The sequence below is a fragment of the Fictibacillus halophilus genome (assembly GCF_042680145.1).
Taxonomy (GTDB): domain Bacteria; phylum Bacillota; class Bacilli; order Bacillales; family Fictibacillaceae; genus Fictibacillus; species Fictibacillus halophilus_A.
On sequence record NZ_JBHTNQ010000002.1, the window covers coordinates 1 to 55,920 of the forward strand.

Here is a 55,920-nt window from a genome sequence, read left to right on the forward strand (position 1 = left end):
CTCAGGTCGGCTACGCATCGTCGCCTTGGTGAGCCGTTACCTCACCAACTAGCTAATGCGCCGCGGGCTCATCTGTAAGTGTCAGCCGAAACCGACTTTCAAAAAAGAAACATGCGTTTCTTCTTATTATCCGGTATTAGCCCCGGTTTCCCGGAGTTATCCCCGTCTTACAGGCAGATTACCCACGTGTTACTCACCCGTCCGCCGCTAAATCAGAGGAGCAAGCTCCTCTTCATTCGCTCGACTTGCATGTATTAGGCACGCCGCCAGCGTTCATCCTGAGCCAGGATCAAACTCTCCATAAAAGNTATAAGATACCACCGTTTAACAGCTGATGTCAACCGCTTTTTTTAGTGAATCTTAATTTGTTTGTAACGCCGCTGTAAAAGCGACAAGAAATAATATACCACCATGTATATGTAATGGTCAACAGTTTTTCAGAAAAAAATTAATTTCTTTGTTTTGCTCTTAAATACCTTCTGCAATCGGCTGGTTTTGCAAACCGGCAGAATAAACGATAAATGATTTGATACCTTTCTTCAAGGACTGATTTTACGATCCCATCAATTTTTTGATCTTCTAGATCATACATCAGTTCTTCCATTTCTTTTTTGAGTACATATTCGAATTCATTAATTTCCTGATGATTCAACAGCATTCCTATCAAAACAAAACACCCCGCTTAGCATTTTCTTTTATCATTATTGCCACGAAAAAGCTCTGTTATTATTTTTTGGTTTTTCTTAAATATCCGTCATATCTTGTCCAGAGAGTCATAAATATTCTGTAAGGAAGTATGGACAAGGGGGTAAAGTGTAAATGAAATTTTTCTTTGTCATAAACGGTAGGAAAGTAAAACAATACATGGTTGTTGTGTTTGCAGCATTTTTTGCTGCCTCCCTCGCTTTCGTGGGACAGCAGCAGCTATCCGTCTTCTCTTCAAAAGACGGTCCTCGGGCTATATACAAAGGGGAAGATCAGGGTAATAAAGTTTCCTTGACCTTTGACATCAGCTGGGGAGACAAACGGGTTACACCGATCCTGGATATTTTAAAAGAAAAAGGTGTAAAGAATTGTACCTTCTTCTTATCAGCTGCATGGGCTGAAAGACATCCTGATATTGTTGAACGAATCGTGAAAGATGGTCATGAGGTTGCGAGTCTCGGTTATCAATATAAAAGCTATACCGAGTGGGAAGATAAACAGATCAAGAGGGATATTCTTTTAGCTCAAGAAAAAATCAAAAAGGTTTCAGGCAAAATGACTTCTCTTCTTCGTCCGCCGAATGGGAATTTCGATGAGCGTGTTCTTAATATTTCTGAAGACTTGAATCATACCGTTGTTCATTGGAGCATTGATACGAAGGACTGGAAAAACCCAGGTGTAGACAAGATTGTTACTTCAGCAACTGACGGCACGAAAGCAGGAGATATCATTCTGCTTCATGCATCTGATTCAGTTAAGCAAACACATAAAGCACTTCCGCAAATTATTGATAAATTAAAAGGCGACGGTTTTAAACTGGTAAGCGTCAGTGAGATGATTGCCAATACAGAAGCAAGCAGCAAAGAAGTTAACTGATAAAAAGCAAAAAGCCCGTGCATTTAAGATGCAATGGGCTTTTTTTGATTGTTCTTCTGCAGCAATCTGTGCAGCATTAAAATTTGATACGTATTACATAGCATTAACGGAACGAAACCCATCCAAAGGGATAGAGAATTGTTTTCTTTAAGCACCGGCACCCATTCCAGAATGGTTACAACCGTAATAAAGAAAAGCGTCGGGATAAATGCTACGTTTGATGTTTGTTTAACTTTTAAATATGCAATGATCAAACCATATCCTAAAATCGCCAGTGGAATAACGATATAGTTCACAATACTCTCGCCTTCTTTATGGAAGGAAGCATATCTTAAATAAAATAAATCGAACAGTACTACAGCGATAAGAACAAGCTGTACACCATTCCATAGGCGGTGACTCTTAAAGATACCTAAGCCAAAACGGTGAACAGTCAAATAAGCAAAGAAGCCCATCTGGCTAAAAACACTGAAAAGGGCTCCAAAGCCGATCAGTCCAAAAATGTATAATAACAGCTCCAACATGGTGCTGTTCTCAGGAAATTTCAATATGAGTCCTACCGTGATGGCACTCACAATTCCGATTAAAAGTGTGGTTATGAATAAAAAGAGCCAACTTTTGATTTTCACGCTTGTTTTCCCCCTCTAACTTGCTCCGTTACGATTGTACCAATGTCCTTTTTAAATTGCCAGTTTTCCTTTAAATAACCAGTATAAATAAGTCTTAAAAATCAATCCTAATGATATATAGCCCACTTGAAAGGAGGAGGAAACCAGTTGAAAAAAATATACATTTTCCTCTTTTGTATCATTCTGGCCTCTCTTACGGGCTGTGCTCAAAATGAAGCCCAGGGAAGTTCCCAGATGGATTATGAAACGACAAAGAAGATGTTTGTCGACTTATTAAAAACAGATGAAGGAAAAAAAGCAATAAAAGAAGTATTATCCGATAAAGAAATTCAGCAGGAAATCCTGATTGATCAAGAAGTCGTAAAACAGACGATTGAACAGCAGCTTCTTTCTGAAAAAGGACAGAAGTTCTGGCAGACACTTTTTAAAGACCCTAAGTTCTCTGTAGCTTTTGCAAAAAGTATGCGAAAAGAACACGAAAAGCTGATGAAGGATCTTATAAAAGATCCGCAGTATCAGGCAGAAGTAATGAAAATCATGCAAAATCCGCAAATGGCACAAAAGCTTCTAGGGCTTGTAGATACTCAGCCTGTACGAAAAGAAATGAAAAAAGTAATGCTTGAAACATTTGAAAGTCCTATCGTTCAAGCTCAGATTCAAGAAATGCTGAAAAAAGTGGCACATGATGAAATCGATCAGTCCATTTCGAAAAAGGAAAAAGAAGCATCTGGCGGCGGTCAGCAAGAGCAGGAACAATCGAACGCACAATAAAGGGGCTGTCCCAAAAGTAAGGTAAACTTACTTTTGGCAGCCCCGAATTTTTTATTTTGTTTTTTCAATTATGGTCTTAGCCATATTGATATAATGCTCACCGATTGGATGAGTCTGCTCATACACACTTGGAGCAAAATCATCTTCTTTAATTTCAGGCTGTCCTAATGGAATCTGCCCAAGCAAAGGAACGTTTAATTCTTCGGCTAATCGCTTTCCTCCATCTTTGCCGAAAACATACTCTTTTTCGCCAGTGGACTCGCTTTGGAAATAAGCCATGTTTTCTACAATCCCAATAACTTCATGGTTTGTCTTAATCGCCATCGTTCCAGCTCTTGCTGCAACAAACGCTGCAGTCGCATGAGGCGTTGTTACGATTACTTCTTTACATTTTGGAAGCATCTTATGAACGTCTAATGCAACATCCCCTGTTCCAGGAGGAAGGTCGAGAAGAACATAATCGAGGTCTCCCCATTCTACTTCGCTAAAGAAATTCATCAGCATTTTACCAAGCATCGGTCCGCGCCAAATAACAGGTGCGTTGTCTTCTACAAAGAATGCCATGGAAATGACTTTTACTCCAAAGCGCTCAACAGGAAAAATACGATCGCCTTTTACTTTAGGACGCTCAGTGATTCCCATCATATCCGGAACACTGAATCCATAAATGTCTGCGTCGATCAATCCGACTTTTTTTCCTAATCTCGCAAGTGCTACTGCTAAGTTGACGGAAACCGTTGACTTACCTACTCCGCCTTTACCGCTTGCGATCGCAATAAACTCAGTCTTGCTGTTTTCGGACAGAAGTGTTGGAGCACCGGTCTGCTGCTGCGGCTGGCTATCTGTCTGAACATCATCTCTTTTTTCAAAGCGCAAACCGACTGACTCGACGCCAGCGTTCTTAAGAACTTGTACGATCTGCTGCTGCAGCTGCATTTGTTCTGGTGTTCCTGTATGCGCAAGACCGATCTTTAAACCAACATAGCCTTCTTTTATTTTAAGCTCACGAATACTTCCGGAGTCCACCATGCTTTTATGTAAATAAGGGTCTTGAATAGAACTTAACAGCTCGATTACTTTTTCTTCTGTAAGCACATAGACACATCCTTTACCTCTAAAATTCCTTTTCAGTATATCACAACCTTACAGGACTAGCATGAAAGCGGTTTTCTTTACTCTCTTTTACTGTTTTTTTTAGGTTGTTTTAAAAATACTCCTCGTTGACAAGTTGATTAGAGCGGAAGGTGTGAGACTCCTGCGGGAGCAGCGTGCCAGGTGAGACCCCGCAGGCGCCTTACGCCGAGGAGGCTCACCGCACGCCCCGCGGAAAAGTGAGCACCTGGACCGGAAATCAACCACTTCTCATAGCAACAAATTTTTACAAAAAAAGCTTTAGAAAAAGAAAAAACTCCTTAGTCATAAGGAGTTTTAGGAGGAGTTTCATTTGTATAGTACCTGAGCATACCTTGATAAATAGAAGCAGCCACTTTTTGCTGGTACGATTTCGTCTTTAGCAATTCGCGTTCTGTCGGATTAGATAAGAAACCAACTTCAACTAATGCGCCTGGAACTTCAGCTGACCGGAGCAGGTAAAGCCCCTCAATTGATTTAGCGAACCGGTTCGTATTTTCAAGATTCCGCTTTATCTCATCTTGAATAAATAGCGATACCGCTTCACCCTCTTCTCTTCCAGGATGGTAAAACACTTGAGCGCCTCTCCATCTGGAGGAAGGCAAAGAATTTAAATGAATACTGATAAATAAGTCCGCATGATTTTCGTTAATGATTCTTTTACGTTCTTTTAAATCTTCCCATTTTCGATGCCTGAGCTTTCTTGTTCCTTTTTCAGCCAAGTCTTTGTCTGTCTCACGGGTCATGATAACAAGCGCTCCCGCTTCTTGCAAATAATCTCGCAGCATAACTGAGATGTTTAAGGCGATTTCTTTTTCCAGCACTTCACCATCACCAACAGCACCGCCATCTGCACCGCCATGGCCGGGATCGATAACGATAATTTTCCCGGATAGCGGCAAGTTCCATGCACGCCACGAATCATTATCTAAAATACGATAGGTGAAAATAAAGATAAGGACTGCGCACCCTAATGCAAATGCGGCTCCCTTCACCCACTTCTTCATGTTTTGTCCCCCTATACAAGCCTATATCACTATGTATATGGGACAAGAAAGAATTTATAACTTATTGAAGCTTATTGCAGTTTCATCCTGTAGCGTTTTTCACCGTTTCTGTAACCTTCCATCCACCAAATATGGATAAAGGCTTCACAGCAGAGGTGCAGTGATTCCATCATCATCTCTGTACCCCAGCACCAGAACTGCCAATATTCAAAAAGTCCGTCTGCGATCGCTTTTTGTTTTTCATATGAACGATCTTTAATTTTTTCCAGTGTTTCACCGTGGTATGCGAAACGGCTGTAACCTGCGCCTAGCAGATATGCGTCAATAGCCAAATCAATGCATGCGTCCTCAATATCATTTTGATAAAGAAGCGAGTATTGGAAAAACGGCTGGAACAACCGCTGAAATTCCTTTTTTATATTAGCAAGCGATAAATCGCGAAGAACTTTCCGCTCGAAATTTTCTTTTTTATAGCGCTGTTTTTCTCTGAAGTTGTTTAAAACGATAGCCATTCTTTCTCCCCTTCCTGCGTTTTTACTTTACGCATTGTTTTTCCTTACCTTTATTTTTCTCAAAGGAAGGATTATCGACACTGCATAAAAGATGGTAAGGGAAAAGCTGGCATTGCGTTAAGAAGAATATCTGGTGGACAAGAAGATCCTTTCTTAATGAATCCAAAAGTTTTAGCCTTGAATCCAGAAGTTCAGCTCTTGAATCCACGAGTTTTTGCACCCAATCCACAAAAAATGATGATTTATCCACGAGTTTACAATCCTCGACAAATGTACACCGCATAAAGCCTAATAAAACAAAAAACCCCGCTCTCCAAAGAGAACAGGGTTTTGATAAACGTATAAAGATTAACGTTTTGAGAACTGAGGTGCACGACGAGCGCCTTTAAGTCCGTACTTCTTACGCTCTTTCATACGAGCGTCACGAGTAAGGAATCCAGCTGCTTTAAGAGATCCGCGGTACTCAGGATCTGCTTCTAGAAGCGCACGAGAGATACCGTGACGGATAGCTCCTGCTTGTCCAGTGTATCCACCGCCATGAACAGTTACTAATACGTCATACTTATCAGTTGTTTCAGTTGTGTTAAGTGGTTGCTTAACGATAAGCTTTAATGTTTCTAATCCGAAAAATTCGTCAATGTCACGTCCGTTGATAACGATACGGCCTTCACCAGGAACTAATCGTACACGCGCTACGGAGTGCTTACGACGTCCAGTGCCATAATATTGTACTTGTGCCACGTAAATACCCTCCTTTTTATCCGCGTAACTCGTAGTTTTCAGGTTTTTGTGCTTGATTATTGTGCTCAGCTCCAGCATATACGTGAAGCTTTTTGAACATTTGGCGACCAAGGCTGTTCTTTGGAAGCATACCTTTGATTGCTAGCTCAAGCATTTGGACCGGACGAGTTGTACGCATTTCTAATGCAGTTCTCGTACGAAGTCCACCTGGGTGACCCGTGTGGCGGTAATAAATTTTGTCTGTTAATTTCTTACCTGTTAATTCGATCTTTTCCGCGTTGATGATGATCACGTGATCACCAGTGTCAACGTGTGGTGTATAAATAGGCTTATGCTTACCGCGAAGGATAGAAGCAACTTCACTGGATAGACGTCCAAGAGTCTTGCCTTCAGCGTCGATCACAAACCATTTACGTTCTACTTCAGAAGCTTTCGCCATGAAAGTCGTACGCATGTGTTTTCCCTCCTGTATCTTCAATCAAATTCAATTATATTCAATGTGAACATTTCCCAAAATATCTCCGGGGCATGTGGACGATATCTTTAGAAATACCAAATAATATCTTATAATATATAAACAACGATGTCAAGCGTATCCTAAATATTATTCATGATTCTCTTCGTAATTTACCCGGTGTAAATAAAGTCCATGAGAAGGTGCTGTTTTTCCAGCCAATGCACGATCTTGTCCTGCAATGATTGCCATAATCTCATCAGACTTTCTTTTGCCTTGTCCAACCTCTAAAAGTGTTCCAGTAATAATCCTCACCATGTTATACAAAAAGCCGCTGCCTTTGATTTTAAAAGTCAGGGTCTCACCTTCTTCAATCAATTCCAATGCAAAGATCGTTCTTACCTTATCCGCTACTTCTGAACGTGCAGATGAAAAAGAAGTAAAATCATGAGTGCCTAAAAAATAGCTGCACGCTTTTTGGATATCTCTAATGTTCAATGGGTACGGATAATGAAACATATGGTTCCTTCTAAAAACATCAGGCTGTTTACTTAAGAGCAGTTTGTAATGATACTCTTTGCTTTGTGCCGAAAACCGGGAATGAAACGCTTCACTTACTTCCACTACATCTTTTATAAAAATGTCATTAGGCAGCATCGCGTTTAAAGCTTTACCCCAGGCATCACTTGGTATATTCATTTCTGTATCAAAATGAAACACTTGGCCGACCGCATGCACACCGGCATCAGTGCGGCCAGAGGCTGAAATCTGTACAGCCTCTCCTTTATGCATCTTTTGAAGAACAGACTGAATCGTGCCTTGAACCGTTCTTCCGCTAGGCTGTATTTGGTATCCGGCAAAATCTGTTCCGTCATAAGCTACGGTTACTTTCATACGAGCCATTGTTCTTTCTCCTTTTAACTGCGTAATAGAGCTAGGGATAATGTGAGCAAGATCAGCAGAACTAAAGCCAATGTATCCCGTTTATGCCACTCCAGCGCTCTTAATCTTGTTCTGCCTTCACCGCCGCGGTAGCCTCTTGCTTCCATAGCAAGCGCAAGCTCTTCTGCACGTTTAAACGAAGATACAAACAAAGGAACAAGAAGCGGAACAAAGGCTTTTGCCCGTTCTTTAATCGGACCGCTTGTGAAGTCTGCGCCTCGTGCCATCTGTGCTTTCATGATCTTCTCTGTCTCTTGTAAAAGTGTCGGTATAAAACGCAGTGATATCGACATCATCAAAGCAAACTCATGGACAGGCAGCTTCCATTTTTTCAACGGACCAAGCAGATGTTCAAGTCCGTCTGTAATATCAATCGGTGTTGTAGTCAGGGTAAGCAAGGAGGTCATTAACACAAGCAATAAAAGTCTCATCGCGATAAAAATACCTTGGATCACTCCGCCTTCATATATTTCAAACCAGCCCGCTTTATAAAGCACGTCTCCTTCTTTTGTTAAAAAGATGTGCAGGAGCATCGTAAATACAACGAGAATAAGGATGGGCTTTAGTCCTTTATATAAAAAACGCAGCGGAACTTTGGAAGCTGAGATGGTGATAGCCGTAAAAGCAATCAGCAGCCCGTATGTGATCCAGTTGTTAGCTAGAAAGACAATGAACAAATAAAAGAATGCAGCGATCAGCTTTGAGCGTGAATCCATCCTGTGGAGAGGAGACAATGCCGGGTAATACTGACCGATAATTACGTTTTGCAGCATGCTAGCTCCCCCTCTTCTTGAGAGCTTGTCCAAGACTTTTAGCCAGTTCTTCTATCGTAAAATCCGACAGTGACAGATTCTGTCCTGACTTCTCGTTCCATTTCAAAAGAAATTGAACCGTTTCAGGTACATCCAATCCTGCCTCTTGAAGTGCTTTTCTCTCATTAAAAATTTCGCTTGGCTTCCCGTGCAGATAAAGTTCACCCTTATGCATCACAGCAATCTCATCCGCATATTTGGAAGCATCCTCCATGCTGTGAGTTACAAGCACAGTTGTTAACTTGTTTTTTTGATGAAGATCGTAAAATAGATCCATGATTTCTACACGGCCCGATGGATCCAGTCCTGCAGTCGGTTCATCAAGAATAAGGACTTCTGGATTCATAGCAAGCACACCGGCGATTGCTACTCTTCTCATCTGACCGCCGCTTAGGTCGAACGGAGATTTACTTAAAACCGTTTGCGGCAGTCCTACCATTTCGATCACTCTTGATGCTGTATTTTTCGCTTCTTCCTCCGGCATCCCAAAGTTGCGGGGACCAAACATGATGTCCTTTTCAACTGTTTCTTCAAACAGCTGATGTTCCGGATATTGAAATACGATTCCTGCCTTTTTGCGAAGCGGCTTTAAATCTTGCTTTTTTCCTCCAGCCTCTAAAAGGATGTCACCCATTTTTATAGAACCAGTCGAAGGTTTCAACAGGCCATTCAAATGCTGAATAAGTGTCGATTTTCCAGACCCCGTATGTCCGATGAGAGCGAAGAACGTTTCATCAGAGATGTCTAGATTCACATCATGAAGAGCCCTTCTTTCAAATGGTGTTCCTTGCATATAACGATGTTCGAGTTGCTTTATGCTAATTTCCATAATGCATTCACCAGCTCTTCCTGCGTTAAATAGCCTCTATCAAGCTCGACTCCCTGCCGGCGAAGAGCTTCGCTTAATTTTAGTGAAAACGGTAAATCCAGACCAGCAGATTTCAGTAATTCACGCTGCTGAAAGATAGAATCAGGTTTCCCTTCTGCTGCTTTTTCCCCCATTTTCATGACGACGACTCTGTCTGCACTTAGCGCTTCCTCTAAATCATGAGTGATTGAAATAACAGTTATGCCTTCATTTTGATTGAGTTCACGAACTGTTTCCATCACTTCAATCCTGCCGATTGGATCGAGCATTGAAGTGGCTTCATCTAATACAATGACAGAAGGCTTTTGTGCTAGAATACCCGCAATCGCTACTCTCTGTTTTTGACCGCCAGATAATTGATGCGGTTCTTGATTTAAGAAAGCTTCCATGCCGACCCGCTGAACACTTTCATTGATCCGCTTAATCATCTCTTCACGGGGTACACCGAAGTTTTCAAGGCCAAATGCAATATCGTCTTGAACACTCGTCCCGACAAATTGATTATCAGGATTCTGAAAAACCATTCCTACCTGCCTCCGAATTTCCCATATATCATCCTGGCGTGCTGTTACGTACTTAGATACATTTACAGTACCCTCATTTGGCAGCAGCAGTCCATTCAGCAACTTGGCTAAAGTAGACTTGCCAGAGCCGTTATGGCCGACAATGGACAGCCATTCGCCTTTATATACGTCTAAGCTGACATTCTTTAATGTAGCTGTCTCTTCTCCCGGATAAAAAAAGGTCACATCTTTAACCGAAATGATGTTTTCCATGTGACATCCTCCTCTTAGCTGCTGCTATTCTAAGCTGCTCTCTGCTCTAGTTTTTTAATAAGCTCTTCTATTTAGTGCTAATGCAAAGGCTAGAGTGTCCCAGAATTCCTTTACATTCAACAATGGGTTTAAAAAGACTTTTAAAAAAGATTGCTTTTTTGTTTTGTTTTTTTGCTTCCCTGACTAGTTGATTGGAGCGCAAGGTGCGAGACTCCAGCGGGACGAGTGGGACAGGTGAGACTCCTAAAGGCGCAAAGCGTCAGGAGGCTCACCGCACGCCCCGCGGAAAGCGAGCACCTGGAGCGCAAATCAACTCTTACTCATCACATCTATGAATCAGCCTTTAAAACAAATAAAAAAGGGCAAGATTGTCATCGAAGACTTGATCCCGCCCTTTAAGTAACGTTTATTATACTAATTCAATGATAACCATTGGTGCACCATCACCACGGCGAGGGCCGATTTTTGCGATGCGAGTGTAACCACCGTTACGCTCAGCATAGCGAGGTGCAAGATCACTGAAAAGTTTTTGAAGAGATCTTTGGCCAGACTCACTGTCTGCTACTTCGTTACGAAGGAACGATGCAGCTTGACGGCGAGCATGAAGGTCTCCACGCTTACCAAGCGTAATCATTTTTTCAGCAAATTTACGAACTTCTTTTGCACGTGCTTCTGTAGTTTCAATACGCTCGTTGATGATTAAATCAGTAGCTAAATCACGAAGCATTGCTTTACGAACCGCAGATACACGACCTAACTTTTGGTATCCCATGCTTGTATTCCCTCCTCTGCGCGTTTCTCTCTCGTCTTGAAAAAGCGCGTATTACGAATTAATCGTCAGCGCGTAATGAAAGACCTAGCTCATCAAGTTTCTCTTGAACTTCCTCAAGAGACTTCTTGCCAAGGTTGCGTACTTTCATCATGTCTTCTTCAGACTTATTCGCAAGTTCTTGTACTGTATTAATGCCAGCACGCTTTAGGCAGTTGTAAGAACGAACAGAAAGATCAAGTTCTTCAATAGTCATTTCAAGAACTTTTTCCTTTTGGTCTTCTTCTTTTTCTACCATAATCTCAGCGTTCTGAGCCTGATCTGTTAAGCCAACAAAAATGTTTAAATGTTCGCTAATGATCTTCGCACCAAGAGAAACTGCTTCCTCTGGACGAATGCTCCCATCTGTCCATACATCAAGCGTTAGCTTATCATAGTTTGTTACTTGTCCTACACGAGTGTTTTCCACTTGATAATTCACACGAGAAACTGGTGTGTAAATTGAATCAACAGGAATAACACCGATCGGCAGATCTTCGCGTTTATTGCCTTCTGCCTGTACATAACCACGACCACGTCTTGCGTGAAGCTTCATTTGGAAATGAGCTCCCTTTGCAAGTGTTGCGATATGAAGATCCGGATTAAGGATTTCTACATCGCTGTCATGAGTAATGTCACCAGCTGTTACGACGCCTTCACCTTGGATGTCGATTTCAAGTGTCTTTTCTTCATCAGAGTAAATCTTCATTGCAAGCTTCTTTAAGTTCAAGATGATTGTAGTAACATCTTCAACCACACCTTCAACTGTTGAGAACTCATGCAATACGCCATTAATCTGAATAGATGTAACTGCTGCACCAGGTAGTGAGGACAACAAGATACGACGCAAGGAGTTGCCTAGTGTAGTCCCGTATCCACGTTCAAGTGGTTCAACAACAAACTTTCCGTATGTGGCATCGTCGCTGATTTCAACCGTCTCAATTCTTGGCTTTTCGATTTCGATCATTCAACTGAACCCTCCTTCAAACGTCGAATCTCGGCTGGATTGTTCCAGCCGAAATTCCCCATAGGCATTCCGACTTATCTTTTGCCAAAACTTTTACTATAACCATTATAGACAAGTTAAGGAATTATATACCGTGTATATTGTTACACACGACGGCGTTTTGGCGGACGGCAACCGTTGTGAGGTACAGGAGTAACATCACGAATAGCTGTTACTTCTAAGCCTACCGCTTGAAGGGCACGGATTGCTGCTTCACGTCCAGCTCCAGGTCCTTTAACGGATACTTCCAACGTCTTCATACCATGTTCCATTGCAGTTTTACCAGCTGTTTCAGCTGCCATTTGTGCTGCGAACGGAGTAGACTTACGAGAACCTTTAAATCCTAGGTGACCAGCAGTCGCCCAAGAGATTGCGTTCCCGTGCGTGTCAGTAATCGTAATGATCGTGTTGTTGAATGTAGAACGGATATGTGCTACGCCGACTTCAACATTCTTTTTGACACGACGCTTACGTGTATTAGTCTTACGTGCTTTTGCCATTTAGAGTTTACCTCCTTTACTTACTTTTTCTTATTCGCTACAGTACGACGAGGTCCTTTACGAGTACGGGAGTTGTTCTTCGTGTTTTGACCACGTACTGGTAATCCACGACGATGACGAACACCACGATATGCTCCGATCTCGATTAGACGCTTGATGTTTAATGAAACTTCACGGCGAAGGTCACCCTCCACTTTGTGTCCATCGATGACTTCGCGGATTTTATTTAATTCATCTTCAGTAAGATCACGAACTCGTGTATCTTCAGAAACGCCAGCTTGAGCAAGAATTTGCTGTGCTTTTGTTTTACCGATACCGAAGATGTATGTTAATGAGATTACTACTCGCTTATCACGAGGAATATCTACACCTGCAACACGTGCCATAATTTTTGCACCTCCTGTATATTAACCTTGTTTTTGTTTATGTTTCGGATTTTCACAGATCACCATTACAGTGCCTCTGCGGCGAATCACTTTACACTTTTCACATATTGGCTTGACTGATGGTCTTACCTTCATTTTTTATAACCTCCTTATGTCACGGAGTACATTGATTATTTAAAACGATACGTTATACGACCACGTGATAAGTCATACGGAGACAATTCTACGGTTACTTTATCTCCTGGAAGAATTCGAATGTAGTGCATGCGAATTTTTCCAGAAACGTGCGCTAGAACTTTGTGTCCGTTTTCTAGTTCAACACGAAACATGGCGTTCGGTAAAGGTTCAATAACTGTACCTTCTACCTCGATAACATCATCTTTAGCCATCGACTTGATCTCCCTTCTTCAGAGCAATGACTTTCTCGTCGGAAAACTTCGCTACTGCATAACGCAATTTGCCATTGGTTACACGACCTGTTTCAAGAATGCTTTTAACAACTTCCGGAGAAATAAAATCCAGCAGCTCTAAATGGTTCAGGTTTTTTCGTTTGGCGCGATCGAACTTTCGCTTGTCGCCATCGGCTACGAGAACAAAACGTCCATCGAGAATGCCGACTATAACACCCAACCGATCTGCGTCTCTTCCTTTTAGTATCCGAACCAGCTGTCCTAAATTCGGTACCGAATCAGATTCGCTTACCATCTCATCACCTTCACCTAGATCTTTGTTAAGATTTCAAAGCCTTCCTCCGTAATGACAACTGTGTGTTCAAAGTGAGCACACCATTTGCCATCCGTTGTGACAACCGTCCAGTTATCGGATAATGTTCGAACATAGCGAGTTCCCGCATTAATCATCGGTTCAATTGCTAGAACCATGCCCTTTTTCAGTACCGGCCCTTTACCAGGCGGTCCGTAATGAGGAATTTGCGGGTCCTCATGCAAGTCCTGGCCTATCCCGTGTCCGACATATTCGCGGACAACAGAAAAACCTTCTTCCTCAGCATACTTTTGTATCTCATGAGAAATATCAGTTAACCGGGCACCGGCTTTTGCTTTTTCAAGTCCTCTATATAAAGACTCTTCGGTTACATCCAGTAGTTTTTGAGCTTCCTCAGAAATCTCTCCAACTCCATACGTCCAAGCGGAATCACCATGATATCCGTTGTACTTCGCCCCAATATCTATAGAGATAATGTCGCCATGGTTCAGTACGCGTTTACCTGGAATCCCATGTACAAGTTCTTCATTAACAGAAGCACAGATGCTTCCGCTAAAACCATTATAGTTTTTAAATGAAGGAATTGCACCTTGGCTGCGGATAAACTTATCAGCAATTTTGTCCAGTTCCTTAGTAGTTATGCCAGGCTTAATGTGTTTTTTTAACTCTTGATGAGTTAAGGCAACGATGCGACCTGCCTCCCGCATGATTTCAATCTCTCGCGGTGTTTTGCAGATAATCATTTCGCCAATCCCCCAATAAGTTGGTCAATGTCTTGAAAGACTTTGTCGATATCCTGATCACCATTAATGTTTTTCAGGTAACCTTTATCACCATAAAAATCAAGCAGTGGTTTAGCCTGCTTCATGTTTACATCTAAACGGTTTCGAACGGTCTCTTCATTATCATCTTGACGTTGGATAAGCGTACCGCCGTCTTTATCACATACTCCTTCAACCTTTGGCGGGTTGAATATTACATGATACGTGCTTCCGCATGTTTGGCAAATCCGACGACCCGTTAATCGCTGCATAAGCTTATCCGAATCAACTGAAATGTTTAGAACATAATCAATCTTACGGGAAAGCTCTTGTGTGATCTCTTCCAGGGCTTCCGCTTGGGCAACTGTCCGAGGGAATCCATCTAGTAAAAATCCTTTTTCGCAGTCCTTTTTAGAAAGTCGGTCTCGTACGATGCCGATTGTAACTTCGTCAGGAACGAGGTTACCCGCATCCATGTACGATTTTGCCTCAAGTCCAAGAGGAGTCTCCTCTTTAATTGCTGCTCGGAACATATCTCCAGTAGAGATATGTGGAATTCCGTACTTCTCAACAATTCTTTCTGCTTGAGTACCCTTACCTGCTCCGGGTAATCCCATTAAGACTAGATACATCTAATCCCTCCATAAATCACAATCGTCTTTTTTAAACAGAGCATGCCGGGAAGAATAATCTTCCCACGCCCTTATTTAATGAAGCCTTTGTAGTGCCGCTTGATCAGCTGGCTCTCAATTTGCTTCATGGTGTCTAGTGCCACACCTACAACAATCAGCAAGCTTGTTCCACCAATTTGAATGGCTGGCGGAAGGTTCAAACCTGGAATTGCTGTAAAGACAACTGGCAGGACTGCAATTGCAGCCAGGAATAGAGATCCAACAAACGTTAATCGATACAGAATTCTTGTTATATAAGTTTGAGTGTTAGCCCCTGGACGAATGCCAGGAATGTATCCACCCTGCTTTTTTAAGTTTTCCGCCATTTGCTCCGGATTTACCTGGATGAACGTATAGAAATACGAGAATCCGATAATTAGGAGCGCATATATAATCATTCCGACTGGCTTCGTGTAGTCAAACGTGTTGATAATCCAAGCCGTAACATCATTCTGTCCGAAGAAGCCTGCAACAGTTCTTGGTGTGATAATCAAGGAAATCGCAAAGATAACCGGGATAACACCTGCTGCGTTAACTTTTATCGGAAGATGAGTAGACTGGCCGCCAACAGGCTTTGTTCCAACGACCCGTTTTGCATACTGAATCGGGATTTTCCGAACACCTTGTTGAATAAAGATAACACCCATAATGATGAGTACAACTGCAATCGCCAGCAGTACAACCGTAACAATGTTCATGAACATCTGGTCGTTGCCGCCTTCGAATTGAGTTGTGAAAAGCTGGTTAACTGCTGTAGGAATAGCTGCGGCAATCCCCGCAAAAATTAGAACTGAAATTCCGTTTCCAATCCCCTTAAGGGTAATCTGCTCACCTAACCACATTAAGAATGCAGTACCTGCAGTTAAAACTAACGCGATAAATAGATACGTAGTCATGCTAGGGTTTTGAATAAGTCCTGGAAAAAGATTGTTAAAACCGATAGACATACCGATTGCCTGGATAAATCCAAGCACGATCGTTCCATAACGTGTAAACTGAGCTAATTTCTTTCGCCCAACTTCACCTTGCTTACTCCATTCCGTAAATTTCGGCACAACGTCCATCTGCAAAAGCTGCACGATGATCGATGCTGTAATATACGGCATGATACCCATAGCGAAAATGGAGAAGTTTTGTAACGCTCCACCGCCAAACGTATTTAAAAAACCAAAAATGTTAGCACTGTCGCCTGAACTGAATTTCAGTACATCGCGATTCACACCAGGAACTGGAATGAATGTTCCAAGACGGAACACCACCAGCATCGCAAGTGTAAACAATATTTTGTTTCTCAGATCACCCACACGCATAATGTTGGAGATTGTCTGGAACATTAGATCACCTCAGTAGTTCCGCCCGCTGCTTCAATTGCTTCTTTAGCAGAAACAGAGAATTTGTGCGCCTTAACTGTAAGCTTAACTTCCAACTTGCCATTACCTAATACTTTAATACCGTTTTTAAGATTGCTTACTACTCCTGTTTCAAGAAGAAGTTCAGGAGTTACCTCTGTGCCCTCTTCAAAACGTACAAGCTTCTCAAGATTTACAACTGCATACTCTTTACGAGTAGGGTTTGTGAATCCGCGCTTCGGTAAACGACGTGCCAGTGGATTTTGTCCACCCTCGAATCCTGGTCTTACTCCACCGCCTGAACGTGAGTTTTGACCTTTATGTCCTCGACCACTTGTTTTACCATTTCCTGATCCGATACCGCGACCAACACGGTTGCGAACTTTACGGGATCCTTCTGATGGCTTCAACTCATGAAGTTTCATCTGAGCACCTCCTCATGATTTATTTATCTTATTAAGCTTCTAATTCTTTCACTGTTAAAAGGTGAGATACCTTGTTAACCATACCGCGGATAGCCGCGTTATCTTCGTGCACAACTGTCTGGTGCATTTTGCGCAAACCTAGTGTCTTAACAACAACACGCTGGTTTTCCGGACGGCCGATAACACTGCGAGTGAGGGTGATTTCTAATTTCTTAGCCATCTAAAATTCCCTCCTTAACCTAAAAGCTCTTGTACTGATTTGCCACGAAGTTTCGCAACGTCTTCAGCACGCTTTAAATTTTTCAATCCTTCGATTGTTGCACGAACCATGTTGATTGGGTTGTTAGATCCAAGTGACTTAGAAAGGATGTCACCTACACCAGCAAGCTCCAATACCGCACGTACAGGTCCACCAGCAATTACCCCAGTACCTTCAGATGCAGGCTTTAAGAATACGTTACCTGCTCCAAAACGTCCAACTACTTGGTGAGGAATTGTTGTTTTTACAATCGGTACAGTTACTAAGTTTTTCTTAGCATCTTCAATCGCCTTACGGATCGCTTCTGGTACCTCTTGGGCTTTACCAGTACCGAATCCAACGTGACCATTTTTGTCACCTACGACAACCACTGCAGCAAAGCGGAAACGACGTCCACCTTTTACTACCTTAGCTACACGGTTAACCGTAACGACGCGTTCTTCAAGTTCAAGTTTGTTAGGGTCGATACGCATCAGGTTCCCTCCTTCGATTAAAATTCTAACCCAGCTTCACGAGCTGCGTCTGCTAATGCTTTAATACGTCCGTGATATAAATATCCGCCACGGTCAAATACAACCGATTTGATTCCTTTTTCGACTGCGCGCTTTGCGATTTCTTCACCAATCGCTTTAGCAGCATCTACGTTTCCACCGTTTTCTACACTTACACCTTTATCAAGGGAAGATGCAGATACAATTGTTACACCTGCTTGATCATCGATCAATTGAGCATAGATGTGCTTTGTAGAACGGAATACGTTCAAACGAGGACGTTGTGCTGTTCCGCTTACAACGCGGCGAACACGAGCATGTCTTTTCTTACGAGCGACATTCTTATCTGCTTTCGTGATCATCCTTTGCACTCCTTTCCGCTACCTAACGGCTTTATTTACCTGTTTTACCTTCTTTACGGCGTACGAATTCACCTTCGTAACGAATACCCTTACCTTTGTAAGGCTCAGGTGAACGAACTGAACGGATGTTTGCAGCAACTTCACCAACACGTTGCTTGTCAATACCCTTAACGATTACCTTTGTGTTTGAAGGTACTTCGATGTCGATTCCTTGTTCAGGTACGATTTCAACTGGGTGAGAGTAACCAACGTTAAGTACAAGCTTGTTACCAGCTTTGGAAGCACGATATCCAACCCCGATAATTTCAAGAGCTCTTTCATAGCCGTTTGTTACACCGATTACCATGTTGTTCAATACGCTGCGAGTAGTACCATGCAATGCACGGTGCTCTTTGTGGTCGCTCGGGCGTTCCACTGTAATTAAGTTATCTTGTTGATTAATTTTAATGTCAGCATTAAATTTGCGAGAAAGTTCACCTTTAGGGCCTTTTACAGATACAGTGTTGTCAGATGCAACAGTGATCGTAACGCCGCCTGGAACTTCTATCGGTTTGTTACCTACGCGAGACATGATGACACCTCCATTCGCTTTTTATTACCAAACGTACGCTAGTACTTCGCCGCCCATTTGTGATTGGCGAGCTTCTTTATCAGTCATAATGCCTTTTGAAGTAGATACGATCGCAATTCCAAGTCCTCCAAGAACACGTGGAAGTTCACTTGATTTTGCATAAACACGTAAACCAGGCTTTGAGATACGCTTAAGACCTGAGATTACACGCTCATTGTTAGAACCGTACTTAAGGAAGATGCGAATCATTCCTTGTTTGCTGTCCTCTACATACTCCACATCGCGAACAAAACCTTCACGCTTTAGGATTTCAGCTATTTCTTTTTTCATATTAGAAGCAGGAAGCTCCAACTTATCGTGACGAACAGTGTTTGCGTTGCGGATACGAGTAAGCATATCTGCAATTGGATCTGTCATAACCATTACTAGTTACCTCCTTCCCTTTTTTCAGGGTATTACCAGCTGGCTTTTCTAACGCCAGGAATTTGACCTTTGTGAGCAAGTTCTCTGAAACAAATACGACATAATTTGAACTTGCGGATTACTGAATGAGGACGCCCGCAACGTTCACAGCGCGTGTACTCTTGCACTTGGAACTTTTGCTTGCGTTGTTGCTTAGCAATCATTGACTTCTTTGCCACGGGTAAACCTCCTTTGGCTAAAGGTTATTTTTGGAATGGCATTCCGACTTGTGTTAGAAGCTCACGAGCTTCTTCGTCAGTGTTCGCAGTCGTTACAATAACGATGTCCATTCCGCGAACTTTGTTTACTTTATCATAATCGATCTCAGGGAAGATCAATTGTTCTTTAACACCTAGCGTGTAGTTACCGCGACCGTCGAAAGATTTCTTAGAAACCCCGCGGAAGTCACGAACACGTGGAAGTGAAACGCTGATCAGCTTATCAAGGAAGTCATACATACGCTCTCCGCGAAGTGTAACTTTTGATCCGATCGGCATACCTTCACGAAGCTTAAATCCAGCGATGGACTTTTTAGCACGAGTAATCACAGGCTTTTGACCAGCGATTGCTGTAAGTTCCTCTACTGCTGTATCTAACACTTTAGAGTTGGTAACTGCTTCACCAACACCCATGTTGATAACGATTTTTTCAATCTTTGGCGCTTGCATTACTGAAGTGTAATTAAACTTTTCCATAAGAGATGGTAAGATCTCTGATTTATATCGCTCTTGTAGACGGTTCATTATGTGTCCTCCTTTCACTCTGAGACTTATTTATCTAGGGTTTCACCAGATTTTTTGGCCACACGAACTTTTTTCCCATCAACTACATTGTAGCCTACACGAGTAGGAGCACCAGTTTTAGGGTCAAGAGGCATTACGTTAGAAGCATGAATTGGTGCTTCTTGGCTAAGAATTCCGCCTTGCGGATTAGCCTGAGAAGGTTTTGCGTGTTTTTTAACAACGTTTACGCCTTCAACAAGCACTCTATTAAGCTTTGGATAAGCTTCAAGGATCACACCTTGTTTGCCTTTATCCTTGCCTGAAATTACTTGAACTTTATCGCCTTTTTTCACATGCAATGGCATTGTGAGCTGCACCTCCTTACAAGACAATAAGAGCCTTGCTAGTAAATATATTAAAGAACTTCTGGAGCAAGAGATACGATTTTCATAAATTGCTTGTCACGAAGTTCACGTGCTACAGGTCCGAAGATACGAGTTCCTCGAGGACCTTTGTCATCCTTTACGATTACAGCCGCGTTTTCATCAAAGCGGATGTAAGATCCGTCGTTACGGCGCATACCACGCTTAGAACGTACCACTACCGCTTTAACAACGTCACCTTTCTTAACAACGCCACCTGGTGTTGCGGACTTAACCGAACAAACGATAATGTCACCAATGTTAGCGTACTTACGACCAGAACCACCAAGAACTTTAATGCAAAGTAGCTCTTTCGCACCAGAGTTATCAGCTACTCTTAAACGGGATTCTTGTTGAATCATGCGAATGGACCTCCTTTCGGATATGAGTATAATCCGAACAATTTATTAAATAATTACTGCTTCTTGAACAACTTCTACCAAACGGAATCGCTTGTCTTTGGAAAGCGGACGCGTTTCCATAACCTTAACGATATCACCGATCTTAGCAGTGTTGTTTTCATCATGCGCTTTTAACTTTTTAGAGTATTTAACGCGCTTGTTATATAAAGAGTGTGTCTTGTATGTTTCAACAAGTACTGTAATCGTTTTGTCCATCTTGTCAGAAACAACACGACCAGTGTACACCTTGCGCTGGTTACGTTCACTCATTGTGCGAACCTCCTCTCAAGAATTAACCGTTAGTAATCCCAAGCTCTCTTTCACGTAAAACCGTTTTTGCACGGGCAATTGCTTTACGAACTTCACGAATGCGGGCCGGGTTTTCTAATTGACCTGTCGCTAGTTGGAAACGAAGGTTAAAAAGCTCTTCTTTAAGTGCTTTTGCTTTTTGTTCAACTTCTGCAGTGGTCAGGTTACGAATATCATTAGCCTTCATTTGTGTCACCACCCACTTCTTCGCGTTTAACAAACTTACATTTTACAGGAAGTTTGTGTGCTGCAAGACGCAACGCTTCGCGTGCCACTTCTTCAGAGACACCAGCGATTTCAAACATAACTTTTCCTGGCTTAACAACTGCTACCCATCCTTCAGGAGCACCTTTACCGGAACCCATTCGGACTTCTAGAGGCTTTGCAGTGTAAGGCTTAGAAGGGAAAATTTTGATCCATACTTTACCGCCACGCTTCATATAACGAGTCATCGCAATACGAGCAGCTTCGATCTGACGGTTAGTAATCCAGCTAGCTTCTAGAGCTTGCAAACCGAATTCTCCGAAATGAACTTCTGTACCGCCTTTAGCGTTCCCACGCATTTTACCGCGGTGTTCACGACGATATTTAACACGTTTTGGCAATAACATAATTATTTGCCTCCTTCCTCTTTTTTCGTTCCTCTTGTTGGAAGGACCTCACCACGATAAATCCAGATTTTAATTCCAAGCTTACCGTAAGTTGTGTCTGCTTCAGCAGTACCATAGTCGATATCTGCACGAAGTGTGTGAAGAGGAACAGTACCTTCACTATAATGTTCAGAACGAGCGATATCAGCTCCGCCAAGACGGCCTGATACTTGAGTTTTGATACCTTTCGCACCCATACGCATTGCACGTTGGATCGCCTGCTTCATTGCACGACGGAAAGATACACGGTTTTCAAGTTGACGAGCGATGTTTTCAGCAACTAGCTTAGCATCAACGTCTGCTTGTTTGATTTCAAAGATGTTAACATGAACTCGCTTGCCAGTCATATCGTTAAGAGCTTTACGAAGTGATTCTACTTCAGATCCACCTTTACCGATTACCATTCCTGGCTTAGCAGTTTTGATTGTGATATTTACACGATTAGCTGCACGTTCGATCTCTACACCTGATACAGCAGCATCTTTTAGACGCTTTTCAATATAAGAACGGATCTTAATGTCTTCATGTAAAAGATTAGCGTAATCCTTTTCTGCGTACCATTTAGAATCCCAGTCACGGATGACGCCAATACGTAGACCTGTTGGATTTACTTTTTGACCCACGTCTTAACCCTCCTTCTTTTCAGAAACAACGATTGTGATGTGGCTAGTACGTTTGTTGATACGGCTCGCACGACCCATGGCACGTGGACGGAATCTCTTAAGAGTAATTCCTTCATCAACGAACGCTTGCTTAATCACTAAGTTGTTCGGTTCCATTTCATAGTTGTGTTCTGCGTTTGCGATAGCAGACTTAAGCACCTTTTCGATTACAGGAGAAGCTGCTTTAGGCGTCAAACGTAGAATCGCAAGTGCTTCACCTACTTGCTTGCCTCGAATCAAGTCGATAACGATACGAGCTTTACGAGGAGCAATACGCACTTGTTTAGCAATTGCTTTTGCTTCCATTTTGTGTACCTCCCCTCAATTAACGTCTAGTTTTCTTATCATCAGCTGCATGGCCTTTGTAAGTACGAGTAGGTGCGAATTCACCTAGCTTGTGACCGACCATATCTTCTGTTACATATACCGGCACGTGCTTACGACCATCATAAACAGCGATTGTGTGACCGATGAAGTCAGGGAAAATCGTAGAACGACGAGACCAAGTTTTAACTACTTTCTTGTCGTTAGATTCATTAAGTGCCTCGACCTTTTTCATCAAGTGGTCATCTACAAAAGGCCCTTTTTTCAAACTGCGACCCATTTGAGAACCTCCCTTTGTGTTTGCGCTACGGCTCGATTGAACCGTAGGACAATCACATTATTTTTTGCGACGACGTACAATGTACTTGTCAGTTTGGCTGTTTTTCTTACGAGTTTTATATCCAAGAGTTGGTTTGCCCCATGGAGACATTGGTGATTTACGTCCGATTGGAGCGCGTCCTTCACCACCACCGTGCGGGTGATCGTTAGGGTTCATTACAGAACCACGAACTGTTGGGCGGATACCCTTCCAACGAGAACGACCTGCTTTACCAACGTTTACAAGTTCATGTTCTAAGTTACCAACTTGACCGATTGTTGCACGGCAAGTAAGAAGGATCATACGAACTTCACCAGAACCTAGACGAACTAGCGCATATCTTTCTTCTTTACCAAGAAGTTGAGCTTCAGCACCAGCTGAACGAGCTAATTGTCCACCTTTACCAGGCTTAAGTTCGATGTTGTGAATTGTAGAACCTACAGGAATGTTAGCTAACGGTAAAGCATTACCTACTTTGATGTCAGCTTCAGTACCAGACATGATTTCTTGTCCAACCTTAATTCCTTTAGGAGCTAGGATATAACGCTTCTCACCATCTGCGTAATGGATTAGAGCGATGTTTGCTGTACGGTTTGGATCGTACTCGATTGTAGCAACGCGACCTGGTATTCCATCTTTGTTACGTTTGAAATCGATGATACGATACTTACGCTTGTGTCCTCCACCTTGGTGACGAACAGTTAGTTTACCTTGGTTGTTACGCCCAGCTTTTTTGCTAAGAGGAGCAAGCAAGGATTTTTCTGGCTGGTCAGTCGTGATTTCAGCAAAGTCAAGCTGAGACATGTTACGACGACCGTTAGTTGTCGGTTTAAACTTTTTGATACCCATTGTAATTTCCCTCCTTTACGAGTTCTTTTTAAACTCCTTCAAAAAAGTCGAGTTCTTTGCTTTCTGGAGTTAGTGTAACTACTGCTTTTTTACGTTTAGATGTATAACCAGTATGACGGCCTACACGCTTGAACTTACCTTTGTAGTTAGCAGTGTTTACTGTTTGTACTTTTACGCCAAAGATTTCTTCTAGTGCGCCTTTGATTTGAGTCTTAGTAGCACGAGGATTTACTTCGAACGTGTATTTTTTGTCAGCCATTATTTCAGTAGAACGCTCTGTAATAACGGGGCGCTTAATCACATCACGAGCTTCCATTATGCGAGCACCTCCCCTACTTTTTCCACAGCGTCTTTAGTCATAAGAAGCTTGTCGTGGTTTAACACGTCAAGAACACTAACGCCGTTAGCCGTAACAACTGTTACGCCAGGGATGTTACGTGCAGATAATGCAACAGCGTCATTGTAATCAGCCGTTACAACTAATGCTTTACGATCTGCGGATAGATTTGCAAGCACTTGCTTCATTTCCTTTGTTTTAGGAGCATCGAATGCAAGTCCTTCTAAAACGATCAAGTCGTTATCTAGAACCTTAGAAGATAGCGCTGATTTAATAGCTAAGCGACGAACCTTCTTAGGTAATTTGTAAGAATAGCTTCTTGGTGTTGGTCCGAAAACCACTCCACCGCCAACCCATTGCGGAGAACGGATAGATCCTTGACGAGCACGTCCAGTACCTTTCTGTTTCCATGGCTTGCGTCCACCACCAGCAACTTCGGAACGGTTCTTTACATCATGTGTTCCTTGGCGCTGTGATGCTTGCTGCATAATAACAGCGTCGAAAAGCACGCTTTTATTTGGTTCAATACCGAAAACGGATTCGTTTAATTCGATATCGCCAGCTTGAGTACCATCTTGTTTAAATAATGCTACTTTTGGCATCAGATTGTCCTCCTTCCTTATTTAGCATCCTTTGCTTTAACAGCAGAGTTAATTGTAACGTAGCTCTTTTTCGCTCCAGGCACGTTACCTTTAATTAATAGAAGATTACGTTCTGTATCAACTCTTACAACTTCTAAGTTTTGTACAGTTACTGTATCTCCGCCAGTACGTCCAGGCAATGCTTTCCCTTTGAAAACACGGTTAGGGTCAACTGCACCCATTGAACCAGGACGACGGTGGTAACGGGAACCGTGGCTCATTGGCCCGCGTGATTGCCCGTGACGTTTGATAACACCTTGGAATCCTTTTCCTTTAGATGTACCAGTAACGTCTACAGCGTCACCTTCTGCAAAAATATCAACCTTGACTTCCTGACCAACTTCGTATCCCGCAGCATCAACATTGCGGAATTCCTTAACGTAGCGCTTAGGGCTCGTGCTAGCTTTAGCAGCATGACCTGCTTGCGGCTTAATAGTACGAGATTCTTTTCTATCGTCAAATCCAAGCTGGATAGCTTCGTAGCCATCGTTCTCTACGGATTTCTTTTGAAGAACAACGTTAGGAGTTACTTCTACTACAGTAACTGGGATAAGATCTCCGTTTTCAGCGAAAACTTGAGTCATACCAATTTTTTTACCTAAGATTCCTTTGGTCATTCGTCACACCTCCTATTAGTAAGTAAAATAATTATATAAAGCAAACGTGAAATTATAGTTTAATTTCGATGTCTACACCAGACGGCAGATCCAAACGCATTAATGAATCAACAGTTTGTGGTGTTGGCTCGATAATGTCGATCAAGCGCTTATGAGTACGCATTTCGAACTGCTCACGAGAGTCCTTGTACTTATGAACCGCACGAAGGATCGTGTAGATCGCTTTCTCAGTAGGTAGCGGGATTGGACCTGATACCTTTGCTCCTGAACGCTTAGCAGTTTCAACGATTTTTTCAGCTGATTGATCAAGAATTCTGTGATCATACGCCTTTAAACGGATACGAATCTTTTGCTTTGCCATTATTTTCCCTCCTTTATTCGCCTATTTTGATAAACAGACATTGCTCCACGGAAATTCAACCTGATGTCACCAGCCATGGCAAAGGGGCCTGGTGTGTCAGCAACCTTCCGAATCATCGCAGTGAATGACCAACATTACTCATTATAGAGAAAAACAATACCTAATGCAAGTTTTATTTGCATTTATTTATTGTTAATCGCACTTTTTCTATTATAGAGACTTTATGCCGGGATTTCAACTTCCTTTTTCTTCTTTTACACACTTGAATGTGTTTCTTCTATATATATAGAAGTTTTGCGCTGGGGATGGTGATCCAGATGCTTTTGGCTCGCGGGGACATTGGTAGTGTCATTTTTACTGAGTCGCGGATATATGGTGGAAACTCGCGGGATTAATTAAGAAACTCGCGGAATTATGTTTAAATATCGCGGGAATATGCTCCAAATTTCAGGATTTACGAATTGTAAAAACCGTTCAGTATAGTTTTTACCTTTTAAACTGACCAAAAATTGGTCTATCTGAACTTTTTATTTTAATGTATCATTTTTTTCTTAAAAATGAATCCTAATAAACAAAAAAGCACCCTCCAAATGGAGAGTGCTTTATTAAAGAGTAATAAGATTACTCAGTGATTGTTGCAACTACGCCTGCACCAACTGTACGTCCACCTTCACGAATAGAGAACTTAGTTCCTTCTTCGATAGCGATTGGAGCGATTAGTTCTACAGTCATCTCAACGTTATCTCCAGGCATTACCATTTCAACGCCTTCAGGAAGTTGGATGATACCAGTTACGTCAGTTGTACGGAAGTAGAACTGAGGACGGTAGTTAGAGAAGAATGGAGTGTGACGTCCACCCTCTTCTTTTGAAAGAACATAAACTTCTGATTTGAACTTAGTGTGAGCTTTAACAGTACCTGGCTTAGCAAGAACTTGTCCACGCTCAACATCTTCACGAGAAACCCCACGAAGAAGTGCACCAATGTTGTCACCAGCTTCAGCATAGTCAAGAAGCTTACGGAACATTTCAACACCAGTTACAGTAGTTGATTTTGGCTCTTCAGTAAGACCAAGGATCTCAACTACGTCACCAATTTTAACTTGTCCACGCTCAACACGTCCAGTAGCAACTGTACCACGACCAGTGATTGAGAATACATCCTCAACTGGCATCATGAATGGCTTATCAACGTCACGTGGAGGAGTTGGGATATAAGAATCAACCGCGTCCATTAGTTCTAGAATTTTAGCTTCCCACTCAGCGTCTCCTTCAAGAGCTTTAAGAGCTGAACCTTTAATTACAGGGATGTCATCTCCAGGGAAGTCGTAATCAGAAAGAAGGTCACGAACTTCCATTTCAACTAGCTCAAGAAGTTCTTCGTCGTCAACCATATCACACTTGTTCATGAATACAACAAGGTAAGGTACACCTACTTGACGAGAAAGAAGGATGTGCTCACGAGTTTGTGGCATTGGGCCGTCAGCAGCAGATACTACTAGGATCCCACCATCCATTTGTGCTGCACCAGTGATCATGTTCTTAACATAGTCAGCATGTCCTGGGCAGTCAACGTGTGCATAGTGACGAGAATCAGTTTCATACTCAACGTGTGCAGTTGAGATTGTGATTCCGCGCTCGCGCTCTTCTGGAGCACCGTCGATTTGGTCATAAGCCATTGCTACACCTTTACCGTTTTTCTTAGCAAGAACAGTAGAGATAGCAGCTGTTAAAGTTGTTTTACCATGGTCAACGTGACCAATAGTACCAATATTAGCATGCGTTTTGGAACGATCAAATTTCTCTTTACCCATGAGAAAGATTCCTCCTTAAATATGGTTACATATAGTAGTTTTTTTATTTAAAACAGACAGGTTATACTGCCCATTTTAGATTACATGAAAATGTTGATTCTTACAACCGGGGAGATTAAGCTCCAGTTGCTTTTTTGATGATTTCTTCAGAAATTGACTTAGGTACTTCTTCGTAGTGATCGAAGTGCATTGAGTAAGTACCGCGGCCTTGTGTACGAGAACGCAAGCTAGTTGCATAACCGAACATTTCAGCAAGTGGAACCATCGCTTTAACGATTTGTGCATTACCACGAGCTTCCATACCTTCAACACGTCCACGACGGGAAGTTACGTCACCCATGATGTCTCCCATATACTCTTCAGGAACCGTTACTTCAACTTTCATGATCGGCTCAAGAATAGCAGGATCACATTTTGCTTTTGCGTTCTTAAGTGCCATTGAACCGGCAATCTTAAACGCCATTTCGTTGGAGTCAACATCATGGTAAGATCCATCAACGATACGAGCTTTAAGGTCAAGTAATGGGAAACCAGCAAGCATACCGTTTTTCATTGATTCTTCGATACCATTTTGTACTGCAGGGATGTATTCACGAGGAACTGCCCCACCAACGATTTTGTTTTCAAATACGAATCCAGATCCTTCTTCACCTGGCTCGAATTCAATCCAAACGTGACCGTATTGTCCACGACCACCAGACTGACGAACGAATTTACCTTCAACTTTAGCAGCTTGGCGAATTGTTTCACGGTAAGCAACCTGAGGAGCACCCACGTTAGCTTCAACCTTGAATTCGCGGCGCATACGGTCAACTAGGATATCAAGGTGAAGTTCACCCATACCTGCGATGATCGTTTGTCCAGTTTCTTCGTTTGTTTCAGTACGGAATGTTGGATCTTCTTCAGCAAGCTTAGCAAGCGCCATACCCATCTTGTCTTGGTCTGCTTTAGACTTCGGCTCGATAGATAGTGAGATTACCGGCTCTGGGAATACCATGGATTCTAAGATAACAAGGTTCTTTTCATCACAAAGTGTATCACCAGTTGTAGTATCTTTAAGACCTACAGCAGCTGCGATATCTCCAGCGTACACGATAGAGATCTCTTCACGGGAGTTTGCGTGCATTTGAAGGATACGTCCAACACGCTCGCGCTTTCCTTTAGTAGAGTTCTGTACGTATGATCCAGAGTTTAATGTACCTGAGTACACTCGGAAGAATGTTAACTTACCAACATAAGGGTCAGTCATAACTTTAAATGCAAGTGCTGAGAACGGAGCTTCGTCACTTGATTCACGAGTTACTTCTTCTTCTGAATCTGGAAGAACACCTTTAATAGCTGGTACATCAACCGGCGATGGAAGGTAATCAAGAACAGCGTCAAGCATAAGCTGAACACCTTTGTTCTTAAATGCTGATCCACACATTACTGGGTAGAACTCAACGTTACATGTACCTTGACGGATACCTGCTTTAAGTTCTTCTTTCGTAATCTCTTCGCCTTCTAAGTACTTCATCATCATTTCTTCATCTAGCTCAGCTACCGCTTCAACTAATTTGTTGCGGTATTCTTCAGCTAAAGGCATGTGCTCTTCAGGAATTTCACGAACTTCGATATCAGTACCAAGATCGTTTCCGTAGAATACAGCGTTCATTTCAACTAAGTCGATGATTGCTTCGAATTGGTCTTCCGCACCGATCGGTAATTGGATCGGATGAGCGTTAGCACCAAGGCGGTCATGAATGGTTTTTACGGAGTATAAGAAATCCGCACCAATCTTGTCCATTTTGTTTACGAATACTACACGCGGTACTCCGTAAGTAGTAGCCTGACGCCATACAGTTTCTGTTTGTGGTTCTACACCTGATTGAGCATCAAGTAAAGCAACCGCTCCGTCTAATACACGTAATGAACGTTCTACTTCAACTGTAAAGTCTACGTGACCTGGTGTATCAATGATGTTGACACGGTGACCTTTCCATTGAGCAGTTGTAGCAGCGGAAGTAATCGTGATTCCACGCTCTTGTTCCTGCTCCATCCAGTCCATTTGTGAAGCTCCTTCATGAGTTTCACCGATTTTGTGGATACGGCCAGTATAATAAAGTACACGTTCAGTAGTCGTTGTTTTACCAGCATCGATGTGAGCCATGATACCGATATTACGAGTATTTTTTAAGGAGAATTCTCTAGCCATGAATTTCTCTCCTTCCTTATGCAAAGGAATTTTTATAGTGTTTTAGAGACAGTCCGAAAACTGTCTCTATGATTTTACCAGCGGTAGTGAGCAAACGCTTTGTTTGCTTCTGCCATTTTGTGCATATCTTCGCGCTTCTTAACTGAAGCACCAGTATTGTTAGCAGCATCCATAATCTCGTAAGCAAGACGTTCTTCCATTGTCTTTTCTCCGCGTAGACGAGAGTAGTTCGTTAAATAACGAAGTCCTAAAGTTGTACGACGCTCTGGGCGAACTTCAACCGGTACTTGGTAGTTAGCACCACCAACACGACGAGCACGAACTTCAAGAACTGGCATGATATTTTTAAGAGCTTGTTCAAACACTTCCATAGGATCTTGGTTTGTACGTTCTTTAATAAGTTCAAACGCATTATACAAGATTGTTTGAGCTACCCCTCTCTTACCGTCAATCATAATTTTATTGATTAGACGAGTTACAAGCTTGGACTTGTAAATTGGATCAGGTAACACATCACGACGAGCAACAGGTCCTTTACGTGGCATGTGGTCCCCTCCTTTCTTATAGTTGTTTTATTTTTTGTTAAAATATTATTTCTTAGCTTCCTTTGGACGCTTCGTTCCGTACTTAGAACGACCTTGCATACGGTTAGTAACACCAGCCGTATCAAGTGCACCACGAACGATGTGGTAACGTACCCCTGGTAAATCTTTTACACGTCCTCCACGGATAAGAACAACACTGTGCTCTTGAAGGTTGTGACCGATACCAGGAATGTAAGCTGTAACTTCAATTCCGTTTGTTAGACGAACACGGGCATACTTACGAAGCGCCGAGTTCGGCTTCTTAGGAGTCATAGTACCAACACGCGTACAAACTCCACGCTTTTGCGGAGATGAAACGTTAGTTTGGGACTTCTTGAAGCTGTTATAACCTTTATTTAACGCAGGAGAGTCAGATTTCTTTGTTTTAGAAACACGACCATTGCGTACTAATTGGTTAATTGTAGGCATTTGAATTTCCTCCTCTCTTGTTTTGTAATGCCACCGACCCAGGTGGTTCATTTTGGGACAAAAGAAAGTTTTTGCGAGCGGAGCGTTAATCTTTGCTCATCGCAAAAACAGTAATTTTATCCTTTTATCGCAACAGTTGCGGCCCCGACATCTATACCGCATGCTTTTCCAAGCTTTTTCATGGAATCAACCTTTACGATCGGCACTTGCTTTTCTTCGGCAATCTGCAATACTTTGCTCGTTACCCGAAAATCAGCATCTTCCGCAACGACCAGTTCTTTGACTTCGCCGTTTTGTAAAGCCTTGATTGTTTGCTTAGTACCTACGATAATTTCAGAAGCCTGTGTCACTTTTTCATAAGACATACAAATATCCTCCAAAGTAACAATTCTTAGGAGCACATCCGTAATAATATCACCGATGCACTCCCAATGTCAACATCATTTATTAATCTTGAGAAACTAGTTCTGTAGGCAGTTCTGCCTCTTCGCCGTTCTCTTCTTCAACTACCGGGGAATTAATTCCGATGTTTCTGTAACGATTCATACCCGTTCCAGCCGGAATCAGCTTACCGATAATAACGTTTTCTTTAAGTCCGAGCAATTCATCACGCTTCCCTTTGATAGCAGCGTCTGTAAGAACTCGAGTAGTCTCTTGGAACGATGCAGCAGAAAGGAACGATTCAGTTTCAAGTGATGCTTTTGTAATACCAAGAAGCACCGGACGGCCTGTAGCAGGAGTTCCGCCTTCAAGAAGCACACTGCGGTTAACATCCGTAAATGCATGGATGTCCATAAGAGCTCCTGGAAGTACTTGAGAATCACCAGAATCGATGATGCGCACTTTACGAAGCATTTGGCGAACCATAACTTCAACGTGCTTATCTCCGATTTCTACCCCTTGCATACGGTAAACTTTCTGTACCTCACGCAGCAGGTATTCCTGTACGCCTTCTGCGCCGCGGACTTTAATTAATTCTTTTGGATCAATCGAACCTTCAGTCAATACTTGACCTGCAACTACTTTATCTCCTTCAACTGCCTTAATACGGGCACCGAATGGAATTGTGTAAGATCTAGATTCGATTTCACCTTGGACAACAACTTCACGCTTATCCTTATTGTCGTTCACGCCGACAACCGTACCTTCAAGCTCAGAAATAACAGCTTGACCTTTCGGATTACGCGCTTCGAACAATTCCTGGATACGCGGAAGACCTTGTGTAATATCGTCTCCTGCTACCCCACCTGTATGGAAGGTACGCATTGTAAGCTGTGTACCCGGCTCACCGATGGATTGTGCAGCGATGATTCCAACAGCTTCCCCGACTTCAACGTCAGAGCCTGTTGCAAGGTTGCGTCCATAACATTTTTTACATACGCCATGACGAGTGTCACAAGTAAATACAGATCGGATTGTTACAGCTTGTACGCCTACTTCCTCAATATAAGCAGCCATATCTTCTGTAATCAATTCGTTAACATCCGCAAGTACTTCTTTTGTTTCTGGATGGAATACCTTTTTATAAGCTGTACGTCCGATTAAACGTTCATGAAGCGGCTCGATCACTTCGTTGCCTTCTTTAATAGCGGCAACTTCTAAGCCGCGGTCAGTTCCGCAGTCATCTTCACGTACAATAACATCTTGAGCAACGTCAACAAGACGACGAGTAAGGTAACCTGAGTCAGCCGTTTTAAGGGCTGTATCGGCAAGACCTTTACGCGCTCCGTGAGTAGAGATAAAGTACTCGAGTACTGTTAGTCCTTCACGGAAACTTGATTTGATTGGAAGCTCGATGATTTTACCAGCTGGGTTGGCCATCAATCCACGCATACCCGCAAGCTGCGTAAAGTTAGATGCGTTACCACGGGCACCGGAATCACTCATCATAAAGATAGGGTTGCGCTTATCGAGTGTACCCATCAATTTATTTTGGATTTCGTCTTTCGCCAAACTCCAAATGTTAATTACACGCTCGTAACGCTCTTCTTCTGTGATTAAACCACGTCTGAATTGCTTCGTAACGTTCACTACTTTTTCTTCAGCAATCTTAAGGATATCTTGCTTTTCAGGTAATACTACGATGTCAGAAACACCGATCGTGATACCAGCGCGCGTTGAATATTTGAATCCTAAGTCCTTCATACGGTCAAGCATTTTAGACGTTTCAGTGATTTTGAATCGTTTAAAGACTTCAGCGATGACTTTACCAAGAATACCTTTCTTGAAAGGAACAATCTCTTCATGCTTTTGAATCTCTTCTTTTACATTAGAAGCCGGATCTAAGAAATACTTTTCAGGTGTTTCCACTTGAAGGTTCGTAGTTGTAGGCTCGTTAATGTAAGGGAATGACGGCGGCAGGATCTCGTTAAATAACAATTTACCTACTGTTGTCATAAGAAGCTTTGATTGTTGTTCTTCAGTAAACGATTCTTTGTTAAGACTCGATACCGGCACTGCAATTCTTGTATGCAGGTGAACATATCCGTTTTCGTAAGCGATAATCGCCTCATTAATGTCTTTAAATACTGAACCTTCACCAATAGCTCCTGCACGCTCTAGAGTCAGATAGTAGTTACCTAATACCATATCCTGTGAAGGTGTTACTACTGGCTTACCATCTTTCGGGTTCAAGATGTTTTGGGCAGCAAGCATTAAGATACGAGCTTCTGCTTGTGCTTCAGCAGATAAAGGTACGTGGACCGCCATTTGGTCACCATCGAAGTCAGCGTTGTAAGCTGTACAAACAAGCGGGTGAAGACGGATCGCGCGTCCTTCAACCAGAGTTGGTTCAAATGCTTGAATACCGAGTCTGTGAAGTGTAGGTGCACGGTTTAGCAGTACAGGGTGTTCGCGAATAACTTCTTCTAAAACATCCCAGACTTCAGGCTGAACACGTTCTACCTTGCGTTTAGCACTCTTGATGTTATGAGCAAGACCTTTTGATACGAGTTCTTTCATAACAAACGGCTTAAACAATTCAAGTGCCATTTCTTTCGGCAAACCGCATTGATACATCTTTAAGTTCGGTCCTACAACGATAACCGAACGACCAGAGTAGTCAACACGCTTACCAAGTAAGTTCTGACGGAAACGCCCTTGTTTCCCTTTCAGCATGTGTGAAAGTGATTTAAGCGGACGGTTTCCTGGTCCTGTAACCGGACGGCCGCGACGGCCATTATCGATTAAAGCATCAACTGCTTCTTGAAGCATACGTTTTTCATTTTGAACGATAATGTTAGGAGCACCTAGATCTAATAGACGCTTCAAACGGTTGTTACGGTTGATAACACGACGGTAAAGGTCGTTAAGGTCAGAAGTAGCGAAACGTCCGCCATCAAGCTGAACCATCGGACGCAATTCCGGTGGGATAACCGGAAGCACTTCTAGAATCATCCAGTCAGCATGGTTACCCGAGTGACGGAATGCTTCTAATACTTCCAAACGCTTAATTGCACGCGTACGGCGTTGTCCTTGTGCAGTTTTAAGCTCTTCTTTCAGCATATCAACTTCTTTTTCAGCGTCGATATCTTCTAAAAGACGTTTAATTGCCTCTGCACCCATTTGGGCAGTAAATCCTTTTCCATACTTTTCACGGTATGTGCGGTATTCCTTTTCAGAGAGCAATTGTTTCTTCTCAAGCGGAGTATCCCCTGTTTCTGTAACAACGTAAGATGCAAAATAGATAACTTCCTCTAATGCTCTTGGAGACATATCCAAAACAAGACCCATACGGCTTGGAATTCCTTTGAAATACCAGATGTGGGAAACAGGAGCAGCAAGCTCGATGTGACCCATACGGTCACGTCGAACTTTAGCTCTCGTTACTTCAACACCACAACGGTCACAAACGACACCTTTATAACGGACGCGCTTGTATTTTCCACAATGACATTCCCAGTCTTTAGTAGGACCAAAAATTCTTTCGCAGAACAAGCCGTCTTTCTCAGGCTTAAGTGTACGGTAGTTGATTGTTTCAGGTTTCTTTACTTCCCCTCTTGACCACGACCGGATTTTGTCCGGCGAAGCAAGACCAATTTTCATATACTCAAAATTATTTACGTCTATCAAGGAGCGTACCTCCCTTTTGATATCCTGGTTTAGTCATTCGCAGTGTAAGACTCAAGATTTAGATTTAATTTTTCGCTTGCCTGATCGTCTTCATCATCAAGCTCTCTCATTTCAATTTCCTTGTCATCTCCAGAACAGATCTTAACATCCATTCCTAGAGATTGAAGTTCTTTGATCAATACTTTAAATGATTCTGGAACACCTGGTTCAGGAACGTTTTCACCTTTAACGATGGCTTCATACGTTTTCACACGGCCGACAACATCATCGGACTTAACCGTAAGAATTTCCTGAAGAGTGTAAGCAGCGCCATATGCTTCAAGCGCCCATACTTCCATCTCCCCGAAACGCTGGCCTCCAAATTGCGCTTTACCGCCAAGAGGCTGCTGTGTAACAAGTGAGTAAGGTCCAGTTGAACGGGCATGAAGCTTATCGTCAACCATGTGAGCCAGTTTGATCATATACATGACACCAACTGATACACGGTTATCAAACGCAGCACCTGTACGTCCATCATATAGTACCGTTTTACCATCGCGAGCCATTCCGGCTTCTTCGATTGTAGACCATACATCTTCCTCACGCGCACCATCGAATACCGGTGTTGCAACATGAATTCCAAGCTGTCGTGCAGCCATTCCAAGATGAAGCTCCAAGACCTGACCGATGTTCATACGGGAAGGTACCCCTAATGGGTTTAACATGATGTCAACTGGTGTTCCATCAGGAAGATATGGCATATCTTCTTCAGGCATAATTTTTGAAATTACACCTTTGTTACCATGTCGGCCGGCCATTTTATCCCCTTCATGAATCTTACGTTTTTGCACGATGTATGCACGAACGAGCTGATTCACACCAGGAGGAAGTTCATCGCCGTCTTCACGGTTGAATACTTTAACATCCAGGATAATTCCATCGCCGCCATGAGGCACACGCAATGAAGTATCACGAACTTCACGAGCTTTTTCTCCAAAGATTGCATGCAATAGACGTTCTTCTGCAGTCAATTCCGTAACCCCTTTAGGTGTTACTTTACCAACTAAGATGTCTCCGTCTTTCACTTCTGCACCAACACGGATAATTCCGCGCTCATCCAGGTTGCGTAATGCATCTTCTCCGACGTTTGGAATATCACGAGTGATTTCTTCCGGTCCAAGCTTCGTATCACGTGCTTCTGATTCATATTCTTCAATATGAATAGAAGTGTAAACATCGTCTTTTACAAGACGCTCGCTCATGATAACAGCATCCTCGTAGTTGTAACCTTCCCAAGTCATGAAGGCAACAAGTACGTTGCGTCCTAAAGCAAGTTCACCTTTCTCCATTGAAGGTCCATCCGCTAGGATCTCCCCTTTGGTTACTCGGTCACCAGTGCTCACGATCGGACGCTGGTTATAACAAGTTCCTTGGTTGGAACGAATAAATTTAAGCATGTTGTAAGTGTCAAGGTCGCCAGAAACTTCCTTGCCATCTACTTCTTTAATGCGGCGTACTTGTACTTGTTTAGCTGTAACACGCTCAACAATTCCTTCGTGCTTACATATAACTGCAGCTCCGGAGTCTTTCGCTGATACGTGCTCCATTCCTGTACCGACGATCGGTGACTCAGGAACAAGCAATGGTACAGCCTGACGTTGCATGTTCGCTCCCATTAGGGCACGGTTGGAGTCATCGTTTTCCAAGAACGGAATACATGCTGTCGCAGCTGATACTACCTGTTTCGGCGATACATCCATGTAGTCAATGCGTTCGCGTTTAACAACTGTGTTATCGCCACGGAAACGTGCAATTACGTCTTCGTTTAGGAATTCTCCATCTTCGCCAAGCAATGAGTTCGCCTGTGCTACAACGTAAAGATCTTCTTCATCGGCAGTCAGGTAATCGATACGGCTCGTTACACGGCCAGTTTCAGGATCAACACGTCGGTATGGAGTTTCAATGAAACCATACTGATTTACTTTCGCATAAGAAGAAAGCGAGTTGATCAACCCGATGTTCGGACCTTCCGGCGTCTCAATCGGACACATACGACCATAGTGAGAGTAGTGAACGTCACGAACTTCGAAGCCTGCACGTTCACGCGTAAGACCACCTGGCCCTAGTGCAGATAGACGGCGTTTATGCGTCAATTCAGCAAGTGGGTTCGTTTGATCCATGAACTGTGAAAGCTGTGAGCTTCCGAAGAATTCTTTTATTGAAGCAATTACAGGACGAATATTGATTAAAGCTTGAGGTGTGATCGCGTTCGTGTCCTGAATGGACATACGTTCACGAACAACACGCTCCATTCTGGAAAGTCCGATTCTGAATTGGTTTTGCAATAGCTCACCAACTGAACGAAGACGGCGGTTTCCAAGATGGTCAATATCATCTGTATTACCTACTTGATGCAGTAAGTTAAAGAAATAGTTAATTGAAGCAATAATGTCTGAAACAGTTATGTTTTTAATTTCCTTATCAACAAGACCGTTTCCGATAACATTAATGATTCTTTCGCCTTCTTGATCATCAGGCGCATAGATTTTAATAGATTGCAAAGCGATGTCCTGATCTTCAGCAACTCCGCCTGCAGGTGTAACAGTTTTGAAGCCCACTCCGCTTTCTAACGCAGGAATAATCTTATCAAGCGTTCTGCGGTCAAGCACTGTACCCTCTTCAGCGATCACTTCACCAGTTTCAGCATCAACAAGTGTTTCAGCTAGTTTCTGGTTGAACAATCTATTTTTTATATGAAGCTTCTTATTGATTTTGTAGCGTCCAACATTCGCCAAGTCATAGCGTTTCGGATCAAAGAAACGAGAATCTAATAAACTTTTGGCATTATCTACTGTTGGCGGCTCTCCCGGACGAAGACGCTCATAGATTTCGAGAAGGGCCTTTTCAGTTCCTTCTGTATTATCCTTATCAAGCGTGTTACGCAGATACTCGTCTTCTCCAAGCAAATCAATGATTTCTTGATCAGACCCAAACCCTAAAGCACGAAGCAATACGGTAATCGGGATTTTTCTTGTGCGGTCAATACGCACATAAACTACGTCCTTAGCATCGGTTTCAAACTCCAGCCAAGCACCGCGGTTTGGAATGACAGTAGCGGTAAAACCTTTTTTACCGTTTTTGTCTATTTTCTCGCTATAGTAAACACTTGGTGAACGAACGAGCTGTGATACAATTACACGCTCTGCCCCGTTGATCACAAAGGTTCCCGTATCTGTCATTAACGGGAAATCTCCCATAAATACTTCTTGCTCTTTTACTTCGCCCGTCTCTTTATTGATCAGACGCACTTTCACACGAAGCGGAGCAGCGTAAGTAACATCGCGCTCTTTTGATTCATCTACAGGATACTTCGGCTCACCTAAGTTATAATCAATAAACTCTAAAACGAGGTTCCCTGTAAAATCTTCAATCGGCGAAATGTCTCGGAACATTTCACGTAACCCCTCATCAAGAAACCATTGATAGGAAGCGGTTTGAATTTCAATTAAGTTTGGTAATTCAAGCACTTCGCTAATTCTTGCATAACTTCTTCGTTGGCGGTGGCGTCCAAACTGAACTAGTTGACCTGTCAACTGCTTCACCCCTCAAATCCAGCGTTTTTTTCGTGTTTTTTATTTCTATCTAACATTCTATTAAGAACATTAGAAAACAAAAAGAAAAAGGGTTTCATAATTTAAAACCGCAGTTTTCCTATTTTGACAAAAGCTGATTATATAATTTTGTCCAACTTTTTCACATTCTATACGTCTAAACATGAGTAAAAAACGTTGATATATCAACGTTTTTTCGCTTACCACGAAAAATAAGCAGGAAAATGCGAATCCATTGGCATTTTATAATACTATCATACGGGTTTTATCAAGTCAAACTTTTATTGCACGCAAAATATAATAACCTTTTTTCTTTGCGGCCGTTTCAACCTGCCCGAATAATTCTTCTATTTTATCCATTGCAGAAGGTGCACCTTGCTTTTTTTGAATAACTACCCATAACTCGCCTCCAGTGCGGAGTTTTTTATGAGCATCTTCAAAAATCTGATGAACAACTGCCTTCCCAGCCCGAATCGGCGGGTTTGTGATGACGGCAGCGAAGTCGGCATCTTCTACTTCAGCAAACAAATAGCTTTTTTTAATCTTTACATTTTCTATTTTGTTTTGCTGTGCATTTAGTTTCGCAAGTTCTATTGCACGTTCGTTGATATCAATCATTTGTACAGTTCGGCCGGGTTCTGCTTTTGCAAGCGAAAGTCCGATCGGACCATATCCGCAGCCTACATCTATATAATCACCTGGTACTTCTGGAGGAATAAAAGAATCTATTAAAACACGGCTTCCGAAATCTACTTCTTTTTTTGAAAAAACTCCAGAATCAGTCGTGAATTTAAATTTTCCGCCTTTTAATTCAAATTCCCATGTTTCCCTTTTGCTCTCTGTCCCAGGTGTTTCTGAATAGTAATGGTTTTTCATTTAAACAACTCTCCTTACCATCTGATAAAGACAGTATTCCCGATCAGTACGAATTTCGTACTTTCAGACAGTAAAACAAGCAAAAAGGTCCGCCATCGGGCGAACCTTTTCTTTTGAATTACTTAACTTCAACAGAAGCTCCAACTTCTTCAAGCTTAGCTTTGATTTCTTCAGCTTCTTCTTTGGATACGCCTTCTTTAACTGGCTTTGGAGCACCGTCAACAAGTTCTTTCGCTTCTTTAAGTCCAAGACCTGTAAGTTCACGAACAACTTTGATAACTTTAATTTTTGAAGCTCCACCGCTTGCAAGAATTACGTCGAATTCAGTCTTTTCAGCTGCAGCGTCTCCACCAGCAGCTCCACCAGCTACAGCTACAGGAGCAGCAGCAGTTACACCAAACTCTTCTTCGATTGCTTTAACTAGATCGTTAAGCTCTAAAACAGTCATTGTTTTTAGGCTTTCAATGATTTGTTCTTTTGACATTTTAATTTCCTCCTTATGGAATGTAAGTTATTGGATGAAGAATCAGCTTATGCGCCTTGTTCTTCTTTTTGTTCAGCAACAGCCTTAGTAGCCAACGCAAAGTTGCGGATAGGTGCTTGAAGCACGCTGAGTACCATTGAAAGAAGACCTTCTCTTGAAGGAAGTTCAGCAAGAGCTTTAACTTCTTCTAGAGACGCGATGCGTCCTTCGATTACACCAGCTTTGATTTCAAGAGCCTCGTGCTTCTTAGCGAAGTCGTTAAGGATCTTAGCAGGAGCTACAACATCTTCATTTGAGAATGCGATCGCTGTAGGACCAGTTAAGTGTTCTGATAATTCGTTAAGGTTATTTTCTTCAGCAGCGCGGACTACCATTGAGTTCTTGTATACCTTAAACTCGATACCAGCTTCACGCAATGACTTACGAAGTTCAGTAACCTCAGCAACAGTAAGTCCACGATAATCAACAAGAATAGTCGATTGGCTATTTTGTAACTTTTCAGAGATCGTGGATACTACTTGCTTTTTTGATTCTAAAATGCTGCTCATTATTACACCTCCTGTAAAATGATTGCATCACCGCAGGTTTTGTTTCAAAAACAAAGCCTCCATGTCGAGACATGGAGGCGTGAGTATCTAAAAGTCATAAGTAACATACTAATGAGCTTATCGATGCTTCACCTCGGCAGGAAAGTTTTAAGCCTGATGGCTCCTGCTGTCTACGGCATTCATCTGATGCATTTGTGTTTAACAGTATATAATATAACGGGTTAAAACCCGTTTGTCAACTATCGTTTTACAGAGAAAGAAGTTGGATTAACTTTGATCCCAGGTCCCATAGTAGAAGAGATAGCTACATTCTTCATGTAAGTTCCCTTTGCAGCTGCAGGCTTAACTTTTAACAATGTTTCGATGATTGTTGAAAGGTTTTCTGCAAGCTTATCAGCTTCGAAAGATACTTTACCGATTGGAACGTGTACGTTACCAGTTTTATCAACACGGTATTCTACTTTACCAGCTTTGATTTCGTTAATCGCTTTTTCAACTTCAAATGTAACTGTTCCTGTTTTAGGGTTTGGCATTAAGCCTTTAGGTCCTAAAACACGTCCAAGTTTACCAACTTCAGCCATCATGTCTGGAGTTGCAACGATTACGTCGAACTCGAACCAGCCTTGTTGGATTTTGTTGATGTAGTCAGAATCTCCAACGTGATCTGCTCCAGCAGCTTCCGCTTCCTTCGCTTTTTCGCCTTTAGCGAAAACTAATACACGCTGAGTTTTACCAGTTCCGTTTGGAAGCACTACTGCTCCACGAACTTGCTGGTCAGCTTTCTTAGTGTCTACTCCTAAACGAATTGCAACTTCTACAGACTCGTCAAACTTAGCAGGAGCAGCTTTCTTAACTAGCTCAATAGCCTCTGCAGGCTCATATGCTTTCGTGCGGTCTACTAATTTAGCCGCTTCTTGGTACTTCTTACCTTTGTTTGCCATTTGTTTTGTCCTCCTTATGTGGTTTAGCGGATATTCCTCCCACTTATTGCACTCTTTTCAAAGCACAATTCAAACGCTTTGCATGAATAAAGGTTGCGAACCGTTAACGGCAGGATCCCATCCATTTACTCGCAACCTAATAAACATCAGGCATGGAATTAGTCTTCGATAACGATTCCCATGCTACGCGCTGTACCTTCAACCATACGCATTGCAGCTTCAACACTAGCAGCGTTTAGGTCAGGCATTTTTGTTTCTGCGATTTCGCGAACTTTATCACGCTTTACAGTCGCAACTTTTTTCTTGTTTGGCTCACCTGAACCTGACTCGATTCCCGCAGCTTTCTTTAAAAGAACAGCAGCTGGAGGAGTTTTAGTGATAAATGTAAATGAACGGTCTTCGAAAACCGTGATTTCAACCGGAATGATTAAACCAGCTTGATCAGCAGTACGAGCGTTGAATTCTTTACAGAATCCCATGATGTTTACCCCAGCTTGTCCTAGTGCAGGTCCAACTGGCGGTGCCGGGTTTGCTTTACCAGCAGGGATTTGAAGCTTTACCATCTTAATAACCTTTTTAGCCACGCGACACACCTCCTTAAGTCCGTGATGTGGTATTATGGGCCGAAACCCTCCCACTCAAAAATACGCTTCCCCTCCTAAATGAGAAGAAGCAGTTGATTAGAAATATCAAACATAAAAAATTCTATCACCTTTTGGTGGTGATTACAAGTCTTTTTCCATTATTACTGTTAACTTAACTTGCTGACTTGGTTAAACTCGAGTTCAACAGGTGTTTCACGGCCGAACATATTTACGTGAACCTTCAGCTTGCGTTTTGTTGCATCGATCTCTTCAATCGTTCCAACAAAGTCAGCAAAAGGACCTTCTTTCACTTTTACAGATTCCTTAATTTCGAAATCCACTTCAACGCGCGGCGCTTCCATACCCATACCTTTAAGAATATGTTCTACTTCCTCAGGCAATAGCGCCGTTGGTTTTGAACCCGCACCAGCAGAACCGACAAATCCAGTTACACCCGGCGTATTACGTACAACGTACCATGAATCATCAGTCATGATCATTTCTGTCAATACATAACCAGGGAAAACTTTTTTCATGCTTGTTTTTGTCTTGCCGTTCTTTGTTTCGGTCTCTTCTTCTACAGGTACAAGTACACGGAAAATTTTATCTGTCATCCCCATAGATTCTAAACGTTTTTCCAAGTTTGCTTTTACCTTGTTTTCATAACCTGAATAGGTATGAACTACGTACCAATTTTTTTCCATACGATGGGACCCGTGTCCTTTCCCTCCTAAAATGGATAATACTCTAGCATTCTATCCAAAAGAAGATGTATCTAATCTACCCTAAAATAAGCTCTACGATTTGTGAAATCCCTAGATCCACAACCCAGAAGAACAAAGCCATAATTACAACAGTTGACAGTACAATCCCCGTATAGCGAAACAGTTCTTTTCGCTTAGGCCAGCTAACGCGCTTCATTTCCTTATTAACATCAGAAAGAAACTTTGCTGGTGATTTCTTTGTCTTTTCTGCAACATCCGCCATCTTCATAAACCCCCATGCCTTTAATCATTCAAACATTTATAAAAAAGCTTGCTCGCTTACTTCGTTTCCTGGTGAATGGTATGAGCGTTGCAGTAGCTGCAAAACTTCTTAACCTCGACTCGTTCAGGATTGTTTTGCTGGTTCTTCATCGTTGTATAATTCCGTTTTGAGCATTGTTTACAGGCTAAAAATACTTTTTTTCTCATGCTAAATAAACACCTTTCGTGCGACAAACCCACTCATCCACGTTACAATGTTACTTTTAAAACATTAACATAGGGGTATAAGCTTGTCAATAAAGGGAAAAAGCTAAAAAAGCCCTTCTAATTGACAGGACTTTTAGCCTGTTATTGCTATTTCGGTCTCCTTTGAGCGAAAAAGGAAGATTTTGAGCGAAACGACAGGCAGTTTGGGCGCAACGAGAGAATTTTGAGCGTAACTCGACGTTTTTGAGCGTAACTCAGAGATTCTGAGCGAACGTGTAATAAATATAAGAACACGTACCGTAAAATTGCATCACAAAAATAGCCAAAAGAAAAAGCAGGAGATCTCCCCTGCTTTTAAGAAGTTATTTCTCTAAGTTCTAAATACCGCTCTAATTTACGCTTCACTCTCTGCAGTGCGTTATCAATTGATTTCACATGTCTGTCGAGATCCACTGAGATTTCCTGATATGATCTTCCGTCAAGGTACAGCATAAGAACCTTGCGTTCCAGGTCACTTAAAATCTCACCCATCTTCACCTCAATATCATCAAATTCTTCCTGATTGATAATGAGCTCTTCTGGGTCAGTGACTTTTGTACCACAAATAACATCCATTAGTGTACGATCGGACTCTTCATCGTAGATGGGCTTGTCCAATGATACATATGAATTCAACGGAATATGCTTTTGTCTTGTTGCCGTTTTAATAGCAGTAATCATTTGCCTTGTAATACAGAGTTCGGCAAAAGCTTTAAAGGATGACAGCTTGTCCTCTTTAAAATCACGAATTGCTTTATAAAGTCCAATCATACCTTCTTGGATAATATCTTCACGGTCTGCTCCGATTAAAAAGTATGATCTCGCTTTGGCACGAACAAAGTTTTTATATTTATTGATTAAATATTCTAACGCTGCGCTGTCTCCCTCATGAACCAGTTCCACAAGGCTTTCATCTTCCATTAGCTCGTAATCGCTTACTGACAGTTCCTTGAGATCTATGTTCACGACAATCCCCCCGACCAGGTTTTTACCGGCAAAATATAGCAATATTATACTTCATAGTTCACAAAAGCGTCAACATTCCTTATTTTTGCCCTCTTCTCCATCTTTCAAATATTTCGGCAATTTCATCCGAAAGATGTATAGAGGAAGAGCTTTGTCGTCGTTTTCTCTCGCCTACGGAGACATGAATCTCTTTCTGAATCTCATCCATTTCGTTCTTTAACTCTCTAGCAGATTTTCTTAGAGCACCTTTTCCAAATATCTGCCATTGTTCGGTGGAGTCAGAAGTCGCAACGTATATACGTGTGTCTATCGATTTCAATTCACCAACCAGCCGTTCAATCCGCTCATCCGCTGTTTCATTTTCCCGTGTGAAAATAACTTCCACCCGATAATTTTTTGTCTTTTTTTCTGTGCCAGGCGAGAGATGGGCATCAAATACTACGATTACTTGATGCCCTGTCGAACCCTGGTATTCTGCCATATTTTCAATCAGCAGATCTCTAGCTTTTGCAAAATCAGAAGTTTTTAAGCCCCGAAGTTCGGGCCATGCGCCAATGATGTTGTATCCGTCAACAATCAAATATTGGCGTGTTCTCATTTTTTCAATTCTAGCGGATAGCGGTTGCGGTAGACCTCATACATTAACAGACTGGCAGCAACAGATGCATTAAGAGATGTAACCTTACCCTTCATTGGCAGCTGGACTAGAAAATCACACGTTTCTGAAACGAGTCTTCCCATTCCTTTTCCTTCACTTCCAATTACGAGGCCTAAAGGCATGTCCCATTTCGCCTGACGGTAATCATCTTTGCCTTTCATATCTGCTCCGGCAAACCACATACCTCTTTCTTTCAGGTCTTTTATCGTCTGCACAAGGTTTGTTACACGCACAACCGGAATGTATTCAATCGCACCTGTAGATGCCTTTGCAACTGTTGCCGTTAAACCTACAGATCTTCTTTTAGGAATAATGATCCCATGTGCTCCAACAGCATCAGCGGTACGCATGATCGAACCTAAATTATGTGGATCTTCAAGCTCGTCTAATAAAATAAAGAAGGGCTCTTCACCACGTTCCTCCGCAAGTTTAAACAAATCATCGATATCAGCATATGTGTAGGCAGCTACACCAGCGATAACTCCTTGGTGATTTCCGCCTCCGCTAAGAGAGTCGAGTTTTTGTTTTGGAACATATTGAACGAGTACATTTTGTTTTTTAGCCATTGAAACAATCGTGCTAACCGGTCCTTTTTGGGAACCTTCACCCACAAAAATTTTATTAATATCACGGCCGGAGCGCAGTACCTCCATTACCGGATTTCTGCCTATTATCAGTTCTTGTTCTTTTTCTTCACTCATCTTCAGCCTTCCCCCTCTCAATCTTGTTTGTCTGGTAAAACAGTTTCCATTAATGCTTTGAGCCGTTCATGCTCGTTCAGAAGATATAAGTATCCGATAATCGCCTCAAAGCTCGTTGCATGCCTGTATGTCTGTACATCCGTATTTTTCGGAACCGTTCCTTGATTGGCGTTGCGTCCGCGTTTAATGACTGCAACTTCTTCTACTGTAAAAAAGTTTTCTTCCAGCAATTGAACGACCATGCCTGCCTGGGCTTTCGCGGATACAAATTTTGTTGCCGATACATGAAGCTTATTTGGTTTGACCTGTCCGTTGCGTATGAGATGCTCACGCACGAATTGCTCCATGACCGCATCTCCCATATAAGCAAGCGTGGTTCCATTCAGTTGTTTTATGTCTGCATCAGATAGTCTCATTTACTTATCTCTTTTCCACCGAACACCTTGTGCGGTATCTTCAAGGATGATGTTCTGCTCTTTTAACAGATCACGAATTTCATCGGCACGGGAAAAGTTCTTTTCTTTGCGCGCCTTGTTTCTTTCTTCGATAAGAGCTTCGATCTGTTCGTCTAAAAGCTCTTCTTCTTTTTGTAGCGTCAATCCTAATACTCCTGCAAGCTCATCAAATAAATGAATGAAATCAGTAATGACAGCTTTTGAAGTGTTCTTTTCCTGCAAGTAAACGTTAGCTTCTTTCGAAAAATCGAACAGGATGGAGATCGCGTTAGCTGTATTAAAATCGTCGTCCATATCTGTGATAAACTTCGCTCTTGTGTCCTCGATTACTTTTGTCCATTTTTCAATGTCTTCTGCTAAATCAGCTGTAACTGTTAGACGGTGCTTCAAGTTTTCATAAGCTGTTCTGATTCTGTTTAAGCTTGTTTCTGCAACATCCAGCAGTTCCTGGCTGAAGTTAATCGGATTGCGGTAGTGAACAGCTAGCATAAAGAAGCGGATAACTTGCGGATCCTGTTCTTTAACAAGGTCGTGAACGAGTACGAAATTGCCCAGGGATTTGGACATTTTTTCATTATCAATATTAATATACCCATTATGCATCCAATACTTAGCCATCGGAGCTTCATTTAATGCCTCTGATTGTGCAATCTCGTTTTCATGATGCGGGAATGCAAGGTCCTGTCCGCCTCCATGAATATCGATGGAATCACCAAGATATTTTTTTGCCATAGCCGAACATTCAATATGCCACCCAGGGCGGCCTTTGCCCCAAGGACTTTCCCAGTAGATCTCCCCTTCTTTCGCAGCTTTCCATAATACAAAATCAAGCGGATCTTCTTTTTTCTCTCCGATTTCAATCCTTGCTCCAGACTTCAGGTCATCAATGGATTGATGAGAAAGCTTCCCGTAGCCGTCAAACGAACGTGTTTTAAAATAAACATCACCTGAAGCTTCATATGCAAATCCTTTATTTATCAAGTTCTCGATGAACTCAATAATCTCCGGAATCGTTTCTGTTACACGCGGATGCGCATCTGCTTTCTGAACTCCGAGTGCGCACGTATCCTCGTGATAAGCATTGATGAACTTTTCTGCAATCGTCGGAACATCACTGCCCATTTCGTTAGCTGCTCTAATCAGCTTGTCATCAACATCCGTAAAGTTGGAGATGAACTGAACATCATACCCTCTGTATTCCAGATATCTTCTGACTGTATCAAATACGATAGCAGGACGGGCATTGCCGATGTGAATGTAATTGTATACAGTCGGTCCGCATACATACATTTTTACTTTGCCTTCTTCTAACGGTACAAACGGTTCTTTTTGGCGTGTCATCGTATTAAAAATTTTAATGCTCATTTAGATTCACTCCCTCTTTTCATTCTTTCCAATTCTTCACATAACTTCTTCATTTCGAGCTGCATTTCTCTGAATTTATCGGCTACCGGGTCTGGCAAATCGCGGTGGTCTAGTTCACAGCCCACTTTGATCCCGTCTTTAATTACGACTTTCCCTGGTATACCAACAACTGTTGCGTTAGGCGGTACGTTTTGTAGAACAACTGACCCCGCTCCTACTTTTGAGTTTTTACCGATTGTAATATTCCCTAACACCTTCGCACCTGTAGCAACGAGAACATGATCCTCTAATGTCGGGTGCCGTTTTCCTTTTTCTTTTCCGGTTCCGCCAAGTGTAACACCTTGATAGATTGTCACATCATTGCCGATGATACATGTCTCCCCGATTACGACTCCCATACCGTGATCGATAAAGAATCTTTTTCCGATTTGAGCTCCAGGATGGATTTCAATGCCGGTGAAAAATCGGCTGATCTGAGAGATCACACGGGCTAAAAACAGCAAATTGCGCTTAAATAACTTATGTGCCAGTCTGTGTGCCCATACAGCATGCAATCCTGAATACGTTAAGATCACTTCCAATGAACTTCTTGCGGCTGGATCTTTTTCAAATACAACCTTAATATCTTCCTTCATGGCTGAAAACACGCTTCCCAACCTCCTTGCTAAAAAAATTAAAAAAGTAAAGCATTTTTCTTAAGCTTTGTTGCTATCTGTGAGGGGGTTGATTTCCGCTCCAGGCGCTCGCTTTCCGCTGGGCGTGCGGTGAGCCTCCTCGGCGCCTTGCACCCTTAGGAGTCTCACCTGTCCCGCTGATCCCCCAGGAGTCTCGCACCTTACGCTCCAATCAACTGCTTCGAAGTTTTATAAAAGCTATCCAGCAACAACCTTTTAGAAAAGAATCAAAAATAAAAAACGCCCCTGTGCCGAATGACACAGAGACGCTGAATTAGACGCGGTTCCACTCTGTTTAACAGGTAAATCAAAAACATTATATTACCTGTTCCCTTAATCTCCGTAACGGGGAGTTACCGCCCATGCCTACTTCTGTTTCAGCACGAGACTCCGAGGGGCACTTCAGCAGGCATTTCTCATAAACCACTTTCAGCCGGTGATGGTTCTCTCTAATATGAAAAGGCGCCAGCCTACTTTCCTCATCTGCGTTTTAGTCTTTAAAAATAAGTTTCTTTTACTATATTATAATCTTTGCAAAATGTGTACTTTTATTACTTATTAATTTTCGCGATCACAGCATTTAGGCGTTTTACGATAACGTCTTTCCCTAAAAGAGAAACCGCTGCCGGCAGATCTGGACCATGCGTCTGTCCTGTTGTCGCAACACGGATAGGCATGAATAAGTTCTTCCCTTTTTGTCCTGTTTCCTTTTGTACTGCCTTCATCATCGATTTAATATCTTCTGCTTCAAACGATTCACTGTTTTCAACCTGGCTTAAGAAAGCTTCCATAACAGATGAAACACCCTCGCCTTGAAGAACTTCTAGGGCTTCCCCTTCGTATTCAATCTCTTCTTTAAAGAAAAGCTCGGTAAGATCTACGATTTCAGCACCATAGCTCATTTTTTCCTGGTGGAGAGCTACAAGGCGTGTTACCCACTCTTGCTCTTGGCCACTTGGGTTTTCAGAGATTCTTCCTGCTTTTATAAGATGGGGCATGCAAAGGTCAACGATTCTTTCAACGTCCTGCTTCTTCATATACTGGTTGTTCAGCCATTCAAGCTTTTGCGTATCGAAAACGGCAGGTGCCTTTGATAAGCGGTTCGGATCAAAAATCTCAATAAACTCTTCACGGCTGAAGATTTCCTCTTCTCCGCCCGGTGACCATCCTAATAATGCGATAAAGTTAAACAGCGCTTCAGGAAGATAACCTAGATCCTTATACTGCTCAATGAATTGAACGATAGACTCGTCACGTTTGCTTAACTTTTTGCGGTTTTCGTTTACGATAAGCGTCGTGTGGCCAAACTTAGGCTGTTCAAAGCCTAAAGCATCGTAGATCAAAAGCTGCTTTGGTGTATTTGAAATATGGTCATCTCCTCTTAATACATGAGAAATTGCCATATCGTGATCATCGATAACTACCGCGTAGTTATACGTTGGTATTCCGTCCTTTTTCACGATAACAAAATCGCCAAACCCGCTTGATTCAAAGGAAACTTCTCCTTTTACCATATCATCAAACGTAATTGTACGGTCTTGAGGAACTAAGAAACGAATACTAGGCTTGCGTCCCTCCGCTTCTAATGCAGCACGCTCTTCATCTGAAAGATTGCGGCAGCGCCCGTCATAAACAGGTGTATCACCCTTTGCCATCTGTTCTTCACGGGAAGCTTCCAGTTCTTCTTCGGTACAATAGCACTTATAAGCTAGTTCTTTTGAAAGAAGCTCATCCGTATATTTTTTATAAAGATCTAAGCGCTCCATTTGACGGTATGGACCAAAATCTCCGCCGATATCAACGCTTTCGTCCCAATCCATACCAAGCCATTTCAGATGGTTCAGCTGACTTTCCTCACCACCCTGAATATTTCGCTTTTGGTCAGTGTCTTCAATTCTGATAATAAATTTCCCGCCAGTGTGGCGTGCATATAAATAATTAAAAAGAGCTGCACGTGCATTACCTATATGTAAATGTCCTGTAGGACTTGGTGCATAACGTACTCGAACTTCGTTTGCCATCTTAGTTTCACCTCTAAATAGTAGTTATTTATTAATCTTTCTTCTCGATTAAAACAACCGCTTGTGCGGCAATTCCTTCTTCTCTTCCTGGAAAACCTAATTTTTCTGTCGTGGTCGCCTTCACATTGACTTGATCGGCATCAACTTCAAAAATACCCGCAATAACGGTTCTCATCTCTTCAATGTAAGGAAGCATTTTAGGCTTTTGGGCGATAATCGTGCAATCTATATTTCCTAAACGGTAACCTTTTTTCTCTACAAGCTTCCAAGAATCTAATAATAAACGTTTTGAATCCGCACCCTTGTAGGCAGGATCTGTGTCAGGAAAGTGTTTGCCAATATCCCCTTCACCTGCAGCTCCAAGCAATGCGTCTGTTACCGCATGCAGAAGAACGTCTGCATCAGAATGTCCTAAAAGTCCTTTTTCATAAGGTATCGTAACTCCGCCAATAATTAAAGGCCGTCCTTCACAAAATGCATGAACATCAAAACCCTGACCGATGCGCATCATGCTTTTTCCCCCTGTCTATCCAACAAAATGGCTTGTCCAAACAACAAGTCATCAGACGTAGTTAATTTTATATTATGATAGTCTCCCATTACAATAGTGACTGTATGTCCAATTCGTTCTACGAGGCTCGCATCATCCGTTCCAAGATAATGATCGGCGGCAGCTTTTTCATGCGCATCTTTTACAATAGAAAGACGAAAAGCTTGCGGGGTTTGAACAGCCCACAAGCTGGAACGGTCGATCGTTTCTTCCACCTGATTTTGTACAGCCCGCTTTACCGTATCCTTTACGGGTACAGCTAAAACAGCAGAACCTGTTTCAGCCGCATTTTCAACGAGCTGGCTAATATGGTGATGCGTAATAAAAGGTCGTGCAGCATCATGTATGAGGACAAGCTCTGTATCTTCTGGAACTTGTTTGAGACCCTCATATACACTTTGCTGCCGTTCACTTCCGCCTGGAACGATTTGGCGCACTTTTGTATATTGGAATGTTTGTACAAAATCTTGCATCTGTTTTAATTCCCGCTCACTGCCGACAAGAACGATACCCGAACAAGCCGGGTCTTTCTCAAAAACATCCAGTGTAAGCTTGAGAACCGGGCTCCCTAAGAGCTCGATCCATTGCTTTGAAATACCAGCATTCATTCTTTTGCCTTGTCCGGCCGCAGGAATTACTGTCCAATAATTCACGTGCTTTCCCCACCGTTCATTACAATGCTTTTTCTAGCAGCTTTTTTTTAGCAAAAATCATTCGGCCCGCTGACGTTTGAAGTACAGACGTAACAACTACATCGATCGTTTTTCCGATATAGTCTCGTCCATCCTCAACAACGATCATCGTTCCGTCATCGAGATAGCCAACACCTTGATTTTGCTCTTTACCATCTTTAATCACTTGAACAACCAGCTCTTCACCAGGAAGAACAACAGGTTTTACCGCGTTAGCAAGATCATTAATGTTAAGAACCGCAACATTCTGCAGCTCACATACTTTATTAAGATTAAAATCATTCGTAACGACTACGCCTGTTAAAAGCTGTGCAAGCTTTACAAGTTTGCTGTCTACTTCGGTAACTTCTTCAAAGTCACCCTCATAGATCTCCACTTTCATAGACAGCTCTTTTTGGATACGGTTTAAGATATCCAATCCGCGGCGGCCTCTATTACGTTTCAAAACATCTGAAGAATCTGCAATATACTGCAACTCTTCCAAAACGAATCGAGGAATGATCAGCGGACCTTCCAGAAAACCAGTTTGACAGATATCTGCAACACGACCATCAATAATAACACTCGTATCGAGAATCTTATATATCCCTCTTGCCTTTTCAGGTTCTGCTTCTTTCTTCTTCTCTTTGCCTTGGCGGTTCAGTGAGAAGAGCTGAATTAATTCATCTCTCTTTTTGAATCCTACCTGGAATCCAAGGTATCCAAGTAAAAAAGTGATAGCAATCGGCAGAATTGAACTTACAACAACGATATCCATGCTGCTTAGCGGCGACTGGATTAAGAATGCAACAATCAATCCAATGATAAGTCCCATCGTACCCGATAAAAGATCAGTTGCAGGGGCTTTAACAACCGTTTCCTCTGCCCAGCGAATTAATCCTACTACGTAATCTGACAGCCAAAATGTAGATAAAAATAGTATAAGTGCACCAATTACTGCCCCGACATATGGGGATGTTACTTGAGTCGGCAGATCACCGAAGTTAAGAACACGAATTAAATCTGGAATATATAGATAGCCCAGCATGCCCCCAATCACTATAAAAAACAATTGAACAATTCTTTTTAGCATGCCTGATTCACCTCCCCTAATCATTATTTACAAAATAATAGATTTGAAACGTAGAAATGCATATTTTTTAACTTACGATAATCATCGAATTTCTTCGTTGTCTTTGTTCTTCCGTTGCTCATTTATCCATATACACTCCGCGACTACAGAACTTCGCCGCCTCAAACTTCTCGTTTCTCCTAAGTTAAACGATTTAAATATGACGATCTACAAAAAGCTGTTCCTGAATTCGTTTTAATCCTTCTTTTACTTTTCTTGCACGAATTTCACCAATTCCTTCAACCTCGTCCAACTCATCAATTGAAGCACGCAAAATTTGCGGGAGATTTTCAAATGCATCTGTTAAGTTTTCGATAATAACAGTTGGCAGTCTTGGTATTTTCGCAAGAATACGGTATCCGCGCGGATGAATGGTTTCATCCTGCATATTCATACCGGCTGAGAAGCCTAAAAGTTTCATAATAACGGACTCATCAAATAATTCTTCGCTTGAAAGCTTATTGAGCTGGCGAAGTATCGCATAAGGATCGCTTTCATCGTCTTTCATATAATCTTTAATCAAAAGCAAGGCTTCTTCTTCGATATTTGAGACAAGCTCTTCCATCTGAATTCTGATCAGCCTGCCTTCAACTCCAAGTTCATTAACATATTTAATTATCTCATTTTTTATGCGTAAAACCATTTCAATTCTGTGAATAACTTGTGTAACTTCCTGGAAAGTCACAAGTTCTTCAAATTCAAGTGCACCGAGATTGGTCACACTTTGATCAAAGACTACTTTATATTTTTCAAGCGTCTGTATCGCCTGATTCGCTTTCGTTAATATGACGCCGATTTCTTTCAAGGAATAACGAATCATTCCTTGATAAAGCGTGATTACGTTACGGCGCTGTGAAATAGAGATTACAAGGTTTCCTGTCTGACGCGCAACACGCTCAGCCGTTCTATGCCGGATTCCCGTTTCCGTTGAAGGAATAACAGTATCGGGAATAAGCTGCGTGTTCGCGAATAATATCTTCACTGCATCTTCATTCAAAATGATGGCTCCGTCCATCTTTGCAAGCTCGTATAGAGAAGCAGGTGAATACTTGCAGTTTATCGAAAAACCGCCATCGACAATCTCTTTTATTTTATCATTATAGCCAACAACAATCAGACCGCCTGTATTTGCGCGCAATACGTTATCGATGCCTTCCCGAAGCGGTGTTCCGGGGGCAACAAGCTGCAGCATCTGACTAATGATCGCTTCTTTAATCGCATGATCCATAATATGCTTTACCCTCCTAACGCTGCTTGTAATGCCTCATAAACGGTAGATACACCAACGACTTTTATTCCTTTTGGAACAGTCCAGCCGCCGATATTTTTATCAGGTATAATAGCACGCGTAAATCCTAGCTTTGCTGCTTCATGTACTCGTTGTTCAATACGGGAAACCCTTCGCACTTCTCCCGTTAAGCCAATTTCTCCGATCATTACATCCGTAGGTTTTGTCGGTGCATCTCTGAAGCTTGATGCGATGCTGATCGCAACAGCAAGATCAATCGCAGGTTCATCGAGCCTCACTCCGCCTGCGACATTTAAATAAGCATCTTGATTCTGCAGCAGCAATCCGACTCTTTTCTCTAAAACAGCCATCAATAGCGATACACGGTTATGATCGATGCCGGTAGCCATTCTCCTAGGGTTTCCAAAACTGGTCGGCGAAATAAGTGCCTGAAGCTCAACAAGCATCGGCCGCGTTCCTTCAAGTGAAGCTACAACTGTAGAGCCGGCTGCCCCTTTTGAACGTTCTTCTAAGAAAATTTCAGAAGGATTCAATACTTCTTCCAATCCTTCTTCCTTCATCTCAAAAACACCAATCTCGTTCGTTGATCCAAAACGGTTCTTAACTGCTCTTAAGATACGGAAAGTATGGTGTCTTTCACCTTCAAAATAAAGCACAGCGTCTACCATGTGCTCCAAAAGGCGAGGTCCGGCAATTGCACCTTCTTTTGTAACATGTCCAACGATAAATATTGCAATTCCTTTTGTTTTCGCCATTCTCATTAAATGCGATGTACATTCTCTTACTTGCGAAACACTTCCTGGTGCTGAAGTTACTTCAGACCGATAAACGGTTTGAATGGAATCAATGATCATTACAGATGGCATAACGTCAGCCATTGCCTGCTCTATCAGTTCCAAATCCGTTTCAGCTAATACAAACAAATCCTTCGCAGCGATTTCGAGTCTGTCCGCTCTTAACTTTGTTTGTTTAACAGATTCTTCACCAGATATGTAGAGAACACGTTCTCCTTTTTGAGCAAGCTGTGCTGATGTCTGAAGGAGAAGTGTTGATTTTCCGATTCCCGGATCTCCGCCAACTAAAACTAAAGAGCCTGGAACAATCCCTCCGCCTAAAACACGGTTAAACTCCTGATAATTTGTAGGAATACGAGGTTCCTGCTCACTTTTAACTTCCACAATCGACTGTGGTTTCTGCTTAAGATTTGAGTCTCCAGAACTAAGCCCTCTTACATTCTTTTCAGGACGGATGGTTTCTTCCACCATCGTATTCCACGCCTGGCATCCTGGACATTTCCCCATCCATTTTGGAGACTCATAACCGCAATCCTGGCACAGAAAGATTGATTTTACTTTCGCCATCTAAAAAAACTCCTCTTCCAAACTTCACACCTTAAAAACATGCTATTTATACAATCCGAAGCTTTTATATATTAAACAGTTAAATGCTATAAATAAAAAAATTTACTCAATAATATCATAACATAAAACCTAACAACTCTTTCCATTTACGCTCTGCAAAAAAGGACGAAACGTAAGAATTATTTCGACAAAAACCCGGAGGACATGACTGCCTTCCGGGTTTTTTTGCAAGATATTCTCTTTTACTCTTTTTCACCGGCCAAAACCGGTCTGTTAATTCATTAAGTTACACCGTTTCAACAACAAAGTCGTTCTCTTCAACGTCAATTTTAACCGTTTGCCCTTTGTTGATATTTCCTTTTAGCAGTTCTTCAGACAATCTATCCTCGATTTTACGCTGAAGCGCTCTTCTAAGCGGACGAGCTCCATAATCAGGGTCATATCCTTCTTCTGTAATCTTCTCTAGTGCAGCCTGACTAAGCTCAATCTCAATGCCTTGATCACTCAGACGCTTCTTCAAGGAATCTGCCATGAGACCTACAATTCTTAATAAGTGCTCTTTCTCTAGAGAATGGAAGACAATGATTTCATCGATACGGTTTAAGAACTCTGGACGGAACGCGCGCTTTAATTCATCCATTACTTTAGACTTCATATCGTTGTATTTCTGTCCTTCATTATGAACAGCAAAACCTAGTGAACGGTTGCGCTTTAACGTGCTCGCACCAACGTTTGATGTCATGATCACAACCGTATTGCGGAAGTCGACAGTACGTCCTTTAGAATCTGTCAGACGCCCATCTTCGAGCACTTGAAGCAGAATGTTGAATACTTCTGGATGTGCTTTTTCAATTTCGTCAAGCAAGATAACAGAGTAAGGCTTTCTTCTTACTTTCTCTGTTAACTGTCCGCCTTCTTCATGCCCGACATAACCTGGAGGAGATCCAACAAGTCTTGAGGTTGTATGCTTCTCCATGTACTCAGACATGTCGATGCGGATAATCGCATCTTCATCTCCGAAAAGTGTTTCAGCAACAGCTCTAGCAAGCTCCGTTTTACCAACACCAGTCGGTCCTAAGAATATGAACGAACCAATCGGACGCTTAGGATCTTTCAATCCTGCACGAGCTCTTCGGATAGCTTTTGAAATAGCCGTTACC

Annotated in this window: 72 protein-coding genes, 1 rRNA gene and 2 other annotated features (1 of these 75 only partly in view); of the genes, 2 read left to right on the forward strand and 71 right to left on the reverse strand. The window is 42.2% G+C overall.

Annotated features, from left to right (window positions below):
• A 16S ribosomal RNA gene (locus tag ACFQ4X_RS16545) occupies positions 1–305 on the reverse strand; the annotation flags it as partial.
• A gap of 143 nt (positions 306–448) precedes the next feature.
• Positions 449–658, reverse strand: coding sequence for a hypothetical protein (locus tag ACFQ4X_RS16550; RefSeq protein ID WP_379837302.1), 210 nt, complete (start codon positions 656–658; stop codon positions 449–451).
• Positions 659–819: 161 nt separating this feature from the next.
• Between ACFQ4X_RS16550 and pdaB the strand changes: the two genes are divergently transcribed.
• Positions 820–1,581: a polysaccharide deacetylase family sporulation protein PdaB gene (gene pdaB / locus ACFQ4X_RS16555; protein WP_379837223.1), complete on the forward strand. Its 762-nt coding sequence runs from the start codon at positions 820–822 to the stop codon at positions 1,579–1,581.
• Positions 1,582–1,604: 23 nt separating this feature from the next.
• Here the strand turns inward: pdaB and ACFQ4X_RS16560 are convergent, their stop codons facing one another.
• Positions 1,605–2,210, reverse strand: a complete 606-nt coding sequence (locus tag ACFQ4X_RS16560) for a KinB-signaling pathway activation protein (protein ID WP_379837225.1) — start codon at positions 2,208–2,210, stop codon at positions 1,605–1,607.
• Positions 2,211–2,357: 147 nt separating this feature from the next.
• Here ACFQ4X_RS16560 and gerD point away from each other — a divergent pair, with 147 nt between their 5' ends.
• Positions 2,358–2,981 (forward strand): spore germination lipoprotein GerD, encoded by a 624-nt coding sequence (gene gerD, locus ACFQ4X_RS16565; protein WP_379837227.1) that lies wholly within the window; start codon positions 2,358–2,360, stop codon positions 2,979–2,981.
• A 51-nt stretch (positions 2,982–3,032) separates the two neighbouring features.
• Here the strand turns inward: gerD and ACFQ4X_RS16570 are convergent, their stop codons facing one another.
• The 68 genes from ACFQ4X_RS16570 to clpC form a co-directional block, all read right to left on the reverse strand.
• Complete coding sequence (locus ACFQ4X_RS16570) at positions 3,033–4,076, reverse strand: P-loop NTPase (RefSeq protein ID WP_379837229.1); 1,044 nt, start codon at positions 4,074–4,076, stop codon at positions 3,033–3,035.
• 317 nt (positions 4,077–4,393) lie between these two features.
• Entirely contained in the window at positions 4,394–5,119 is a 726-nt protein-coding gene (gene cwlD, locus ACFQ4X_RS16575) for an N-acetylmuramoyl-L-alanine amidase CwlD (RefSeq protein WP_379837231.1), read from the reverse strand.
• 71 nt (positions 5,120–5,190) lie between these two features.
• Entirely contained in the window at positions 5,191–5,631 is a 441-nt protein-coding gene (locus ACFQ4X_RS16580; RefSeq protein ID WP_379837233.1) for a DUF2521 family protein, read from the reverse strand.
• Between the two features lie 348 nt (positions 5,632–5,979).
• Positions 5,980–6,372 carry a 30S ribosomal protein S9 gene (gene rpsI, locus ACFQ4X_RS16585; protein WP_066237857.1) on the reverse strand — a complete coding sequence of 131 codons (393 nt, stop codon included), beginning with the start codon at positions 6,370–6,372 and terminating at the stop codon, positions 5,980–5,982.
• Positions 6,373–6,388: 16 nt separating this feature from the next.
• Positions 6,389–6,826 (reverse strand): 50S ribosomal protein L13, encoded by a 438-nt coding sequence (rplM, locus tag ACFQ4X_RS16590; protein WP_066237860.1) that lies wholly within the window; start codon positions 6,824–6,826, stop codon positions 6,389–6,391.
• A gap of 150 nt (positions 6,827–6,976) precedes the next feature.
• Complete coding sequence (gene truA, locus ACFQ4X_RS16595) at positions 6,977–7,729, reverse strand: tRNA pseudouridine(38-40) synthase TruA (protein ID WP_379837235.1); 753 nt, start codon at positions 7,727–7,729, stop codon at positions 6,977–6,979.
• 14 nt (positions 7,730–7,743) lie between these two features.
• Entirely contained in the window at positions 7,744–8,541 is a 798-nt protein-coding gene (locus ACFQ4X_RS16600; RefSeq protein WP_379837237.1) for an energy-coupling factor transporter transmembrane component T family protein, read from the reverse strand.
• A gap of 1 nt (position 8,542) precedes the next feature.
• Positions 8,543–9,409: an energy-coupling factor ABC transporter ATP-binding protein gene (locus tag ACFQ4X_RS16605; protein ID WP_379837239.1), complete on the reverse strand. Its 867-nt coding sequence runs from the start codon at positions 9,407–9,409 to the stop codon at positions 8,543–8,545.
• Entirely contained in the window at positions 9,394–10,224 is an 831-nt protein-coding gene (locus ACFQ4X_RS16610; protein ID WP_379837241.1) for an energy-coupling factor ABC transporter ATP-binding protein, read from the reverse strand. Before ACFQ4X_RS16610 ends, ACFQ4X_RS16605 begins: the two co-directional genes overlap by 16 nt.
• Positions 10,225–10,633: 409 nt before the next feature.
• Positions 10,634–10,996, reverse strand: coding sequence for a 50S ribosomal protein L17 (gene rplQ, locus ACFQ4X_RS16615; protein WP_066285577.1), 363 nt, complete (start codon positions 10,994–10,996; stop codon positions 10,634–10,636).
• Between the two features lie 58 nt (positions 10,997–11,054).
• Positions 11,055–11,999, reverse strand: a complete 945-nt coding sequence (locus tag ACFQ4X_RS16620; protein WP_379837243.1) for a DNA-directed RNA polymerase subunit alpha — start codon at positions 11,997–11,999, stop codon at positions 11,055–11,057.
• 143 nt (positions 12,000–12,142) lie between these two features.
• Positions 12,143–12,538 carry a 30S ribosomal protein S11 gene (rpsK, locus tag ACFQ4X_RS16625; RefSeq protein WP_066237883.1) on the reverse strand — a complete coding sequence of 132 codons (396 nt, stop codon included), beginning with the start codon at positions 12,536–12,538 and terminating at the stop codon, positions 12,143–12,145.
• A gap of 20 nt (positions 12,539–12,558) precedes the next feature.
• Entirely contained in the window at positions 12,559–12,924 is a 366-nt protein-coding gene (rpsM, locus tag ACFQ4X_RS16630) for a 30S ribosomal protein S13 (protein WP_066285569.1), read from the reverse strand.
• A 21-nt stretch (positions 12,925–12,945) separates the two neighbouring features.
• Complete coding sequence (gene rpmJ / locus ACFQ4X_RS16635; RefSeq protein ID WP_007203526.1) at positions 12,946–13,059, reverse strand: 50S ribosomal protein L36; 114 nt, start codon at positions 13,057–13,059, stop codon at positions 12,946–12,948.
• 35 nt (positions 13,060–13,094) lie between these two features.
• On the reverse strand, positions 13,095–13,313 hold the full coding sequence (gene infA / locus ACFQ4X_RS16640) for a translation initiation factor IF-1 (RefSeq protein ID WP_066237890.1): 219 nt from the start codon (positions 13,311–13,313) through the stop codon (positions 13,095–13,097).
• Positions 13,306–13,629: a KOW domain-containing RNA-binding protein gene (locus ACFQ4X_RS16645; RefSeq protein WP_066285567.1), complete on the reverse strand. Its 324-nt coding sequence runs from the start codon at positions 13,627–13,629 to the stop codon at positions 13,306–13,308. The genes infA and ACFQ4X_RS16645 overlap by 8 nt, the downstream gene beginning before the upstream one ends.
• A gap of 14 nt (positions 13,630–13,643) precedes the next feature.
• Positions 13,644–14,390 carry a type I methionyl aminopeptidase gene (gene map / locus ACFQ4X_RS16650; protein ID WP_066285564.1) on the reverse strand — a complete coding sequence of 249 codons (747 nt, stop codon included), beginning with the start codon at positions 14,388–14,390 and terminating at the stop codon, positions 13,644–13,646.
• Positions 14,387–15,040 (reverse strand): adenylate kinase, encoded by a 654-nt coding sequence (locus tag ACFQ4X_RS16655; RefSeq protein ID WP_066285562.1) that lies wholly within the window; start codon positions 15,038–15,040, stop codon positions 14,387–14,389. Before ACFQ4X_RS16655 ends, map begins: the two co-directional genes overlap by 4 nt.
• Positions 15,041–15,111: 71 nt before the next feature.
• Entirely contained in the window at positions 15,112–16,413 is a 1,302-nt protein-coding gene (gene secY / locus ACFQ4X_RS16660) for a preprotein translocase subunit SecY (RefSeq protein WP_379837246.1), read from the reverse strand.
• Positions 16,413–16,853, reverse strand: coding sequence for a 50S ribosomal protein L15 (rplO, locus tag ACFQ4X_RS16665; RefSeq protein ID WP_379837248.1), 441 nt, complete (start codon positions 16,851–16,853; stop codon positions 16,413–16,415). The genes secY and rplO overlap by 1 nt, the downstream gene beginning before the upstream one ends.
• Before the next feature lie 31 nt (positions 16,854–16,884).
• The gene (gene rpmD, locus ACFQ4X_RS16670; RefSeq protein WP_066285557.1) at positions 16,885–17,073 is read right to left on the reverse strand and encodes a 50S ribosomal protein L30; all 189 of its coding nucleotides are present in this window, start codon (positions 17,071–17,073) and stop codon (positions 16,885–16,887) included.
• 14 nt (positions 17,074–17,087) lie between these two features.
• Positions 17,088–17,588, reverse strand: coding sequence for a 30S ribosomal protein S5 (gene rpsE, locus ACFQ4X_RS16675; RefSeq protein ID WP_066285555.1), 501 nt, complete (start codon positions 17,586–17,588; stop codon positions 17,088–17,090).
• A 14-nt stretch (positions 17,589–17,602) separates the two neighbouring features.
• Complete coding sequence (rplR, locus tag ACFQ4X_RS16680) at positions 17,603–17,965, reverse strand: 50S ribosomal protein L18 (RefSeq protein ID WP_066285554.1); 363 nt, start codon at positions 17,963–17,965, stop codon at positions 17,603–17,605.
• A 31-nt stretch (positions 17,966–17,996) separates the two neighbouring features.
• Positions 17,997–18,536: a 50S ribosomal protein L6 gene (rplF, locus tag ACFQ4X_RS16685; protein WP_066285552.1), complete on the reverse strand. Its 540-nt coding sequence runs from the start codon at positions 18,534–18,536 to the stop codon at positions 17,997–17,999.
• A 24-nt stretch (positions 18,537–18,560) separates the two neighbouring features.
• Positions 18,561–18,959, reverse strand: a complete 399-nt coding sequence (rpsH, locus tag ACFQ4X_RS16690; protein WP_066285549.1) for a 30S ribosomal protein S8 — start codon at positions 18,957–18,959, stop codon at positions 18,561–18,563.
• 32 nt (positions 18,960–18,991) lie between these two features.
• Positions 18,992–19,177, reverse strand: a complete 186-nt coding sequence (locus ACFQ4X_RS16695; RefSeq protein WP_066285547.1) for a type Z 30S ribosomal protein S14 — start codon at positions 19,175–19,177, stop codon at positions 18,992–18,994.
• A 24-nt stretch (positions 19,178–19,201) separates the two neighbouring features.
• Positions 19,202–19,741, reverse strand: coding sequence for a 50S ribosomal protein L5 (rplE, locus tag ACFQ4X_RS16700; RefSeq protein ID WP_066285545.1), 540 nt, complete (start codon positions 19,739–19,741; stop codon positions 19,202–19,204).
• Between the two features lie 26 nt (positions 19,742–19,767).
• A complete protein-coding gene (gene rplX / locus ACFQ4X_RS16705; protein WP_066294477.1) occupies positions 19,768–20,079 on the reverse strand; it encodes a 50S ribosomal protein L24 in 312 nt (103 codons plus the stop codon).
• A gap of 56 nt (positions 20,080–20,135) precedes the next feature.
• Positions 20,136–20,504 (reverse strand): 50S ribosomal protein L14, encoded by a 369-nt coding sequence (gene rplN, locus ACFQ4X_RS16710; protein WP_066285543.1) that lies wholly within the window; start codon positions 20,502–20,504, stop codon positions 20,136–20,138.
• 45 nt (positions 20,505–20,549) lie between these two features.
• The gene (gene rpsQ / locus ACFQ4X_RS16715; protein WP_077365520.1) at positions 20,550–20,813 is read right to left on the reverse strand and encodes a 30S ribosomal protein S17; all 264 of its coding nucleotides are present in this window, start codon (positions 20,811–20,813) and stop codon (positions 20,550–20,552) included.
• 22 nt (positions 20,814–20,835) lie between these two features.
• The gene (gene rpmC / locus ACFQ4X_RS16720) at positions 20,836–21,039 is read right to left on the reverse strand and encodes a 50S ribosomal protein L29 (protein WP_066237940.1); all 204 of its coding nucleotides are present in this window, start codon (positions 21,037–21,039) and stop codon (positions 20,836–20,838) included.
• Positions 21,029–21,463: a 50S ribosomal protein L16 gene (rplP, locus tag ACFQ4X_RS16725; RefSeq protein WP_066237943.1), complete on the reverse strand. Its 435-nt coding sequence runs from the start codon at positions 21,461–21,463 to the stop codon at positions 21,029–21,031. The genes rpmC and rplP overlap by 11 nt, the downstream gene beginning before the upstream one ends.
• Before the next feature lie 2 nt (positions 21,464–21,465).
• Positions 21,466–22,125: a 30S ribosomal protein S3 gene (gene rpsC, locus ACFQ4X_RS16730; RefSeq protein WP_379837252.1), complete on the reverse strand. Its 660-nt coding sequence runs from the start codon at positions 22,123–22,125 to the stop codon at positions 21,466–21,468.
• A 3-nt stretch (positions 22,126–22,128) separates the two neighbouring features.
• Positions 22,129–22,470, reverse strand: a complete 342-nt coding sequence (rplV, locus tag ACFQ4X_RS16735) for a 50S ribosomal protein L22 (protein ID WP_066237948.1) — start codon at positions 22,468–22,470, stop codon at positions 22,129–22,131.
• A 19-nt stretch (positions 22,471–22,489) separates the two neighbouring features.
• Entirely contained in the window at positions 22,490–22,768 is a 279-nt protein-coding gene (rpsS, locus tag ACFQ4X_RS16740; RefSeq protein WP_066285535.1) for a 30S ribosomal protein S19, read from the reverse strand.
• Positions 22,769–22,825: 57 nt separating this feature from the next.
• Positions 22,826–23,656: a 50S ribosomal protein L2 gene (rplB, locus tag ACFQ4X_RS16745; RefSeq protein ID WP_379837254.1), complete on the reverse strand. Its 831-nt coding sequence runs from the start codon at positions 23,654–23,656 to the stop codon at positions 22,826–22,828.
• Positions 23,657–23,684: 28 nt separating this feature from the next.
• A complete protein-coding gene (gene rplW / locus ACFQ4X_RS16750) occupies positions 23,685–23,972 on the reverse strand; it encodes a 50S ribosomal protein L23 (protein ID WP_066237959.1) in 288 nt (95 codons plus the stop codon).
• The gene (gene rplD, locus ACFQ4X_RS16755) at positions 23,972–24,595 is read right to left on the reverse strand and encodes a 50S ribosomal protein L4 (RefSeq protein WP_379837256.1); all 624 of its coding nucleotides are present in this window, start codon (positions 24,593–24,595) and stop codon (positions 23,972–23,974) included. The genes rplW and rplD overlap by 1 nt, the downstream gene beginning before the upstream one ends.
• A 17-nt stretch (positions 24,596–24,612) precedes the next feature.
• On the reverse strand, positions 24,613–25,251 hold the full coding sequence (gene rplC / locus ACFQ4X_RS16760; protein ID WP_077365514.1) for a 50S ribosomal protein L3: 639 nt from the start codon (positions 25,249–25,251) through the stop codon (positions 24,613–24,615).
• A gap of 52 nt (positions 25,252–25,303) precedes the next feature.
• Positions 25,304–25,612 (reverse strand): 30S ribosomal protein S10, encoded by a 309-nt coding sequence (rpsJ, locus tag ACFQ4X_RS16765; protein WP_053356198.1) that lies wholly within the window; start codon positions 25,610–25,612, stop codon positions 25,304–25,306.
• 621 nt (positions 25,613–26,233) lie between these two features.
• Positions 26,234–27,424 carry an elongation factor Tu gene (gene tuf / locus ACFQ4X_RS16770; RefSeq protein ID WP_379837258.1) on the reverse strand — a complete coding sequence of 397 codons (1,191 nt, stop codon included), beginning with the start codon at positions 27,422–27,424 and terminating at the stop codon, positions 26,234–26,236.
• Positions 27,425–27,539: 115 nt separating this feature from the next.
• The gene (fusA, locus tag ACFQ4X_RS16775) at positions 27,540–29,618 is read right to left on the reverse strand and encodes an elongation factor G (protein WP_379837260.1); all 2,079 of its coding nucleotides are present in this window, start codon (positions 29,616–29,618) and stop codon (positions 27,540–27,542) included.
• 74 nt (positions 29,619–29,692) lie between these two features.
• Positions 29,693–30,163: a 30S ribosomal protein S7 gene (gene rpsG, locus ACFQ4X_RS16780; RefSeq protein ID WP_197134190.1), complete on the reverse strand. Its 471-nt coding sequence runs from the start codon at positions 30,161–30,163 to the stop codon at positions 29,693–29,695.
• Between the two features lie 45 nt (positions 30,164–30,208).
• A complete protein-coding gene (rpsL, locus tag ACFQ4X_RS16785) occupies positions 30,209–30,631 on the reverse strand; it encodes a 30S ribosomal protein S12 (protein WP_251324206.1) in 423 nt (140 codons plus the stop codon).
• Positions 30,632–30,747: 116 nt separating this feature from the next.
• Positions 30,748–30,996 (reverse strand): 50S ribosomal protein L7ae-like protein, encoded by a 249-nt coding sequence (locus ACFQ4X_RS16790; protein ID WP_077365502.1) that lies wholly within the window; start codon positions 30,994–30,996, stop codon positions 30,748–30,750.
• Between the two features lie 82 nt (positions 30,997–31,078).
• Positions 31,079–34,702 (reverse strand): DNA-directed RNA polymerase subunit beta', encoded by a 3,624-nt coding sequence (rpoC, locus tag ACFQ4X_RS16795; protein WP_379837262.1) that lies wholly within the window; start codon positions 34,700–34,702, stop codon positions 31,079–31,081.
• A 29-nt stretch (positions 34,703–34,731) separates the two neighbouring features.
• Entirely contained in the window at positions 34,732–38,274 is a 3,543-nt protein-coding gene (gene rpoB / locus ACFQ4X_RS16800; protein ID WP_379837264.1) for a DNA-directed RNA polymerase subunit beta, read from the reverse strand.
• 291 nt (positions 38,275–38,565) lie between these two features.
• Positions 38,566–39,168, reverse strand: a complete 603-nt coding sequence (locus tag ACFQ4X_RS16805) for a class I SAM-dependent methyltransferase (protein WP_379837266.1) — start codon at positions 39,166–39,168, stop codon at positions 38,566–38,568.
• A gap of 118 nt (positions 39,169–39,286) precedes the next feature.
• On the reverse strand, positions 39,287–39,652 hold the full coding sequence (gene rplL / locus ACFQ4X_RS16810; protein WP_379837268.1) for a 50S ribosomal protein L7/L12: 366 nt from the start codon (positions 39,650–39,652) through the stop codon (positions 39,287–39,289).
• Positions 39,653–39,699: 47 nt separating this feature from the next.
• Positions 39,700–40,200, reverse strand: coding sequence for a 50S ribosomal protein L10 (gene rplJ / locus ACFQ4X_RS16815; RefSeq protein ID WP_379837270.1), 501 nt, complete (start codon positions 40,198–40,200; stop codon positions 39,700–39,702).
• Positions 40,201–40,240: 40 nt separating this feature from the next.
• Positions 40,241–40,394, reverse strand: a sequence feature (ribosomal protein L10 leader region).
• 45 nt (positions 40,395–40,439) lie between these two features.
• A complete protein-coding gene (rplA, locus tag ACFQ4X_RS16820) occupies positions 40,440–41,141 on the reverse strand; it encodes a 50S ribosomal protein L1 (protein ID WP_379837272.1) in 702 nt (233 codons plus the stop codon).
• Between the two features lie 158 nt (positions 41,142–41,299).
• The gene (gene rplK / locus ACFQ4X_RS16825; protein ID WP_066238005.1) at positions 41,300–41,725 is read right to left on the reverse strand and encodes a 50S ribosomal protein L11; all 426 of its coding nucleotides are present in this window, start codon (positions 41,723–41,725) and stop codon (positions 41,300–41,302) included.
• A gap of 167 nt (positions 41,726–41,892) precedes the next feature.
• Entirely contained in the window at positions 41,893–42,429 is a 537-nt protein-coding gene (nusG, locus tag ACFQ4X_RS16830; RefSeq protein WP_066285499.1) for a transcription termination/antitermination protein NusG, read from the reverse strand.
• Between the two features lie 76 nt (positions 42,430–42,505).
• Entirely contained in the window at positions 42,506–42,712 is a 207-nt protein-coding gene (gene secE / locus ACFQ4X_RS16835) for a preprotein translocase subunit SecE (protein ID WP_066285497.1), read from the reverse strand.
• Between the two features lie 56 nt (positions 42,713–42,768).
• Complete coding sequence (rpmG, locus tag ACFQ4X_RS16840) at positions 42,769–42,918, reverse strand: 50S ribosomal protein L33 (RefSeq protein WP_077365486.1); 150 nt, start codon at positions 42,916–42,918, stop codon at positions 42,769–42,771.
• Positions 42,919–43,272: 354 nt separating this feature from the next.
• Complete coding sequence (gene sigH, locus ACFQ4X_RS16845) at positions 43,273–43,923, reverse strand: RNA polymerase sporulation sigma factor SigH (RefSeq protein ID WP_066285495.1); 651 nt, start codon at positions 43,921–43,923, stop codon at positions 43,273–43,275.
• A 79-nt stretch (positions 43,924–44,002) separates the two neighbouring features.
• Positions 44,003–44,521, reverse strand: coding sequence for an NYN domain-containing protein (locus ACFQ4X_RS16850; RefSeq protein ID WP_379837275.1), 519 nt, complete (start codon positions 44,519–44,521; stop codon positions 44,003–44,005).
• Entirely contained in the window at positions 44,518–45,282 is a 765-nt protein-coding gene (rlmB, locus tag ACFQ4X_RS16855) for a 23S rRNA (guanosine(2251)-2'-O)-methyltransferase RlmB (protein WP_379837277.1), read from the reverse strand. The genes ACFQ4X_RS16850 and rlmB overlap by 4 nt, the downstream gene beginning before the upstream one ends.
• 17 nt (positions 45,283–45,299) lie before the next feature.
• A complete protein-coding gene (locus ACFQ4X_RS16860; protein WP_379837279.1) occupies positions 45,300–45,698 on the reverse strand; it encodes a Mini-ribonuclease 3 in 399 nt (132 codons plus the stop codon).
• Positions 45,699–47,102: a cysteine--tRNA ligase gene (cysS, locus tag ACFQ4X_RS16865; protein ID WP_379837281.1), complete on the reverse strand. Its 1,404-nt coding sequence runs from the start codon at positions 47,100–47,102 to the stop codon at positions 45,699–45,701.
• Positions 47,099–47,749 carry a serine O-acetyltransferase gene (gene cysE, locus ACFQ4X_RS16870; protein ID WP_379837283.1) on the reverse strand — a complete coding sequence of 217 codons (651 nt, stop codon included), beginning with the start codon at positions 47,747–47,749 and terminating at the stop codon, positions 47,099–47,101. Before cysE ends, cysS begins: the two co-directional genes overlap by 4 nt.
• 286 nt (positions 47,750–48,035) lie before the next feature.
• Positions 48,036–48,271 (reverse strand) — a binding site (T-box leader).
• A gap of 56 nt (positions 48,272–48,327) precedes the next feature.
• Entirely contained in the window at positions 48,328–49,797 is a 1,470-nt protein-coding gene (gltX, locus tag ACFQ4X_RS16875; RefSeq protein ID WP_379837285.1) for a glutamate--tRNA ligase, read from the reverse strand.
• A gap of 31 nt (positions 49,798–49,828) precedes the next feature.
• The gene (ispF, locus tag ACFQ4X_RS16880; RefSeq protein ID WP_379837287.1) at positions 49,829–50,308 is read right to left on the reverse strand and encodes a 2-C-methyl-D-erythritol 2,4-cyclodiphosphate synthase; all 480 of its coding nucleotides are present in this window, start codon (positions 50,306–50,308) and stop codon (positions 49,829–49,831) included.
• Positions 50,305–51,000, reverse strand: coding sequence for a 2-C-methyl-D-erythritol 4-phosphate cytidylyltransferase (gene ispD, locus ACFQ4X_RS16885; protein WP_379837289.1), 696 nt, complete (start codon positions 50,998–51,000; stop codon positions 50,305–50,307). Before ispD ends, ispF begins: the two co-directional genes overlap by 4 nt.
• 19 nt (positions 51,001–51,019) lie before the next feature.
• Positions 51,020–52,111: a PIN/TRAM domain-containing protein gene (locus ACFQ4X_RS16890; protein WP_379837291.1), complete on the reverse strand. Its 1,092-nt coding sequence runs from the start codon at positions 52,109–52,111 to the stop codon at positions 51,020–51,022.
• Between the two features lie 193 nt (positions 52,112–52,304).
• Positions 52,305–53,378, reverse strand: a complete 1,074-nt coding sequence (disA, locus tag ACFQ4X_RS16895; RefSeq protein ID WP_379837293.1) for a DNA integrity scanning diadenylate cyclase DisA — start codon at positions 53,376–53,378, stop codon at positions 52,305–52,307.
• A gap of 8 nt (positions 53,379–53,386) precedes the next feature.
• Positions 53,387–54,760, reverse strand: coding sequence for a DNA repair protein RadA (gene radA / locus ACFQ4X_RS16900; RefSeq protein ID WP_379837295.1), 1,374 nt, complete (start codon positions 54,758–54,760; stop codon positions 53,387–53,389).
• Between the two features lie 286 nt (positions 54,761–55,046).
• Positions 55,047–55,920 carry the 3' end of an ATP-dependent protease ATP-binding subunit ClpC gene (gene clpC, locus ACFQ4X_RS16905; RefSeq protein ID WP_379837297.1) on the reverse strand. The gene runs 1,547 nt beyond the window's last position, so the window shows 874 of its 2,421 coding nt (coding positions 1,548–2,421); the start codon falls outside the window, past its right edge — the gene reads right to left on this strand; it ends in the stop codon at positions 55,047–55,049.

Coding starts and splice junctions, on each gene's coding strand:
- rpsM (WP_066285569.1), bottom strand. CDS start 12,924: ATGGCACGTGTTGCAGGTGTAGATATTCCTCGTGATAAGCGAGTAGTA.
- pdaB (WP_379837223.1), top strand. CDS start 820: ATGAAATTTTTCTTTGTCATAAACGGTAGGAAAGTAAAACAATACATG.
- ACFQ4X_RS16790 (WP_077365502.1), bottom strand. CDS start 30,996: ATGTCTTATGAAAAAGTGACACAGGCTTCTGAAATTATCGTAGGTACT.
- rpsS (WP_066285535.1), bottom strand. CDS start 22,768: ATGGGTCGCAGTTTGAAAAAAGGGCCTTTTGTAGATGACCACTTGATG.
- rplE (WP_066285545.1), bottom strand. CDS start 19,741: ATGAACCGTCTACAAGAGCGATATAAATCAGAGATCTTACCATCTCTT.
- rpmD (WP_066285557.1), bottom strand. CDS start 17,073: ATGGCTAAGAAATTAGAAATCACCCTCACTCGCAGTGTTATCGGCCGT.
- rplB (WP_379837254.1), bottom strand. CDS start 23,656: ATGGGTATCAAAAAGTTTAAACCGACAACTAACGGTCGTCGTAACATG.
- ACFQ4X_RS16860 (WP_379837279.1), bottom strand. CDS start 45,698: ATGAGACTATCTGATGCAGACATAAAACAACTGAATGGAACCACGCTT.
- rplD (WP_379837256.1), bottom strand. CDS start 24,595: ATGCCAAAAGTAGCATTATTTAAACAAGATGGTACTCAAGCTGGCGAT.
- rplV (WP_066237948.1), bottom strand. CDS start 22,470: ATGGAAGCAAAAGCAATTGCTAAACAAGTGCGTATTGCTCCTCGTAAA.
- rplN (WP_066285543.1), bottom strand. CDS start 20,504: ATGATTCAACAAGAATCCCGTTTAAGAGTAGCTGATAACTCTGGTGCG.
- rpsJ (WP_053356198.1), bottom strand. CDS start 25,612: ATGGCAAAGCAAAAGATTCGTATCCGTTTAAAGGCGTATGATCACAGA.
- ACFQ4X_RS16850 (WP_379837275.1), bottom strand. CDS start 44,521: ATGAGAACACGCCAATATTTGATTGTTGACGGATACAACATCATTGGC.
- cwlD (WP_379837231.1), bottom strand. CDS start 5,119: ATGAAGAAGTGGGTGAAGGGAGCCGCATTTGCATTAGGGTGCGCAGTC.
- ACFQ4X_RS16605 (WP_379837239.1), bottom strand. CDS start 9,409: ATGGAAATTAGCATAAAGCAACTCGAACATCGTTATATGCAAGGAACA.
- rpmC (WP_066237940.1), bottom strand. CDS start 21,039: ATGAAGGCTAATGATATTCGTAACCTGACCACTGCAGAAGTTGAACAA.
- rplP (WP_066237943.1), bottom strand. CDS start 21,463: ATGTTATTGCCAAAACGTGTTAAATATCGTCGTGAACACCGCGGTAAA.
- rpmJ (WP_007203526.1), bottom strand. CDS start 13,059: ATGAAGGTAAGACCATCAGTCAAGCCAATATGTGAAAAGTGTAAAGTG.
- rplL (WP_379837268.1), bottom strand. CDS start 39,652: ATGTCAAAAGAACAAATCATTGAAAGCCTAAAAACAATGACTGTTTTA.
- rplF (WP_066285552.1), bottom strand. CDS start 18,536: ATGTCTCGCGTAGGTAACAAACCGATAGAAGTTCCAGGCGGCGTTACG.
- cysS (WP_379837281.1), bottom strand. CDS start 47,102: ATGAGCATTAAAATTTTTAATACGATGACACGCCAAAAAGAACCGTTT.
- rplA (WP_379837272.1), bottom strand. CDS start 41,141: ATGGCAAACAAAGGTAAGAAGTACCAAGAAGCGGCTAAATTAGTAGAC.
- rpsQ (WP_077365520.1), bottom strand. CDS start 20,813: ATGAGTGAACGTAACCAGCGCAAGGTGTACACTGGTCGTGTTGTTTCT.
- tuf (WP_379837258.1), bottom strand. CDS start 27,424: ATGGGTAAAGAGAAATTTGATCGTTCCAAAACGCATGCTAATATTGGT.
- rplM (WP_066237860.1), bottom strand. CDS start 6,826: ATGCGTACGACTTTCATGGCGAAAGCTTCTGAAGTAGAACGTAAATGG.
- map (WP_066285564.1), bottom strand. CDS start 14,390: ATGATTATCTGCAAAACACCGCGAGAGATTGAAATCATGCGGGAGGCA.
- rplW (WP_066237959.1), bottom strand. CDS start 23,972: ATGGAAGCTCGTGATGTGATTAAGCGCCCCGTTATTACAGAGCGTTCT.
- ACFQ4X_RS16805 (WP_379837266.1), bottom strand. CDS start 39,168: ATGAAAAACCATTACTATTCAGAAACACCTGGGACAGAGAGCAAAAGG.
- ACFQ4X_RS16610 (WP_379837241.1), bottom strand. CDS start 10,224: ATGGAAAACATCATTTCGGTTAAAGATGTGACCTTTTTTTATCCGGGA.
- ACFQ4X_RS16550 (WP_379837302.1), bottom strand. CDS start 658: ATGCTGTTGAATCATCAGGAAATTAATGAATTCGAATATGTACTCAAA.
- gltX (WP_379837285.1), bottom strand. CDS start 49,797: ATGGCAAACGAAGTTCGAGTACGTTATGCACCAAGTCCTACAGGACAT.
- rpsH (WP_066285549.1), bottom strand. CDS start 18,959: ATGGTTATGACAGATCCAATTGCAGATATGCTTACTCGTATCCGCAAC.
- ACFQ4X_RS16890 (WP_379837291.1), bottom strand. CDS start 52,111: ATGCTAAAAAGAATTGTTCAATTGTTTTTTATAGTGATTGGGGGCATG.
- rplO (WP_379837248.1), bottom strand. CDS start 16,853: ATGAAACTTCATGAGTTGAAGCCATCAGAAGGATCCCGTAAAGTTCGC.
- rpmG (WP_077365486.1), bottom strand. CDS start 42,918: ATGAGAAAAAAAGTATTTTTAGCCTGTAAACAATGCTCAAAACGGAAT.
- ispF (WP_379837287.1), bottom strand. CDS start 50,308: ATGATGCGCATCGGTCAGGGTTTTGATGTTCATGCATTTTGTGAAGGA.
- rplC (WP_077365514.1), bottom strand. CDS start 25,251: ATGACCAAAGGAATCTTAGGTAAAAAAATTGGTATGACTCAAGTTTTC.
- ACFQ4X_RS16580 (WP_379837233.1), bottom strand. CDS start 5,631: ATGGCTATCGTTTTAAACAACTTCAGAGAAAAACAGCGCTATAAAAAA.
- fusA (WP_379837260.1), bottom strand. CDS start 29,618: ATGGCTAGAGAATTCTCCTTAAAAAATACTCGTAATATCGGTATCATG.
- rpsL (WP_251324206.1), bottom strand. CDS start 30,631: ATGCCTACAATTAACCAATTAGTACGCAATGGTCGTGTTTCTAAAACA.
- infA (WP_066237890.1), bottom strand. CDS start 13,313: ATGGCTAAAGATGATGTTATCGAGGTAGAAGGTACAGTTATTGAACCT.
- secY (WP_379837246.1), bottom strand. CDS start 16,413: ATGTTCCAGACAATCTCCAACATTATGCGTGTGGGTGATCTGAGAAAC.
- ACFQ4X_RS16655 (WP_066285562.1), bottom strand. CDS start 15,040: ATGTATCTAGTCTTAATGGGATTACCCGGAGCAGGTAAGGGTACTCAA.
- rlmB (WP_379837277.1), bottom strand. CDS start 45,282: ATGAGTGAAGAAAAAGAACAAGAACTGATAATAGGCAGAAATCCGGTA.
- rpsG (WP_197134190.1), bottom strand. CDS start 30,163: ATGCCACGTAAAGGACCTGTTGCTCGTCGTGATGTGTTACCTGATCCA.
- ACFQ4X_RS16600 (WP_379837237.1), bottom strand. CDS start 8,541: ATGCTGCAAAACGTAATTATCGGTCAGTATTACCCGGCATTGTCTCCT.
- rplQ (WP_066285577.1), bottom strand. CDS start 10,996: ATGGGATACCAAAAGTTAGGTCGTGTATCTGCGGTTCGTAAAGCAATG.
- ACFQ4X_RS16645 (WP_066285567.1), bottom strand. CDS start 13,629: ATGGTAAGCGAATCTGATTCGGTACCGAATTTAGGACAGCTGGTTCGG.
- ACFQ4X_RS16620 (WP_379837243.1), bottom strand. CDS start 11,999: ATGATCGAAATCGAAAAGCCAAGAATTGAGACGGTTGAAATCAGCGAC.
- rplJ (WP_379837270.1), bottom strand. CDS start 40,200: ATGAGCAGCATTTTAGAATCAAAAAAGCAAGTAGTATCCACGATCTCT.
- rpsK (WP_066237883.1), bottom strand. CDS start 12,538: ATGGCAAAAGCACGTAAGACTAATACACGTAAGCGTCGTGTCAAAAAG.
- secE (WP_066285497.1), bottom strand. CDS start 42,712: ATGGCGGATGTTGCAGAAAAGACAAAGAAATCACCAGCAAAGTTTCTT.
- rplR (WP_066285554.1), bottom strand. CDS start 17,965: ATGATCACGAAAGCAGATAAGAATGTCGCTCGTAAGAAAAGACATGCT.
- disA (WP_379837293.1), bottom strand. CDS start 53,378: ATGGATCATGCGATTAAAGAAGCGATCATTAGTCAGATGCTGCAGCTT.
- nusG (WP_066285499.1), bottom strand. CDS start 42,429: ATGGAAAAAAATTGGTACGTAGTTCATACCTATTCAGGTTATGAAAAC.
- radA (WP_379837295.1), bottom strand. CDS start 54,760: ATGGCGAAAGTAAAATCAATCTTTCTGTGCCAGGATTGCGGTTATGAG.
- truA (WP_379837235.1), bottom strand. CDS start 7,729: ATGGCTCGTATGAAAGTAACCGTAGCTTATGACGGAACAGATTTTGCC.